At 30.7% G+C, this 51,703-nt stretch carries 92 protein-coding genes (2 of these 92 running past the window's edge); 40 read left to right on the top strand and 52 right to left on the bottom strand.

Annotated features, from left to right (window positions below):
- The 4 genes from ACIQ7L_RS11625 to ACIQ7L_RS11640 form a co-directional block, all read left to right on the top strand.
- On the top strand, positions 1-148 hold the 3' portion of the coding sequence (locus ACIQ7L_RS11625; protein ID WP_400569218.1) for a YitT family protein. It extends 695 nt beyond the left edge of the window; only the last 148 of its 843 coding nucleotides appear in the window; its start codon lies beyond the left edge, outside the window; the stop codon is at positions 146-148.
- Between the two features lie 111 nt (positions 149-259).
- Positions 260-544 carry an HrgC protein gene (locus tag ACIQ7L_RS11630; protein WP_400569219.1) on the top strand — a complete coding sequence of 95 codons (285 nt, stop codon included), beginning with the start codon at positions 260-262 and terminating at the stop codon, positions 542-544.
- A 60-nt stretch (positions 545-604) separates the two neighbouring features.
- The gene (locus ACIQ7L_RS11635; protein WP_400569221.1) at positions 605-769 is read left to right on the top strand and encodes a hypothetical protein; all 165 of its coding nucleotides are present in this window, start codon (positions 605-607) and stop codon (positions 767-769) included.
- 60 nt (positions 770-829) lie between these two features.
- Positions 830-1,117: a hypothetical protein gene (locus ACIQ7L_RS11640; protein WP_400569223.1), complete on the top strand. Its 288-nt coding sequence runs from the start codon at positions 830-832 to the stop codon at positions 1,115-1,117.
- Between the two features lie 116 nt (positions 1,118-1,233).
- Here ACIQ7L_RS11640 and ACIQ7L_RS11645 read toward each other — a convergent pair whose 3' ends face one another.
- The 10 genes from ACIQ7L_RS11645 to ACIQ7L_RS11690 form a co-directional block, all read right to left on the bottom strand.
- Entirely contained in the window at positions 1,234-1,452 is a 219-nt protein-coding gene (locus ACIQ7L_RS11645; RefSeq protein ID WP_400569224.1) for a hypothetical protein, read from the bottom strand.
- A gap of 369 nt (positions 1,453-1,821) precedes the next feature.
- Positions 1,822-1,965, bottom strand: coding sequence for a hypothetical protein (locus tag ACIQ7L_RS11650; protein WP_400569226.1), 144 nt, complete (start codon positions 1,963-1,965; stop codon positions 1,822-1,824).
- Complete coding sequence (locus tag ACIQ7L_RS11655; protein WP_400569228.1) at positions 1,962-2,201, bottom strand: putative periplasmic lipoprotein; 240 nt, start codon at positions 2,199-2,201, stop codon at positions 1,962-1,964. Before ACIQ7L_RS11655 ends, ACIQ7L_RS11650 begins: the two co-directional genes overlap by 4 nt.
- Before the next feature lie 95 nt (positions 2,202-2,296).
- On the bottom strand, positions 2,297-2,692 hold the full coding sequence (locus ACIQ7L_RS11660) for a hypothetical protein (RefSeq protein ID WP_400569229.1): 396 nt from the start codon (positions 2,690-2,692) through the stop codon (positions 2,297-2,299).
- Positions 2,693-2,729: 37 nt separating this feature from the next.
- Positions 2,730-3,092 (bottom strand): spore protein H, encoded by a 363-nt coding sequence (locus ACIQ7L_RS11665; protein ID WP_400569231.1) that lies wholly within the window; start codon positions 3,090-3,092, stop codon positions 2,730-2,732.
- A gap of 78 nt (positions 3,093-3,170) precedes the next feature.
- Positions 3,171-3,914, bottom strand: coding sequence for a hypothetical protein (locus tag ACIQ7L_RS11670; protein WP_400569233.1), 744 nt, complete (start codon positions 3,912-3,914; stop codon positions 3,171-3,173).
- Positions 3,915-4,021: 107 nt separating this feature from the next.
- Positions 4,022-4,291, bottom strand: a complete 270-nt coding sequence (locus tag ACIQ7L_RS11675) for a hypothetical protein (RefSeq protein WP_400569235.1) — start codon at positions 4,289-4,291, stop codon at positions 4,022-4,024.
- Positions 4,276-5,322 carry a hypothetical protein gene (locus ACIQ7L_RS11680; protein ID WP_400569236.1) on the bottom strand — a complete coding sequence of 349 codons (1,047 nt, stop codon included), beginning with the start codon at positions 5,320-5,322 and terminating at the stop codon, positions 4,276-4,278. Before ACIQ7L_RS11680 ends, ACIQ7L_RS11675 begins: the two co-directional genes overlap by 16 nt.
- Positions 5,316-5,831: a hypothetical protein gene (locus ACIQ7L_RS11685; RefSeq protein ID WP_400569238.1), complete on the bottom strand. Its 516-nt coding sequence runs from the start codon at positions 5,829-5,831 to the stop codon at positions 5,316-5,318. The genes ACIQ7L_RS11680 and ACIQ7L_RS11685 overlap by 7 nt, the downstream gene beginning before the upstream one ends.
- Before the next feature lie 9 nt (positions 5,832-5,840).
- Positions 5,841-6,110: a hypothetical protein gene (locus ACIQ7L_RS11690; RefSeq protein WP_400569240.1), complete on the bottom strand. Its 270-nt coding sequence runs from the start codon at positions 6,108-6,110 to the stop codon at positions 5,841-5,843.
- A gap of 202 nt (positions 6,111-6,312) precedes the next feature.
- Between ACIQ7L_RS11690 and ACIQ7L_RS11695 the strand changes: the two genes are divergently transcribed.
- Positions 6,313-6,729: a hypothetical protein gene (locus ACIQ7L_RS11695; protein ID WP_400569242.1), complete on the top strand. Its 417-nt coding sequence runs from the start codon at positions 6,313-6,315 to the stop codon at positions 6,727-6,729.
- A 31-nt stretch (positions 6,730-6,760) separates the two neighbouring features.
- Here ACIQ7L_RS11695 and ACIQ7L_RS11700 read toward each other — a convergent pair whose 3' ends face one another.
- From ACIQ7L_RS11700 to ACIQ7L_RS11730, 7 genes are all read right to left on the bottom strand, one after another.
- Positions 6,761-7,033: a hypothetical protein gene (locus tag ACIQ7L_RS11700; RefSeq protein ID WP_400569244.1), complete on the bottom strand. Its 273-nt coding sequence runs from the start codon at positions 7,031-7,033 to the stop codon at positions 6,761-6,763.
- A 106-nt stretch (positions 7,034-7,139) separates the two neighbouring features.
- Entirely contained in the window at positions 7,140-7,472 is a 333-nt protein-coding gene (locus ACIQ7L_RS11705; RefSeq protein WP_400569246.1) for a hypothetical protein, read from the bottom strand.
- 20 nt (positions 7,473-7,492) lie between these two features.
- Entirely contained in the window at positions 7,493-7,882 is a 390-nt protein-coding gene (locus ACIQ7L_RS11710) for a hypothetical protein (RefSeq protein WP_400569248.1), read from the bottom strand.
- Positions 7,869-8,315: a hypothetical protein gene (locus tag ACIQ7L_RS11715; RefSeq protein WP_400569249.1), complete on the bottom strand. Its 447-nt coding sequence runs from the start codon at positions 8,313-8,315 to the stop codon at positions 7,869-7,871. The genes ACIQ7L_RS11710 and ACIQ7L_RS11715 overlap by 14 nt, the downstream gene beginning before the upstream one ends.
- A gap of 111 nt (positions 8,316-8,426) precedes the next feature.
- A complete protein-coding gene (locus ACIQ7L_RS11720) occupies positions 8,427-8,885 on the bottom strand; it encodes a hypothetical protein (RefSeq protein ID WP_400569251.1) in 459 nt (152 codons plus the stop codon).
- Complete coding sequence (locus ACIQ7L_RS11725; protein WP_400569253.1) at positions 8,873-9,325, bottom strand: hypothetical protein; 453 nt, start codon at positions 9,323-9,325, stop codon at positions 8,873-8,875. Before ACIQ7L_RS11725 ends, ACIQ7L_RS11720 begins: the two co-directional genes overlap by 13 nt.
- Before the next feature lie 15 nt (positions 9,326-9,340).
- Positions 9,341-9,577 (bottom strand): hypothetical protein, encoded by a 237-nt coding sequence (locus tag ACIQ7L_RS11730; RefSeq protein WP_400569254.1) that lies wholly within the window; start codon positions 9,575-9,577, stop codon positions 9,341-9,343.
- 224 nt (positions 9,578-9,801) lie between these two features.
- Here ACIQ7L_RS11730 and ACIQ7L_RS11735 point away from each other — a divergent pair, with 224 nt between their 5' ends.
- The 4 genes from ACIQ7L_RS11735 (at position 9,802) to ACIQ7L_RS11750 (ending at position 11,364) form a co-directional block, all read left to right on the top strand.
- Positions 9,802-10,191 (top strand): hypothetical protein, encoded by a 390-nt coding sequence (locus tag ACIQ7L_RS11735; protein WP_400569256.1) that lies wholly within the window; start codon positions 9,802-9,804, stop codon positions 10,189-10,191.
- Between the two features lie 96 nt (positions 10,192-10,287).
- Positions 10,288-10,479, top strand: coding sequence for a hypothetical protein (locus tag ACIQ7L_RS11740; RefSeq protein WP_400569257.1), 192 nt, complete (start codon positions 10,288-10,290; stop codon positions 10,477-10,479).
- A gap of 66 nt (positions 10,480-10,545) precedes the next feature.
- Entirely contained in the window at positions 10,546-10,857 is a 312-nt protein-coding gene (locus tag ACIQ7L_RS11745; protein WP_400569259.1) for a Panacea domain-containing protein, read from the top strand.
- 300 nt (positions 10,858-11,157) lie between these two features.
- Positions 11,158-11,364: a hypothetical protein gene (locus ACIQ7L_RS11750; RefSeq protein ID WP_400569261.1), complete on the top strand. Its 207-nt coding sequence runs from the start codon at positions 11,158-11,160 to the stop codon at positions 11,362-11,364.
- 295 nt (positions 11,365-11,659) lie between these two features.
- Here the strand turns inward: ACIQ7L_RS11750 and ACIQ7L_RS11755 are convergent, their stop codons facing one another.
- From ACIQ7L_RS11755 to ACIQ7L_RS11775, 5 genes are all read right to left on the bottom strand, one after another.
- The gene (locus ACIQ7L_RS11755; RefSeq protein ID WP_400569262.1) at positions 11,660-12,937 is read right to left on the bottom strand and encodes a type IV secretory system conjugative DNA transfer family protein; all 1,278 of its coding nucleotides are present in this window, start codon (positions 12,935-12,937) and stop codon (positions 11,660-11,662) included.
- 285 nt (positions 12,938-13,222) lie between these two features.
- Positions 13,223-13,456 (bottom strand): hypothetical protein, encoded by a 234-nt coding sequence (locus ACIQ7L_RS11760; protein WP_400569264.1) that lies wholly within the window; start codon positions 13,454-13,456, stop codon positions 13,223-13,225.
- A gap of 43 nt (positions 13,457-13,499) precedes the next feature.
- Positions 13,500-13,838 (bottom strand): hypothetical protein, encoded by a 339-nt coding sequence (locus tag ACIQ7L_RS11765; protein WP_400569266.1) that lies wholly within the window; start codon positions 13,836-13,838, stop codon positions 13,500-13,502.
- A 38-nt stretch (positions 13,839-13,876) separates the two neighbouring features.
- Positions 13,877-14,479, bottom strand: coding sequence for a protein-tyrosine phosphatase family protein (locus tag ACIQ7L_RS11770; RefSeq protein WP_400569268.1), 603 nt, complete (start codon positions 14,477-14,479; stop codon positions 13,877-13,879).
- 4 nt (positions 14,480-14,483) lie between these two features.
- Positions 14,484-14,819, bottom strand: coding sequence for a hypothetical protein (locus ACIQ7L_RS11775; RefSeq protein WP_400569269.1), 336 nt, complete (start codon positions 14,817-14,819; stop codon positions 14,484-14,486).
- A 317-nt stretch (positions 14,820-15,136) separates the two neighbouring features.
- On the opposite strand from ACIQ7L_RS11775, the gene ACIQ7L_RS11780 reads away from it, so the two are divergent.
- From ACIQ7L_RS11780 to ACIQ7L_RS11825, 10 genes are all read left to right on the top strand, one after another.
- Positions 15,137-15,937: a GmrSD restriction endonuclease domain-containing protein gene (locus ACIQ7L_RS11780; protein WP_400569271.1), complete on the top strand. Its 801-nt coding sequence runs from the start codon at positions 15,137-15,139 to the stop codon at positions 15,935-15,937.
- 866 nt (positions 15,938-16,803) lie between these two features.
- Positions 16,804-16,956, top strand: coding sequence for a hypothetical protein (locus ACIQ7L_RS11785; RefSeq protein WP_400569391.1), 153 nt, complete (start codon positions 16,804-16,806; stop codon positions 16,954-16,956).
- A 288-nt stretch (positions 16,957-17,244) separates the two neighbouring features.
- Positions 17,245-17,469 carry a hypothetical protein gene (locus ACIQ7L_RS11790; protein ID WP_400569272.1) on the top strand — a complete coding sequence of 75 codons (225 nt, stop codon included), beginning with the start codon at positions 17,245-17,247 and terminating at the stop codon, positions 17,467-17,469.
- A 267-nt stretch (positions 17,470-17,736) separates the two neighbouring features.
- A complete protein-coding gene (locus ACIQ7L_RS11795; RefSeq protein ID WP_400569274.1) occupies positions 17,737-17,973 on the top strand; it encodes a hypothetical protein in 237 nt (78 codons plus the stop codon).
- 2 nt (positions 17,974-17,975) lie between these two features.
- Positions 17,976-18,275: a hypothetical protein gene (locus ACIQ7L_RS11800; protein WP_400569275.1), complete on the top strand. Its 300-nt coding sequence runs from the start codon at positions 17,976-17,978 to the stop codon at positions 18,273-18,275.
- 141 nt (positions 18,276-18,416) lie between these two features.
- Positions 18,417-18,602 carry a hypothetical protein gene (locus tag ACIQ7L_RS11805; RefSeq protein ID WP_400569277.1) on the top strand — a complete coding sequence of 62 codons (186 nt, stop codon included), beginning with the start codon at positions 18,417-18,419 and terminating at the stop codon, positions 18,600-18,602.
- Positions 18,603-18,956 carry a type II toxin-antitoxin system RelE/ParE family toxin gene (locus ACIQ7L_RS11810; protein ID WP_400569280.1) on the top strand — a complete coding sequence of 118 codons (354 nt, stop codon included), beginning with the start codon at positions 18,603-18,605 and terminating at the stop codon, positions 18,954-18,956.
- Between the two features lie 162 nt (positions 18,957-19,118).
- The gene (locus ACIQ7L_RS11815; RefSeq protein WP_400569282.1) at positions 19,119-19,304 is read left to right on the top strand and encodes a hypothetical protein; all 186 of its coding nucleotides are present in this window, start codon (positions 19,119-19,121) and stop codon (positions 19,302-19,304) included.
- Between the two features lie 321 nt (positions 19,305-19,625).
- Complete coding sequence (locus ACIQ7L_RS11820; protein WP_400569283.1) at positions 19,626-19,928, top strand: hypothetical protein; 303 nt, start codon at positions 19,626-19,628, stop codon at positions 19,926-19,928.
- Positions 19,929-19,986: 58 nt separating this feature from the next.
- Positions 19,987-21,033: a hypothetical protein gene (locus tag ACIQ7L_RS11825; RefSeq protein WP_400569285.1), complete on the top strand. Its 1,047-nt coding sequence runs from the start codon at positions 19,987-19,989 to the stop codon at positions 21,031-21,033.
- Positions 21,034-21,164: 131 nt separating this feature from the next.
- Here the strand turns inward: ACIQ7L_RS11825 and ACIQ7L_RS11830 are convergent, their stop codons facing one another.
- Positions 21,165-21,689, bottom strand: coding sequence for a hypothetical protein (locus tag ACIQ7L_RS11830; protein WP_400569287.1), 525 nt, complete (start codon positions 21,687-21,689; stop codon positions 21,165-21,167).
- A complete protein-coding gene (locus tag ACIQ7L_RS11835) occupies positions 21,686-22,201 on the bottom strand; it encodes a Panacea domain-containing protein (RefSeq protein ID WP_400569290.1) in 516 nt (171 codons plus the stop codon). The genes ACIQ7L_RS11830 and ACIQ7L_RS11835 overlap by 4 nt, the downstream gene beginning before the upstream one ends.
- Before the next feature lie 364 nt (positions 22,202-22,565).
- Between ACIQ7L_RS11835 and ACIQ7L_RS11840 the strand changes: the two genes are divergently transcribed.
- From ACIQ7L_RS11840 to ACIQ7L_RS11910, 15 genes are all read left to right on the top strand, one after another.
- Positions 22,566-22,964 (top strand): hypothetical protein, encoded by a 399-nt coding sequence (locus ACIQ7L_RS11840; RefSeq protein WP_400569292.1) that lies wholly within the window; start codon positions 22,566-22,568, stop codon positions 22,962-22,964.
- Positions 22,965-22,995: 31 nt separating this feature from the next.
- Positions 22,996-23,676, top strand: coding sequence for a 5' nucleotidase, NT5C type (locus ACIQ7L_RS11845; RefSeq protein ID WP_400569295.1), 681 nt, complete (start codon positions 22,996-22,998; stop codon positions 23,674-23,676).
- 74 nt (positions 23,677-23,750) lie between these two features.
- Positions 23,751-24,110 (top strand): hypothetical protein, encoded by a 360-nt coding sequence (locus tag ACIQ7L_RS11850; RefSeq protein ID WP_400569297.1) that lies wholly within the window; start codon positions 23,751-23,753, stop codon positions 24,108-24,110.
- 114 nt (positions 24,111-24,224) lie between these two features.
- Positions 24,225-24,521, top strand: coding sequence for a hypothetical protein (locus ACIQ7L_RS11855; RefSeq protein WP_400569299.1), 297 nt, complete (start codon positions 24,225-24,227; stop codon positions 24,519-24,521).
- 619 nt (positions 24,522-25,140) lie between these two features.
- Positions 25,141-25,770 (top strand): RNA 2'-phosphotransferase, encoded by a 630-nt coding sequence (locus ACIQ7L_RS11860; RefSeq protein ID WP_400569301.1) that lies wholly within the window; start codon positions 25,141-25,143, stop codon positions 25,768-25,770.
- Positions 25,751-25,987, top strand: a complete 237-nt coding sequence (locus ACIQ7L_RS11865; RefSeq protein WP_400569303.1) for a hypothetical protein — start codon at positions 25,751-25,753, stop codon at positions 25,985-25,987. The genes ACIQ7L_RS11860 and ACIQ7L_RS11865 overlap by 20 nt, the downstream gene beginning before the upstream one ends.
- Positions 25,984-26,247, top strand: coding sequence for a hypothetical protein (locus ACIQ7L_RS11870; protein ID WP_400569305.1), 264 nt, complete (start codon positions 25,984-25,986; stop codon positions 26,245-26,247). Before ACIQ7L_RS11865 ends, ACIQ7L_RS11870 begins: the two co-directional genes overlap by 4 nt.
- A gap of 6 nt (positions 26,248-26,253) precedes the next feature.
- Complete coding sequence (locus ACIQ7L_RS11875; protein WP_400569307.1) at positions 26,254-27,060, top strand: hypothetical protein; 807 nt, start codon at positions 26,254-26,256, stop codon at positions 27,058-27,060.
- Between the two features lie 84 nt (positions 27,061-27,144).
- Entirely contained in the window at positions 27,145-27,696 is a 552-nt protein-coding gene (locus ACIQ7L_RS11880) for a hypothetical protein (RefSeq protein WP_400569309.1), read from the top strand.
- Positions 27,697-27,715: 19 nt separating this feature from the next.
- Positions 27,716-28,483 (top strand): hypothetical protein, encoded by a 768-nt coding sequence (locus tag ACIQ7L_RS11885; protein ID WP_400569311.1) that lies wholly within the window; start codon positions 27,716-27,718, stop codon positions 28,481-28,483.
- Between the two features lie 99 nt (positions 28,484-28,582).
- Positions 28,583-29,359: an ASCH domain-containing protein gene (locus ACIQ7L_RS11890; RefSeq protein WP_400569313.1), complete on the top strand. Its 777-nt coding sequence runs from the start codon at positions 28,583-28,585 to the stop codon at positions 29,357-29,359.
- A gap of 19 nt (positions 29,360-29,378) precedes the next feature.
- Entirely contained in the window at positions 29,379-29,774 is a 396-nt protein-coding gene (locus ACIQ7L_RS11895; protein ID WP_400569315.1) for a hypothetical protein, read from the top strand.
- A 152-nt stretch (positions 29,775-29,926) separates the two neighbouring features.
- Positions 29,927-30,283, top strand: coding sequence for a hypothetical protein (locus ACIQ7L_RS11900; RefSeq protein WP_400569317.1), 357 nt, complete (start codon positions 29,927-29,929; stop codon positions 30,281-30,283).
- A complete protein-coding gene (locus ACIQ7L_RS11905; protein WP_400569318.1) occupies positions 30,270-30,758 on the top strand; it encodes a hypothetical protein in 489 nt (162 codons plus the stop codon). Before ACIQ7L_RS11900 ends, ACIQ7L_RS11905 begins: the two co-directional genes overlap by 14 nt.
- Positions 30,759-31,044: 286 nt before the next feature.
- Entirely contained in the window at positions 31,045-31,326 is a 282-nt protein-coding gene (locus ACIQ7L_RS11910; protein ID WP_400569319.1) for a YesK family protein, read from the top strand.
- A 12-nt stretch (positions 31,327-31,338) separates the two neighbouring features.
- Here ACIQ7L_RS11910 and ACIQ7L_RS11915 read toward each other — a convergent pair whose 3' ends face one another.
- The 11 genes from ACIQ7L_RS11915 to ACIQ7L_RS11965 form a co-directional block, all read right to left on the bottom strand.
- Positions 31,339-31,683 (bottom strand): hypothetical protein, encoded by a 345-nt coding sequence (locus tag ACIQ7L_RS11915; RefSeq protein ID WP_400569320.1) that lies wholly within the window; start codon positions 31,681-31,683, stop codon positions 31,339-31,341.
- 12 nt (positions 31,684-31,695) lie between these two features.
- Entirely contained in the window at positions 31,696-31,986 is a 291-nt protein-coding gene (locus ACIQ7L_RS11920; protein WP_400569322.1) for a hypothetical protein, read from the bottom strand.
- A gap of 115 nt (positions 31,987-32,101) precedes the next feature.
- Positions 32,102-32,791, bottom strand: coding sequence for a hypothetical protein (locus ACIQ7L_RS11925; RefSeq protein ID WP_400569324.1), 690 nt, complete (start codon positions 32,789-32,791; stop codon positions 32,102-32,104).
- A 179-nt stretch (positions 32,792-32,970) separates the two neighbouring features.
- On the bottom strand, positions 32,971-33,900 hold the full coding sequence (locus tag ACIQ7L_RS11930) for a hypothetical protein (protein WP_400569326.1): 930 nt from the start codon (positions 33,898-33,900) through the stop codon (positions 32,971-32,973).
- Positions 33,901-33,922: 22 nt separating this feature from the next.
- The gene (locus ACIQ7L_RS11935) at positions 33,923-34,369 is read right to left on the bottom strand and encodes a DUF488 family protein, N3 subclade (protein ID WP_400569328.1); all 447 of its coding nucleotides are present in this window, start codon (positions 34,367-34,369) and stop codon (positions 33,923-33,925) included.
- Between the two features lie 15 nt (positions 34,370-34,384).
- Positions 34,385-35,410, bottom strand: a complete 1,026-nt coding sequence (locus tag ACIQ7L_RS11940; RefSeq protein WP_400569329.1) for an NERD domain-containing protein — start codon at positions 35,408-35,410, stop codon at positions 34,385-34,387.
- A 154-nt stretch (positions 35,411-35,564) separates the two neighbouring features.
- Positions 35,565-36,278, bottom strand: a complete 714-nt coding sequence (locus ACIQ7L_RS11945; RefSeq protein ID WP_400569330.1) for an NUDIX domain-containing protein — start codon at positions 36,276-36,278, stop codon at positions 35,565-35,567.
- Positions 36,279-36,637: 359 nt separating this feature from the next.
- The gene (locus ACIQ7L_RS11950; protein ID WP_400569332.1) at positions 36,638-37,693 is read right to left on the bottom strand and encodes a hypothetical protein; all 1,056 of its coding nucleotides are present in this window, start codon (positions 37,691-37,693) and stop codon (positions 36,638-36,640) included.
- Between the two features lie 249 nt (positions 37,694-37,942).
- On the bottom strand, positions 37,943-38,167 hold the full coding sequence (locus ACIQ7L_RS11955; RefSeq protein WP_400569335.1) for a hypothetical protein: 225 nt from the start codon (positions 38,165-38,167) through the stop codon (positions 37,943-37,945).
- Between the two features lie 136 nt (positions 38,168-38,303).
- On the bottom strand, positions 38,304-38,648 hold the full coding sequence (locus ACIQ7L_RS11960; protein ID WP_400569337.1) for a hypothetical protein: 345 nt from the start codon (positions 38,646-38,648) through the stop codon (positions 38,304-38,306).
- A 4-nt stretch (positions 38,649-38,652) separates the two neighbouring features.
- The gene (locus ACIQ7L_RS11965) at positions 38,653-39,150 is read right to left on the bottom strand and encodes a hypothetical protein (protein ID WP_400569339.1); all 498 of its coding nucleotides are present in this window, start codon (positions 39,148-39,150) and stop codon (positions 38,653-38,655) included.
- Positions 39,151-39,307: 157 nt separating this feature from the next.
- Between ACIQ7L_RS11965 and ACIQ7L_RS11970 the strand changes: the two genes are divergently transcribed.
- Entirely contained in the window at positions 39,308-40,204 is an 897-nt protein-coding gene (locus ACIQ7L_RS11970; RefSeq protein ID WP_400569340.1) for a cell wall hydrolase, read from the top strand.
- 56 nt (positions 40,205-40,260) lie between these two features.
- Here ACIQ7L_RS11970 and ACIQ7L_RS11975 read toward each other — a convergent pair whose 3' ends face one another.
- Positions 40,261-40,818: a hypothetical protein gene (locus ACIQ7L_RS11975; protein WP_400569342.1), complete on the bottom strand. Its 558-nt coding sequence runs from the start codon at positions 40,816-40,818 to the stop codon at positions 40,261-40,263.
- A gap of 179 nt (positions 40,819-40,997) precedes the next feature.
- Between ACIQ7L_RS11975 and ACIQ7L_RS11980 the strand changes: the two genes are divergently transcribed.
- On the top strand, positions 40,998-42,014 hold the full coding sequence (locus ACIQ7L_RS11980) for an endonuclease (RefSeq protein ID WP_400569344.1): 1,017 nt from the start codon (positions 40,998-41,000) through the stop codon (positions 42,012-42,014).
- Between the two features lie 52 nt (positions 42,015-42,066).
- Here ACIQ7L_RS11980 and nrdI read toward each other — a convergent pair whose 3' ends face one another.
- Complete coding sequence (nrdI, locus tag ACIQ7L_RS11985) at positions 42,067-42,444, bottom strand: class Ib ribonucleoside-diphosphate reductase assembly flavoprotein NrdI (protein ID WP_400569345.1); 378 nt, start codon at positions 42,442-42,444, stop codon at positions 42,067-42,069.
- Between the two features lie 191 nt (positions 42,445-42,635).
- Between nrdI and ACIQ7L_RS11990 the strand changes: the two genes are divergently transcribed.
- Positions 42,636-42,959 (top strand): hypothetical protein, encoded by a 324-nt coding sequence (locus ACIQ7L_RS11990; protein WP_400569346.1) that lies wholly within the window; start codon positions 42,636-42,638, stop codon positions 42,957-42,959.
- A gap of 59 nt (positions 42,960-43,018) precedes the next feature.
- Here ACIQ7L_RS11990 and ACIQ7L_RS11995 read toward each other — a convergent pair whose 3' ends face one another.
- Both ACIQ7L_RS11995 and ACIQ7L_RS12000 read right to left on the bottom strand, forming a co-directional pair.
- Complete coding sequence (locus tag ACIQ7L_RS11995; RefSeq protein ID WP_400569347.1) at positions 43,019-43,324, bottom strand: hypothetical protein; 306 nt, start codon at positions 43,322-43,324, stop codon at positions 43,019-43,021.
- 115 nt (positions 43,325-43,439) lie between these two features.
- The gene (locus ACIQ7L_RS12000) at positions 43,440-44,000 is read right to left on the bottom strand and encodes a hypothetical protein (protein ID WP_400569349.1); all 561 of its coding nucleotides are present in this window, start codon (positions 43,998-44,000) and stop codon (positions 43,440-43,442) included.
- 103 nt (positions 44,001-44,103) lie between these two features.
- On the opposite strand from ACIQ7L_RS12000, the gene ACIQ7L_RS12005 reads away from it, so the two are divergent.
- From ACIQ7L_RS12005 to ACIQ7L_RS12015, 3 genes are all read left to right on the top strand, one after another.
- The gene (locus tag ACIQ7L_RS12005; RefSeq protein WP_400569351.1) at positions 44,104-44,682 is read left to right on the top strand and encodes a hypothetical protein; all 579 of its coding nucleotides are present in this window, start codon (positions 44,104-44,106) and stop codon (positions 44,680-44,682) included.
- A gap of 17 nt (positions 44,683-44,699) precedes the next feature.
- Positions 44,700-45,236, top strand: coding sequence for a hypothetical protein (locus ACIQ7L_RS12010; RefSeq protein WP_400569352.1), 537 nt, complete (start codon positions 44,700-44,702; stop codon positions 45,234-45,236).
- Positions 45,237-45,363: 127 nt separating this feature from the next.
- Complete coding sequence (locus tag ACIQ7L_RS12015) at positions 45,364-45,861, top strand: GNAT family N-acetyltransferase (RefSeq protein WP_400569354.1); 498 nt, start codon at positions 45,364-45,366, stop codon at positions 45,859-45,861.
- Here the strand turns inward: ACIQ7L_RS12015 and ACIQ7L_RS12020 are convergent.
- From ACIQ7L_RS12020 to ACIQ7L_RS12080, 13 genes are all read right to left on the bottom strand, one after another.
- Positions 45,844-46,053, bottom strand: a complete 210-nt coding sequence (locus tag ACIQ7L_RS12020) for a hypothetical protein (RefSeq protein ID WP_400569355.1) — start codon at positions 46,051-46,053, stop codon at positions 45,844-45,846. The genes ACIQ7L_RS12015 and ACIQ7L_RS12020 overlap by 18 nt on opposite strands.
- Before the next feature lie 155 nt (positions 46,054-46,208).
- Positions 46,209-46,427, bottom strand: a complete 219-nt coding sequence (locus tag ACIQ7L_RS12025) for a hypothetical protein (protein ID WP_400569357.1) — start codon at positions 46,425-46,427, stop codon at positions 46,209-46,211.
- Between the two features lie 60 nt (positions 46,428-46,487).
- Complete coding sequence (locus ACIQ7L_RS12030; protein WP_400569358.1) at positions 46,488-47,045, bottom strand: hypothetical protein; 558 nt, start codon at positions 47,043-47,045, stop codon at positions 46,488-46,490.
- Between the two features lie 69 nt (positions 47,046-47,114).
- Positions 47,115-47,489 carry a hypothetical protein gene (locus ACIQ7L_RS12035; RefSeq protein WP_400569360.1) on the bottom strand — a complete coding sequence of 125 codons (375 nt, stop codon included), beginning with the start codon at positions 47,487-47,489 and terminating at the stop codon, positions 47,115-47,117.
- A 156-nt stretch (positions 47,490-47,645) separates the two neighbouring features.
- Positions 47,646-47,792 (bottom strand): hypothetical protein, encoded by a 147-nt coding sequence (locus ACIQ7L_RS12040; RefSeq protein WP_400569362.1) that lies wholly within the window; start codon positions 47,790-47,792, stop codon positions 47,646-47,648.
- 65 nt (positions 47,793-47,857) lie between these two features.
- Positions 47,858-48,094: a hypothetical protein gene (locus ACIQ7L_RS12045; protein WP_400569364.1), complete on the bottom strand. Its 237-nt coding sequence runs from the start codon at positions 48,092-48,094 to the stop codon at positions 47,858-47,860.
- Positions 48,095-48,612: 518 nt separating this feature from the next.
- On the bottom strand, positions 48,613-49,629 hold the full coding sequence (locus tag ACIQ7L_RS12050; RefSeq protein WP_400569365.1) for a DHH family phosphoesterase: 1,017 nt from the start codon (positions 49,627-49,629) through the stop codon (positions 48,613-48,615).
- Positions 49,630-49,816: 187 nt separating this feature from the next.
- Positions 49,817-49,984 carry a hypothetical protein gene (locus tag ACIQ7L_RS12055; protein ID WP_400569367.1) on the bottom strand — a complete coding sequence of 56 codons (168 nt, stop codon included), beginning with the start codon at positions 49,982-49,984 and terminating at the stop codon, positions 49,817-49,819.
- Between the two features lie 28 nt (positions 49,985-50,012).
- On the bottom strand, positions 50,013-50,369 hold the full coding sequence (locus tag ACIQ7L_RS12060; protein ID WP_400569369.1) for a hypothetical protein: 357 nt from the start codon (positions 50,367-50,369) through the stop codon (positions 50,013-50,015).
- Positions 50,366-50,626, bottom strand: a complete 261-nt coding sequence (locus tag ACIQ7L_RS12065; RefSeq protein ID WP_400569371.1) for a hypothetical protein — start codon at positions 50,624-50,626, stop codon at positions 50,366-50,368. Before ACIQ7L_RS12065 ends, ACIQ7L_RS12060 begins: the two co-directional genes overlap by 4 nt.
- Positions 50,627-50,823: 197 nt before the next feature.
- A complete protein-coding gene (locus tag ACIQ7L_RS12070; protein WP_400569372.1) occupies positions 50,824-51,243 on the bottom strand; it encodes a hypothetical protein in 420 nt (139 codons plus the stop codon).
- A gap of 15 nt (positions 51,244-51,258) precedes the next feature.
- Positions 51,259-51,477 (bottom strand): hypothetical protein, encoded by a 219-nt coding sequence (locus tag ACIQ7L_RS12075; protein WP_400569374.1) that lies wholly within the window; start codon positions 51,475-51,477, stop codon positions 51,259-51,261.
- 15 nt (positions 51,478-51,492) lie between these two features.
- A protein-coding gene (locus ACIQ7L_RS12080) for a hypothetical protein (protein WP_400569376.1) crosses the window boundary here: on the bottom strand, positions 51,493-51,703 show its 3' portion. 41 nt of this gene lie beyond the right edge of the window; 211 of the gene's 252 nt are visible here — the last part of the coding sequence; its start codon lies off the right edge, out of view; the stop codon is at positions 51,493-51,495.

Here is a 51,703-nt window from a genome sequence, read left to right on the forward strand (position 1 = left end):
GGTAATTTACTGTATTACAAGCCGAGTTACCTATTCAAAATTAAAAGATACTGTTTTAGAAATCGACTCATCTGCCATTTTAGAAGCATCTCACACTGCTGAAACAACAGGTGTTAGAGTGAGAGAAACAAAAGTGGAACAGCTATAATTGCTGTTCTTCTTTTATTACAAATGTGTAAGCCTTTTTTTGATTATTTCGAATCTCATTTCAGTATAATGTATTAGTTTTACAAAACACTTATTGAAATGAGGGATATATATGATTATAGAAATGATGAACTATAAAAATAAATTACGTAAAGAAGTAAAAATAGGCTTTAGTTGGACAACTTTTTTCTTTGGGGCATTGGTACCATTGGTTCGTGGTGATTGGAAATGGACTCTAATTTTCATCATCGCAGGGTTATGCACATCTGGATTCTCAGGAATTGTACTTGCATTCTTTTATAATAAAATATATATTCAGGAACTAATCGAGAAAGGGTATACCCCTACTTCTGATATAGGAAAAACTGCTTTTAAAAAAAATGGAATTATTATTTGATTCACATTGACTATAGTTTATCATTGACAATATACTTAATTACAAAGAGAGGTGTTCATCTTGACTGAAACGGAAGAGAAAATGAAAGCCATTTTAACAGACGATATATTGTTCTATGTTTTGCAAAGGGCAATCAGAAAATCAGAATCTATTGGGTTAAGTCAACGTGACACTGAACGATTGATGCAAGTTTTTTCTGAGATAAAAAGAATAAGACAAAGCTAATCGGAAAAGAAATTTAATTTTATACCATAAAAAGATAATGCTGAAAGGAGTTTGATTCTTATGAGATACCTTACTTCCTCACTTTTATATTACATTTGCTATAGTCCTATTTTATTATTAATTGGAATAGACTACATATTACGATTCCTGTTCTTTATTACGATAGGTTGGTGGAAGAGCTACTTCTTCTGCTCACTTAGAGGTCATGACTGGTATTTTATCGGTGGTGGTTGGATTTCTTTCGGCTTCGGAAATAAAAATTCTTTTGAATGCAAATGTTGTAAAAAACAGGTTGAAGATATACCAGAAGATGAGAAGTATTTGGATGTTATTTTAGAAAAAGATTAATAAATAAAAAGCAGAGGAATATTTCCCTGCTTTTTTATATTAAACACTTTAAATTAATTTGCTCTCCATACATTGTTGCTGTTATATGGAATACAAAGGGAAATTCTCTTGCCGTTTTATATTCTTGTCTCAATCTTTTTATGAATATCTTCTTTGACTACTTGAAGATATTCAGTACAAAAGGCACCACTAAATCCTTCTAAAAAGACTAATTTTTGTTTATAAGGTTCTTGTCCCCTTACAAATTCATCACTTTTACAAGTCCAAATTTTCCCTTCGTACACTTTAGCCTCGTCACATGTATGCATAACTACTTTGTCACCTTTTTTAAGCATCTTTCATTCTCCTTTTAAAAATACCTATTTATGTTTATCTCTTTATAGTAGATATTTTTACATTTCTTTATTCTCATATTACTTGAAGGTTTTCCTCTTCTGATAGCTCATTGAAAGATAATGTTCTACAACCTAACTCTTTATCATTTTTCTTCATCTCCATAAATCTATTAAACATAGCATCTCTTCCAGTAAATCTTTCAAGAACTTTACCATTCCTAACGATTCTGTACTTTTTATCAAAACTGCTTCTCCCCTATTATGAATGTTATCCTCATAACTTTTGAGTTCCCTATTCGAGATTTTATCAATGAAACAGACCTTGGAAATCGCATTTTTATCCATAGTCTTTTTGTTCATTTATTTTATTTACAATACATAATATTCTTTTTTATAAAACGGTTTTAACTTCTTACCTTTAGCATCTGTTTTTTCATATAGCTTAGATTCTTCAAAAATTATTTTTTCAAAAAAGTAACGGATAAATGTATTTTCTTCTACTTCATAAATCATTTCCCATCTTCGATGATAATAATAGGCACATCCCTCAAGGTATGGCTTTTTCCCCGAATGTAATAAACGGTATTGCCATTACTGATATAATAATCATCAACTTTGATTTCTTTCACTACTTCTGCCTGATTATTTAAAAATTGTATTCTTATTTCTTCGTTTTTATCAACAGTTGCCGACTTTCCACACCCACTCAATAACAATACTGTTCCTAATGTAATTATTGCTTTTTTCATTATTATTCCCCTTTTACTTTATTCTTATAATTATCTTAATCTCTCTAAAAAACTGCACTCTCTTCATAAGTAGAAGAAAAATGCAGTTGACCAGATTACCTTATACTTTTAAAATCATCCATTACATACTTTCCAATTTTGATACTTTCATCTTTTGTAGCAAATAAATGAAAGCTTCTTTCTACAAAATCAAATTCCCCTGCAAACCCTACAGCACATCCATCTGTAACTAACTGTCCTTGTCTAATATCATTTTCCTTACGATATACATCCACTTGAATAGCAAGTAAGACAGCATCTCTCCAACCATTATTTTTCCCTTTATAAACTTCCCTTATGTGTAGATACTCTTCATCTTTCTTTAATAATTTCAAAGGTTTTTCATCTACCAAAGCTTTAATGATAGAGGATACACTCCAATGTTTTTCTTGCTTTTTTCGTGCCCATTCTACAATAACCTCTTGTTCTTCTAAAATTGTTGGTATAATCATTTTTATTCGCTCCTTTTATATAAGTAAAAATTGATATCTATCTCTTTTGGTACTTCTCTATGAGTTCATTTACCTTTTGTGTAACCCTTGAGTCTTGATAAAACTCCATTTCATCATACATACGAGGATTTTGATTATCCTTTTCATTAGACTGACAACCTTCACGATTGAATTGATGTTGCATGTTTTTCTCTGCACACCATTTTAGACCACCCCATGATACCCAGGCATTATCCGAAACAGTGACTTGTTCCACGTTAGCAAGCTCATTATGTTGACGAAATATCTGCAAATATTCCTCAAATTGCATTTCCCATGGTTTATAGGAATTACCAAACATCATTACCAAGTCTTTTGAAAATTGAATACGTATGATTTTATCGCTTTTTCTTTTTGCCATTTTCTTTTCCTCACTTTCTATTAATAAAAGAAATGAAAAGAGTATAAAACACACTCTTTTCTCTACCTGGTTATCAAGCTAACAATGATTTTTGAAATTTTTTTCAAGATTTACCCAAAATGATTTCGGGATAGCAAGTGCAATTTCAAATTTCTCTGCAATTTCTTCTGTAATACGCATTTCCGCACGTAAGATTTTTAATGAATCCGCAGTAGGAATTCCAGTTACAGTCTCCAAATCCCTTAAAGAAATCTTTCTATCACTCATTACCTCTGCTAATGTTTCCGCAGGTTGAACATGATTTGCAAATCTCTTCGCTTCTTCCAAATGCCATTGGATAACATGCTCATATTTTTTACCAACATATTCTGTTACATGTACTGTAAAAGATGAACATTCATTACTTAAAAATCCAATTTCTTTTGCTTTATTGATAATCATATCTCTAACTAATAGAGGTATTCTATCTCCCCAATTTAAAGCGTATAGACCACCATATCCATGAATTCCATTAGATGGTTTACCTGTCATAATCCATTCTTTAAAGTCACTTACAAGGTCCCACATTGTTCCACCAGAAGAAAAACCTCGATGTTTACTTGATGGATGAAAAGATACTTTCTCTTCTGTGTAATTATCCATGTAATATACCATTCTACCCGCAACTGTAAAATATGCGTAATGATTTTGTGTTCCTTTTCTTGATTCACTTGAAAAGAACATCGCACTACTTCTTTCTGTACAAACTTTATCAATATCTGCAATAAATTTAATCAATTCATTTACCTTTCCTGCTCTTTCTAATCTTTGTTCGTTTACCATAACAAACACCCTTTCAAATCAATTAGTATTAATACCTGATTTTTTATATCTATTTATTATAGATATCAGATAAGGTAAAAATTACGTAAAAGAATATAGTGAAATCACTAATTTTCATTTAAATACATATCTATAAATCTACAAATAGAATTTCGACTCTTAATCATCGACTCGTCTTCTGGTCCACAAATTACAATACCTGATTTTTCATGTATTGCTTTTAAACATGGGAATGAACTACTTACACGAACACCTTTCGTTTCCCATTTGTCATAGGTGTAGAATAGAAAACCTTTATATGTAAAACCCATTACATGTAAAGGTTTCCCTTCCGAATCCATAATCAGGACATTTTCCCCATCTACGGCATAAAACAACTCAGGTCAACCCCTAACAAAATTCGTGATATTTCTTCAACTTCTAATAAATCCACTAAGCTTGCATTACTATCATGAATCTCAATCGTTCCATCTAAATAAAGTTCGTATGCAAAACCATTCTTTTCAACAAGCAAGACTTCATCTTTTATAGAACAGTTAAATCCGTTTTCCTCGAACACTTCTTTAAAATCAATGAAGTCAAATTTATCAAATCTCTGAAGCAGAAACTCTTTTTTCGAAAAGTCTCCTTGGTACACAATGACCTTACCTTTTGTTTCTGCCAAACATTTACTTCCGTAGCAAATTTCTCTATCTTTCTTCTTGAAAATTTGATACACCTTAGAAGGCTCCCACTCTCTATAGCAAGAATCTATTCCAAGCTCCTTTAAATTTTCAATAATAGATAACAATTCTGCTCTTGCTCTACGAATTGTTTCTTCACTTTTAGCTTTTTTGTATGCATCTTGATACTTTGATAATTTCATTTTCAAAGAAGAATTTCGTTTCTTCAGTTCTTGTTTTTTCTTCACAATAGATTTTAGTTCGTTTGCAGTTGTTTTAAGTAGTCGTTTCGGAAACCCTTCTAATTTCTTCTTATGTTTATCCATTTCTTTTAGCTGATATTTAAAATAAGCTACTTCTGTTTTTGTTTGAAGCATTTTTGCGGGCAATACTGTATATTGGCTACAAAAGGAATTAAATATATGTAATTTTAAACTTCCCAAATGTAAAAAACCAACAGTCTCATCCTCTAAATACAAATAGATGACCGTTTCAAAACTACCATGCATACCAAAATGAAAAATACCATTTGAAGGAATTATATGCTTGTTTAAATAATCCTCAATATTTTTGGTAATAACCATTTGGTTCGAATGACTTAATACACTTCGCAATTTTTCATTCTTTATAAGTTCCAAACAAGTTTCTATACTTTTATCTTTTAACAGAAGAGTAGCTTCATTAATGATTGATTTTGATTCTTCCATAAGTTCATCAAGTTTATGGTCTTGTTCTTTATTCAACATGTTGTATCACCACCTTCATGATTTTTATTTTTTTGATTCCAATGAAGTAATTTATATATCCCACTTGCAAGTACAGAGAAGATATTGTAAGTGACTTGGTAAGGTGTATGTGCATCTACAAACATAGGATATTCTCCTGCTTCATCAAGAAATTCTTTTTTCGTGTAACGTATATATCCATCCATTCTTAGGTAACTTAAAACAAATGTTGTTGCTAACAATTCTTCAAAAAATCCACTCAATTCAACATATAACCCTCTATCTATTACTTGAAATCCCGCACGAATCCTATATGGTCTTTGATACATCTCACGTTTTTTTAACTTCTGTATTTTTGATTTAGGAATAAGAATGACAATATACTCAGCTTCTTGAATTACATTCCCTTCCAAATCCATTGCCCCATCATGTCGTTTTCTTACGAGCTTTGATACATAGCTCCCGTTTTTCCCCTTAATTACTACTTTGTTTTTTCCAAAGACAGAACCCATTTCTTCAGATATCATCATTCATTCACCTCATTCAAAATAATTATCACGTTCCCCACATACCTTAACCATGTCAGATAATAAAAATGATTCTTCTGTATCAATTTTTGTGTATTTGCAAAGCATAATAGGTTCATTGATTTCCTTTGTAGTACCATCTTTATTTTCCCCTATAAATTTTTCGTACCTTCCAGAGAAAACCAAGTGTGGGCATCGCTGAATATATTTTGTATTACCAATTCTGGTATAGCAATAATCCGTATCTTTGGGGATTTTCTTTTTCATTTGTCTACGATTCATTCTTATAACACCCTTTTTCTATTTACTTAAAAAATCAATATACAAATCTACTAAACGAGTTAAATGTTATTTTTATTTATATAGTCATATCTTAATAATTTTATTTACTATAGTCAATTTATTTATTTCGTGTATAATAATTATTATGATTGTTATTTTAAAGTAATTGGAAGGGCAATAAAAATTCAAGGAGGTATTAGATATGGATTTGCAAATTAATGATTCTATATTGCTTGATGTTATTTTCGATGAGCAGGAGAATAATTATCCATTCACATTAAATGTATTGTTGAAGTTTTCTCAGCCATTGATTTGGGAACTGAATTATAATAATGAAACATATTTAGTTTATCTTTTACGGGATAAATCAACTCAAACTAAAAATGGTTTGATAACAACCCAAGAATTATTATTTAGTAAAGCAACTACAACTACAGTCTCAAAGTTATTGGGCTCTGAATTATCCATATCTGATGCATTCTTAACATCGGATACAATATGGAGAGCTGGGAAGATAGGAAATAAAATATATCCCAGAAAATCATTAAAAAGCTATAAAGAAATAAAAGATAGATTCCCAAGACAAGGCATACATTTGAAAGATATACATAGCATATAAAAAAGATGGCTTTTTATAAGCCATCTTTTTGTTATATTCCTTTACGTTGTGCTTCGTAAAATCTTTCATAAAAATTATCTGGTGTTACCAGGACAAAGAATCTCTCATAATATATGGGAGATAGCATGTCCAAAGAAAATGAATCTAAATTTCCTAACTCATTTCGAACATACATATATTTTTTCGTTATTTTTTCAATTGCATATTCTTTGTCATATTCAAACAAAAGGATTTTCCCATTCTCATTCATTCTCACTGTTGTACGAACGTGCGTTATCTCAACGCCCCTGAAGTCTTTCATCATACAGACGAACCACCTCTTTCCGCAACTTATTTTTTGTTAGAGATGAGGAATGTTTAATGATTAACTTTGAGTTTTCCCACATTCTTCTTAGTTTCCCTTTTTCCATCTACGCCTCATCTCCTTTTCCTATCAACTCCATCAAATTGTGATTTCGCAAGAAGACCTGCACATAGTCAACCGTATGTAATAACTTATTAAACAACTCTACATCTTTTGGTAAATCCATAATCATCCAGTCTTCATATAAGTTGCTGTTTGCTACTCTACACTTCTCTATGCATTTCTCATAATACTGTTCAACTTCTTTCTTATTACCCAACTTATGACAAGTAAAGAAGTTTCTATCAAATAAAATAGCAGGTTCTGTCATTTCAAACAGAACAGCCCCCCTATCCTCAAACAAATAAATACTTCCATGTTTTTCAGCAAAATTATACATAAATTCAATTTCCTCCCTCTTTATTTATGTTCTTTATCAAAGATGTGTGTTACAAAATTCTCTTCAATTTTAGCTAAAATATCTTCATTCTTAATCTCTAAATATGATTTTTTTACTTCTCGCAATCTCCAATTCCTAACAATCGCATTACTTCCGTAAACGCCCATTACAAACGCAAGTGCATTCCCAATGTTTTCATGACACCAATGTTCTGCAAATAATTGATGCTGGCCATTTGCATGAACAATAAGGTAGCTTTCCTTCTGCAACATTCCAGTTTCATTCAAATCTGGCTGATGTTGAACACAAAATACTTTTATATTTGCGATGGATTCCTCATGCTCTTTCGCCTGTTCATATGTATCAAATACCTGACCATCTATTGTTTTGTAAACTTTAACTTCTTCCATGATTAAGCACCCTTTCTGCATATTGTTTTGGCACTACATACCAACCTGTCTTTATTTCTTTAAAGGAAATATTGTCTACTTCTTGCCAATTGTTTAAATGTTCCTCTTTCTCTTCATCCCAATACTCATAAACTTCTTTTTGTTTATTCATTCGGTAATACACATTCTCATCTTCGTTCGCACAACAACAAATACATCCTTCTTCTAATTTTTTCATAACTTCTGAACTATCCATATATTCAACATCATAATCTTTCTCAATCGCTATAGATATTTTCATTAAGTTTCCACTTGTCCGTAACCATTCTTTCAATTCTTTATTTTTGTTTGATACCTCATAAATACTTACTAAAACTTCAATAGAAGACTGCCCCATTTGTTTTGCTTGTTGAATTTCAATTGCTACAAAATGGGGTATTGTAATCTTTTTCATATCAATCTATCTCCTTGTATATATTACTTTTATATCTGGAGCAATCACCTAAAAAGTAGAAACTTGAATTCCATCTATACAATCTATTATTATCCAAGCATCTATGTCGTTTCAGGAATTGTTCGAATTATGAAGAAACAAATTATGCGTTTTATTTTTATTCATTTTATTGTTTGCTTCTATATCTAAAGCACAAATAAGCTCATCTGAAATGTTTATACCCGCCAACGCCATAGCACCTAAGCAAATAACAGTCATAATATCCTTGTGTGTTTGTTCATGGATGATAGATTTTTCTTTATTGTATACTTTGAAAGTATACGAATTTAGCTTCGCATTACTCTCTAATGTAAAATCCACATGTTGCTTCTTTAATTCATCTAAGATTAGAAAATTTTGTTCCTCCTTTTTCAAGGGATTAAACTTATGAACTTCTATCATTTCTTGTCCATCCTTATCTACATATATACGAATAGGATTCCAATTTTCCTCACTGAACTTCCGCTCTACTTCTTTCCACTGCATATATCTTTTTGCTATTACATCTGCTACAAAACTTAAGATACACATTGCTTTTCCCCCTCTTTTTCTTTTTCAATAAACCAATTTCCATAAACGACATCATCCAATAACAATACAAAGTCTGATTCGTGAGTGATATGATGTTCTGGTTCTTCTGTATAAAATGTTTCCATTTCAATAAAGTATATTGATTTTTTACGGAATCGAATTTTCTTAAAAATTATTTTATTATTCTTAGATTCTTTATTCGTAACTACAATCCACTCTTTCATTACATTCCTTCGTAATTTATCTACAACATCTTTGAATTGACAAAATAAAACCTGTTCCTCTTTCATTTTCTCTACACAAGTTTCGCAAAAGTAGCCAGATACCTTATCATCATTATCTTCCATGCTTACATGCAGTTCTGCTATCACATTGCAAAATCGACAATATTGAATTTCTCTTGTAAATTTCGGTGAAATAAGCATTTGTTTTTTACACATAACACATATCCCCTTTTAGTTAATTTCGTTGAATTTTTTCATTAAGAACGAATACTTTTCTTTCATATATTTCCGTTTTTCATAATCATCAATCATAGGAGAAATTACCGTGTAATAATGAAAAAATCCTATCATAAATCCAATACTTAAAGCTGATGTAATAATTGAAACTTCTATCCAATCCATTTCGTTTATATATAACTGTATTCCTAATACAGTTATAATAACTGCAAATATGATGCAAAATCCCATTCCTTTATCTTTCATATAGATATGAAAAGAAAATTTTAGTCTGTCCTTTTTACTTAGTTTGACTATTTGAAACACCCCCGCTTTTCATTGACTATAGTTTATGAATAATGATAAACTAAATCTATAAAAAATAAAAGTTTTAATTTGACTTTACCAGCCAAGATAGAGTCATAGCCTTTACTACATAGTGAATATGTGATGCGTTTATTTAGGAGTGAATAAATATGATTCAAACAAAAATTATGTTTTTTGATGGATGTGGAAATTTTCATGACGAAAAAATCACGGCACAAAACATGCGTGATTTAGAAGAGTTAATTCTTATTATTCAACAGGAATTATCGATTAAATGGGCATATCCTGATAATCAAAAAACTGTTATAAGATGGCGTAAAATGAATGACCCTTGCCAAGAAGAAATTAGTTTAAAAGTAGAGATTGATTTACTGCAAGAAAAACAATTTATTGCGTTTTTAAATGAACATGGGTGGTTCTACACGAATTCTTTATATTTATGGCGAGTAGATATAAACAATGAAGAAGACAAGGAAATCATTCACTCACTGCCTTACGTAATCCTAATATCTGATATGGCAAAGATAACATTAGATTAATGTAATAGCTTGAAACACAGCGTAAAACTATTTCGAAATGCGTATAAGATATAAAGACTTGTTTTTCACTAATAAAAAAGAAAGAGGTGATACGATATGGTCACAGAAAGAACAGTAGCAGTATACAAACAAGATGGTAACAACTATATTCGTCAATATTCATTCCCTACTGAAAATCGTCCATTTGTAATTGGAGAAGTCATTCGTGGAGCAGATGGAGGGAATTATAGAATCTTTGAACTTGATGTTGAAGTGGCCGTTGTTCCTGAAATAAAACCTTCTGATTAGAGAGCTTTCATGCTCTCTATCTTTATATTCAAAGTAAGTTCTCAGTTCAAATTAGGAGATGGTAAAATGAAATCATTAGAAGAATTACTAAGAATGAAGCCCGAAAAAGTTAAATTAACCCCTCTTCTTATTGCACAGTATTTCATTTCTAAGGGAGGGAATATAGACCATCTGAAACTGCAAAAATTAGTGTATTATGCTCAAGCATGGTTTGTAACTATTTATCCAGACAAAGAACCGCTATTTGATGAACAAATTGAAGCTTGGTCACACGGTCCAGTGGCTCGTTCTGTCCATAATCGCTTTCGTAAATACGGAATAAATAGACTTGAGAATAACAACTACTTATGGGATGAAGAAAAAACAGACCCTATGTAGATATAATTAATCGTTGTGTATACTGTCCAAAGGAAGTTTGGATTCAATTCTTAGAAGATGAATTAAGGAATTCAAAGGGAGTAAAGAAATACTTAGTTCCTGAAAAACAAAGAATGATTAAAGAGTTGGAGAAATATAAAGACTATCAATTCATAGATGTTCTGAGTCTATTCAAAGTAAAAATCAATCATTAAATCTTAATATTATTTTATATTTATATAAGTTAGTATAAAGTCTATAATAAAAAGAGTTTATATATCTGGTATTTTAAAAAAATATTATTACAAGGAGTGTTTTATTATGAAAGATTCTTACTCATTATGTTGGATTAATAGACCAAAATGGGGAGATGAAGGTACTTATAAAAAATCTATGCCATTCGGTTCTATTGATGAAATCATTAGCACGATGAAAAGTTGCTACTATAGAGGAGAATGGATTGAAGATGCAAATGGAAATAAAGTAGATGTCGATTTATCGAAGTACACTTTAAAAGAAGAGAACTAAATAACAAAATAAAATTATAAATGAATCAAAATTCATTTTAATTAGGAGGAGTAATAACATAGAAAACGAAAACTGGTGTCATGGATGCGATAAACATTTTGATGATTGTGAATGTTGGGAATGCGAAGAATGTGGTGATGTAGTAGAAGATGGTGAAACTTTATGCAAACATTGTAAAGAGGAAGATGAAGAAGATGCATAAAACCCTGGTATTTAGGAGCTCTATAAATATAAAAGTTCCTTAAATTAACATTTTAAAAAAGATTTTCATCTAAGACATATAAAAGGAATTGCTCTATGAACGAGCAATTCCTTTTTCTAATTTCTCAAATTCCTTTTCGTATCGTTTCCATCGTTTATTTAAAAACTCATTTTCTTCTTTTGATAGATAACTTCCTTTGCAATGTCTTTTTTCAATAAACCCTGGAACTTCGTCATTGAAATGATAAAAGAAGAATTCACCATGTTCTAATAAATATAGTATAGGAATCTCATCATCCATTAAGAAGTATTCTTTAAATGCCTTTATATCATGAGTATTGAGACATGGCATCAAAATAAAATTTTTAAAATTAGCAATCAAATAATGTTCATATTCAGGAATATCCATTTTTAGTAACGACAAACATTGAACATCTGCAATTACAGAAACATCCATTGCACGATTAATTGAAAAGAAATCATCAAATCCCGACATCCAAATATTCAAGTCTTTAATATAAAGATTATTATTGTTCTTACCTTTTTTTCTTTTGTTATTAATACATGCTTGTGTATATACTCCAGATATTAATTGTGGAAGCATTCTCGCAATGTTTTTATCTAAGGTATAGCCTTCTAAATTAAAAATAACAACTTCTCTACTTTTAAGGTGCTTAACAAAATCAATTTCTTCAAATTCTCCTTCTTCCTTCGTGTTAAAAATGTGAGATACTTTAGAATTTGATGTTAAACGAGATAACATGATTCTTAATCCACTATTATGGTCAAAAGTTTTACTATCCTTTTCAAAATATTTTCCCATATACATTACTGTGAATTTATCAGCATCCTCTAATGAACAATACACATCAAATAGTTCTTCGCCTTTTTTATTTGCATTATTAACAAAATCACTTAATTCTTGTAAAGTAATGTGATTATCAAAAATCTTATTTAGGATTTTTATTGAAAACTCTAAAACAAGTTCGTGTAAATCTAAGAAAAATTGAGGACTACATATCAGTACCCTTCTAACTATTTTTTTCATTAAATTTATAACAAAGTCTTCCTCTCCCTTCAATGGATTAAATTTTACGTTTTTAAAATAAGGATTAAAATAGACTACGTTCCTTCTATTACTCTTTGCGAACACATACGCAATCTTTGCAATATCCCCTTTTGTATCAAATACTGTTATGCCATGTTTCTTTTGTTCCATATCTTGTTTCAGCATTGGGATATGTAACATCGCTGGAATTCCAGTACCTACACCTCCTACAATCAGAGTATTAAACTTTCTACTTTCGTCTTTTAAAAATACTTTCTTATTGCTATCCATATCTCTTCCAACAAGTAAACTATTATTTTTCATCTTCATTCCCCCTTTTTAAATTAACTATAGTTAATAATATTGCTGTAGGGAGCTTGTTATAACTCATTTCTTGTTCTATAAATCCACATAATTGTCTTGAACCACAGAGAATGTGTTCTGAAACGAATAGTTTCTGCACTGTAATCATTGATTTATAGAAAATAAAAAAGAGACCTATTATGGTCTCTGCTAATCTCTTGTCAATCCTGACACGCATGTCTCATACGAAGATGAGCAATCTCTTCATACGCTAATATATTTGTAATCAAATCCTACATTTGTTAATTAATCTAATGCATCTACTATCCAGTTTCGCATGAGCTTCTTACCAGACAGCATTGCTAAAATTTGAGGAAAAGGAAGAAATTTCTTTACATACACACCACTTTTATCTCGTAAAAGAACTTTATTTTGAGAGTCTATAAGAATAGGTACATATAATTTACTACTAATAGGAAAGAATTCTTCTCTTGATTTCTTAAATTCGTTTGTATTTATATTTTTTATCAAATTTTCCACCTCTTCATCATTATTATTATTTATTAGAGTAATTGTGTTCTTTTTATTGAGTTTTCTTTGGATAAATACGCTCTCCTGTATCTACTTCTAACAACTTCCATCCAGATACGACAAAACGATTATCCAATTCAACTGTTATACACATTCCCCAACGACTAACATCTGTTACTATATAAATACCATTCTGTTTATCTACCCATTTCCTCAGTCTTTCATCCATTGATTCTATACTTGTTTGACCAGAATCGAATTCTTGATATTTAATTGGTGTGTCCCAATCAACTCTTACTAACTTTCCGATAGGATAACAATTTTCCATCCCCTTCTTTTTATACATTTTCTCTTTTTGAACATATTCATCTTTCATTTTTTGATTAATCATACACAAACTCCTTATCTGAAGTTACCTTCATAACATTGTTATTTCTGTAGATTGTTCAGTTCTTCATTTATAATTGTTAAAACATGCTGATTCAAAAAGTATTTATCGTCATTCATGATTCTATTTGCCAAGTCATTATCCCCCAAATGCTTAGCAACACCAATCGCAATTGCAGGGCTTCGACTTACACCTGCTCCACAATGAATGACAAAAGAATCCGCTTTTCTATGTTGTTCTACAAAAGAAAATAAATGTCGAGCTTGGCACTTAGAAAAAATATTGTATTTCACTAAGTTACTTTTCTTCCACTCATCTTCTGTCATATGTAAATCATAGAAGTACAGTTCTAAAATCCCTTTGTATTGTGAAGGATTCTCTAATGGCGGAAGTTCCCCATCTTTATCAGCAATACGAATCATTACAGGATAATCCCAATCTGAATGATATCCAATTGCTTGGTCTTGCATTAACACAATACATTTGTCTTCCTCTAATCTTTCTAATTCAGGAAAAATATCTTTATATGATGCCTCTTTACCATCTATAAAAACCCCAGGTGTTTCAGAATTTAATTTCACTTCAAGCCCTAACAATTCAGCGAGCGCAATTGCCTTGCTCTTGTCAAGTTCAGATTCCCCCATCTTTTTACATCCCCTTCTTTAAAAACTCATATGCATCAGATTTTTCACAAGCATCATCTCGTTCTTCATACTCCATTCCACAGATATTACAATTATGAGGAAACTCTACACTTGGTTGCTCTCCTTCTTTATAGGAATCCATTACTCTAAAACATTCTGTACATAAGATTTCATTTTTTTGAACAAGGATACCCGCAGATACAAGACTTTCACATACATCAATTGCTTCTTTTGTTGATAAATCAAATCGTTTCACTAACATCGTATACCGAAAAGATTTTACTAACCCTTTTGATAATTTTAAAATATACTCTTTTGCTTTCTTTTGATTTTCATTCATAAATAACATCTCTCCACTCTTTTTGTTAAATATTTCGGTAAAATAAATTTTATTTATATTATATAATTTATTGACTATAGTTTTTAATGATTATATCATAAATACAAAATGATGAACAGAACCAGACATGGTAATTACGTTAGATTTTACAGATGGATACAAGGAGATAACTTGTAGGGAAATATGTAAAGATTATGTTAAAGGACGAGGAATATAATTTTTTCATTCCCTGTAAACCAGATACATCACAAAAGGTATTATAGGTCTTCGTGCTAAGGATACTACTTAGTTAATCTACGAAAGAAAGAGTGATAAACATGCCAAGAAAAATACGAAAAAGAGAAGAAATAAAACCATTAACAATTGAAGAAAGACGAGGAAAAGAATTAGACAGACTTAGAACGGATAGAGCATTTACTCCCTCCCCTACTTATCAACATAAAATCGGAGATTCAGTAAGTGTTGGTTGTTTGGAAAATGCAAAAGTAGAAGCTATTTATGATGATGGTTGTTTTTATGAAGTCTCTTATCAAAAAATGATGAAAGTCGGAGGAGAAAAGAAATATACGGATGCAATTGGTTGGTATGAATGGATGAAGGTAAGAACTATCCCTGATGAATCTGGAACTAATTTTGTTAAAGAAGACAATGTTCGATTAGAATTTTTTCAGGTAACAGTCAATTCAATTCTTCACAAATTGTACCATTTAGGTATTGACACATCCCCTTTCTATCAAAGAGATTATGTATGGTCACAAGAAGATAAAGAAGCTTTAATTGATAGCATTTTTAATCATGTTGAGCTTGGTAAGTTCGTTCTTATCTTCAGAGGATACGAAGGTGATATATACGAAATCTTGGATGGAAAACAGAGATTGTCTGCTTTACAAGAATTCTTTGAAGATAGATTTCCTTACAAAGGAAAATATTTTAGTCAACTAACTCAGAGAGACCAAAATCATTTTGCGAATTACTCCATTTCATTAGCCGAAAGTCAAAACGAATTAACAGAGAAACAAAAATTAAAATACTTTATTCGTCTAAATACGACTGGTCGTGTAATGGATAAAAATCACCTAAAAAAAGTAAAAAAAATGTATCATGATACAAATAAGTAAAACGAAATAAGCGAACGTATTTTCTGTTTTTCATTGTCATTCCACACATAGAATGCTATAATGTATAGGAAAGTGTTCATAACAATCTATCTTTTGTACATTTACCATAAGTTTGCGATGAAGAAAGACTCTCTATTAAAAATTTTAATAAAGGGTCTTTTTTTTATTGTGCATAATTACCTAATAGGCTTGTCTATTTTAACTGCACTATTTGCTAATTTCTTCTGTTCTTTTGCAAAATGAACTTCTTTTTACCCTCCACCAACTTCATTGACAATAGTGAACAAAAAATAGTAATCTATTCATATAATATATAACCTGAATATTCATTGTATGTTTAAAAATGCCTATAACCGTTTTTATCTATATCCTTTCTTTTGTAAATAATTATTATATAATTCATTAATTCTTATAAATAAATTACTTAGTATATAGGTTTATGTTTCGGAGGGGTTTTAAATCTAAGGAAAGGTGATGTTTATATGTTTCAGTTTTTAACATCTATTTTTTGTAAAAGGAAAAACAGTTCTTCTGAAGAGCAATCAATACTTCCCTCCCCTCTGCTTCTAACACCAAAACAAGGGGCAGATAAATTAGGGGTACCATATGAGGATGATTCCTTATTGTTCAAAAAATAAATCAACGTGAAAACCCATGTATTACTAAAAGTGAATTTTTATCTATCAATTCAATTTATTATCGGTCTTCTTTAGCTGAAGAAATATCCGATTTATTACGGGAAAATGATTCCGTAATAAATGTTACGTTTGCAGGAACAAGGGTTTATATCACTTCAAAAGATAAAAATTTAGGCTCCTTTTACATGGATATCAAACGAATACCTGACAACGTTGAGGATGGTTATTTTGAATAAGGTATATGTAACAGTTGAAGAAAGAAAATTGTTGGAGCGTTATTTACATATAATGAATAACAGACAACTTCATATCGGTCAGAGAAGACTTGCGAAAATGAGATTTGACATGATTTATGAAAGAGCTAAACGAAAGTCTGAATAGAAAGTAGGTGTTATTTTGAATGATTTTATTTTAGGTTTAAAAATTTACTTATTAATTGGATTGTTTACTCCTATATTATTTGCGATATATGAAGCAGTTAAATATAAAGAGAAACCCGATTTTACACTTAATGTGGTGGATTGTACCGAAGATACAACAAAGTTAAATATGTGTCGAGACATACTATTCATGTACATTACTTTTTTATTCTTATGGCCATTGGTTTTATTTGCTATAAAAACCTCTCCTTTTCGTAATAATTAAAGAAACAGAAAGATGGTGATATATATGAATACTCTATTTCTAATTGCAAAAATTTATCTGCTAATTGGATTTTTAACTCTTATAGGAGGAATTATTCATAATTCAATTAGTCTTAAAGAAAGACCTGATTTTACATTTGGAGAGACAAAATTTGTGGAGATTGTAAAAGTCTATTGCATCTCCATCTTTGCATGGCCCGTTGCGATTGCTTGTGCAATCATAGGATACACTCGTGATGGATGGATTTAAAAATACAGAAAGTAGGTGATTGTAATGGAAATATTTATCCTGATTTGCATTATATATTTTTCATTAGGAATTCTTTTTACATTCGGCATGATATATACAAGGGCTATACGAGATAAAGAGAAGCCCGATTTTAAAATTGGAGAAGATACCTACCTAAATGCAATGAAATATTATGTAATTGCTATTTTCTTGTGGTGGTTGTGTTTATTTGTATTTATCTGCATGTCCAAACGTGGTGGATGGATTTAGTAAGAAAGGAGATGAATAATGGTGTTCTTATTTATTGTAAAGATATACTTGCTTGCAGGAATATTATTTTTACTTTCAATGATTGTTGTACGAGCTGTTAAAGAGAAATCAGGCATTAACCTTATGCTTGGAGCTTCCAATTTTAAAGATGCTGTAAAAAGCTATGCAGTTGCCATTTTCTTATGGTGGCTTTGCATAATTGCATTTTTCTTTGTATATAGAAATGAAGATTCTGATAAAAAAGGAGAAAAATAAAAATGGTTGATTTAATTTATTTATTGAGCAAATCGGAACACGCTTCAGTTTATAAAATGCATTCAGAGGTATCAAATTGGGATGGCGTATTAGTGATTGTAAGGAAAGATGATGGTTACACAACCATACATGTTGAAGGAACAAAACTACCTACCATATCAAATGTTTTAGGTGAACAAAAATACAAAGGTGGAAAAACCCTTCCCTTAATCGGTGCTGTTACAAAAGCTCGTTACGAATATCTTTACACAAAGAATAAATATGAAGTGACACGCTCCCCTTCCTGCCAAGTAAAGTCATAAACTTACAATATGTTCATTTTATAAACATTTTATTCCAACATTAGCAAAATACTATATGAATTTGTAAGAATTTCTTGTATAGTAAAGATAGATATATAGACTGCTTACCCTTAATATATATTTATATAAGGGGGTGTGTCTATGGATAGAGAAAAGGAGGAGATTAATGTGAATGATGTATTGGAAAAAAGACCATGTAGTCCTTCCGAATCTATAAAAAACTCTCTTCGTGAAATGACTTTAATGAGAAATGGTAAGAAAAAGAAACGCACATGGAGCGATATGGTTAAAAATATTAAAAAAGATACGGATGAGGGTAGATTATAGATGTATGAAGTAATCCCAACCGATGCGTTTGAGAAAGATATTAAATATTATATGCGTAAGAAAAAATATACAAAAATCTTAGACGATATACAGCCTATAATAGTTGAGTTAGAAAAAGGAAACTTTGTTGGAGATGAAATTACTGGACTGGAATTACCCAATAATGAACACACCTATAAAGTTAGAGCTGTTAATTCAACAATTAAAGTTGGAAAGTCAAATGGATTTCGAGTCATTTATTATGTTGTTAAAGATGAGAGAGAAGTATACCTATTGACTATATACTCAAAGAAAGACCAAGAAAATATTACAAATAATGAGATTAAGAGTTTGATATATGCAAATTGCATATAACCCCTCTCTATTGAGAATAGAGAAGGGGTTTTTTCTTGTCCATAAATAGATGCAGAGATTTATAAACAACACTTTAGTTGTTTATTTTTTACAAAAACATAGTTATAAATTGACTATAGTTGATGAAGGTTCTATAATTTTAATAGAATAGGAGTGAGTCGAATGGGAAAACGGATAGAAAATATTTTGTGGCATATAGAACACAATAGGAAAACATTAGGGGATACACAAGTTTTAGATGATGTCGAGAACTCTTTACGAAATTTACAAAAAGAATTGTCTCCTCTTTCTCAAATGAGTAAATCTATTAAAGCAATTTCTGCATACTCTAAACAACAGAAAGGATGAATTAACATGACCGAAAACAAAAAAGTTGAAAATCAATATTGGTTAGGAGAAATGTAAAACATGAAACCAGACAACATAAAAGTAGATTTAGGTAAAATTAAAAAATTCCCTTTTATAATAAAATCCCTTTTTTCAATTTATCTTATTTTGATTGGATTGTCTGTTTTGAAGGTCTGTCGGGATAACTTATATTTTGACATCCTCTACTTCTCTACAGCATTTATATTAATACTTTTTTTATTTATTGTCAGAATAAAAGACCATATGAAAGAACCTAAATAATCTGAGCTCTTTTTCTTTAGAAAGGAGAATTAATTATGTATGAACATAATAGCATTTTGTCCTAATAGCTCATCTACTGTCCGATGCGATGAATCTATAAATGCAATAAACATAATAAATGAATTTATTACTTATTTAGAATCCGTTGAGCTTGGAGATAGAATTCAAATTGGTAGATTTGATAAATATAGTAATCTATTCTCATTTAGAATAAATCTAATAGGAGCAAGAAAAGATTCCCTATATTTAATAAAACAGTTTTTTCATCTACACAAATTCTCGTTTGATTTATGGAATAGCGAAGTTGGAACTACAAAGGAAGAACCTTCTGAATATTTATAAAGAATATTATTTTATAGTAGTAAATACTATATACAAAACAAGTATAGAGGTGATGATTATGGAAAAAGAAATGTTAGAATTAATCGAAGGATTTACAAGAAAATATAATCAATCAGAAGATAAGTCTTTCTCATTTGTTCATGCAATAGCAAAAGAAACGATATTGAAAGGCATTGATACTTCAGTATATTCCTTTTCTGAAGACATACATAAACAAATTTTAAAAAGGTATATAAAAGCAAGTAATTATTTTCTAAATCAAAATAATGATAATGCTCGGTTCATGAGAGAAAAACTTCATGATATATATTCCTATTACAGAGGTCTAAAATCTGTAATACAAATCCTAAATGGAAAACGATTATACGGAAATAAATTTAAGATATTTACCATTCGACAAAGTGAACCAGAAGTTGAAAAAGTTTTTGTAACAAAGATGACAGGAGAAAAGTTAGAATTAGCTCTCATGTTTGTTGAGGCTCTTGTTGGAAAAGAAATAGATTTATCTAAACTTGCTTTTTACGCAGGACTATTCTTTGATGTCTATGAGATTCAGAATAATGAACTAAGTGTTTTTGGGGAAGAAGATTTGATAAACTTTGATTTTGATAATATAGGCACAGGCTACCACACACATATTGAAGCAATCCGTAGTCGTCATGGAAATCATAAAACTCTGCTATTGCAGTGCGATTTATTATGGCAAGAGATGTCTTTTGGAGATAGGCTTCCTCGACTCGTATATCATTTTTATGAGGATGATTTTGAATTAATTACAGAGGCAGAATATGACAAAGATGGTCATGAAGTTTTTGAACAGTTACATCAGAGTCCAGACATTTTTCTAAATAACAGCCAGTTACTATTTGATGTATCTGTGCTTACAAAAGTCATCACAACACAAGATGGTAGCTATATCGGCAGTGATTGTTCGATGAATGTAATGACTGCTCCATATACATTTGGATTATGCTTAGAAAGACCGACCGAAACACCATCCGAATTATTTTATAATAAAGAAAAAGATGGTGAATATACAATTGAAGAAATGTTAAGACCTCATTATGTAGAGTCATTAATTTGGAAAGAAAACAAGGGAGCCTAATTAGCCCCTTATTTTTATTTATAATATTTCTCAAATAAAAAGAGCCCCTCTTACTATCCCTGAAGAGCTCTACATTTATCTATTTAATACCTTTCCCTATATTAACTATTTTACCATAAATTCCTTGATATTTAGAGTGTTTCGATTTTATAACAAAAATACATTGCTCGAATAAATCTATCCGTTCCAAGATAGGTGAGCGCCTGTAAAGAGTCTCCCTGCTCCTCCCATTCAAAACGCATCTCAAAATATTCATCCACAGCATCTGGTATGTTATGTTTACACATTTCTAATAATTCATCTAATGCATCAGCAATTTCTTTTGTTACTTGTATTCCTTTATTTTTGCTGAATTGTTCAGATAAATCTTCCTGATTTTCATCGCAAATAAGTTCTACAGTCTGTATGTCAACTGCATACCAAGTTTCAAAACCTAATTCATTTGTTTCAAACTTTGTTTTTCCCATTTCTTTTAAGTATTCTCTATCACTTTCGGATATTGGATGTGAAGTATTTTCTTGTGTATACATTCCATTATTTTCAGTAGGAATAATAATTGCCTGATGCTCTATCTCGCAATCAGTTGTATAGACTAAATTTCCATACACCCATTTCCCTTCTTTCGTTAGACCTTTATATAATGTTGGCTTAATCATATTATCTCCTTCTCTTCTGGATAAAAATTATAATCCTGATATTTCTCTAATTCTTTTTTGATTTCTTCTTGCTTTTCTTTCTCTATTTGTTTTCGTCCAAAATGAAAGATTTTTTTCTGTGATTTACTCATAATTTCAGATTTTATAATGTGACACCATAATTCTTTAGAGCAGTAAACTCTCTTAAATTCATGGTCTACAAAGGGTTTGTTCGTTTTTTCATCCCAGAAACAATTAATCTTCCCTATTTCAAAATACTCATATCTTTTAAAACGGTTATAAATAGTCGGAACTACTGGTCCATGTACCCATGCGTGAATATCATCCGAAAACATTTGCTCGCCATGAAGCCCTAAATGCCATCCTTGTATGTAGTACAGCAACTTTTGTAATTTGAGATGAGTGAGAGATTCATCTGAATTTGGTTTACTTTTATTAATTAATTCTTGTGCAACATGCATTGCTGTTATCTCGGTCTTGTTTTCTCCTTTTAGATATATTAATTCTTTCACCGTTAACACCTCTGTAAATTATCATTTACATAAATATATCATAATGTTGACTATAGTTAAATATGTTTGCTATAATCTACACATATTTAACACGAGGAGTGATATATGATGAAATTTATATCTTTTAATTCGGACGAAAAAGCTCGTATTATTATTGATTTTAACAAAGAGAGATTTTTCAAAATCCCTTTATTTGAGAGGATTTTGCTTTATTTACTACCTGTATTTTTCTTAATTGGTTGTTCAAATTTATATTTTGATAGCACATCATTAACATATTTTGAATATTCATATTACGCATTTTTCTTTACTTACCTCCTTGCTACATGGAAGAAGTAAAGTTAAACGATAGGGAGGTTGAGTTATGACTCAAAAAATAACTATAACTTTGGAAAATAAAAGTAATCATATTTACGATTTTTATTACATAGTAGAAGTAATTTCGTATTTAGATTCTGAGGATGTCGAGTTTATTTTTAATAGCCGTAATTCTTATGAGACAGATGGTTATAAAGAACGAAAAGTTTCAATTCAATTACCTCTTTTGCAACGTATGTTACGTGTTGCAAAAGCGACATGTAACAATGTAAGTGTTTCTGTAAAATCTGATTCATTTAACAATACCAACCCTACGGAACCATTAAATATCTCTTATGATAAAGATAGGGATATGTTTTGTTTAGGTATGGATAATTGCTTAGACGAACTTGTCTTTGAAGCAGATATTTTATTAGAAGTAGTGAATTCTTTGGTTTCCCCATAGACATTGTATTGATATGAGAAAGGAAGAAAGCATGATTAAAAGAGTATTTTATAAAGGAAAAGAACGATTTTTTACAGATGAAGGAAAAGAAATCTTGTTGTTTGATATGGATGATACGATTGCTAATTTTGTAGATGGATGGTTATCTGTCTACAACAATCACTATCAAGATGATTTAAAGAAAGAGCAATTGTTAAGTTGGGATGTTCAACATTATACAAAAGATTATTGCGGGAAACAAATTTATGACTTATTAAAACATCCAGGTTTATACTTGCGCTATCCCAAACCTCTTCCTGGAGCTGTTGAAGTATTAAAAGAGTTATCTGATACATATGAAATTGTATTAGTCTCAGCAAGCCCAAGAGGACACGCAAATGGTGAATCTCAATGCCATAAATATTGTAAAGTTTCTAACCCTGCTGATGACAAAAGAAAATGGGTGGAGAAATATCTACCCTTTATTCCGCAAAAAAACATTGTTTTTACATCATCCAAATATCTGGTAACAGGTTCTTTACTATTTGATGATGCTTCTCATAATTTAGAAGAGTTTCATTCATTAGGACGTGTTACTGTGTGTATGAATCAGCCATGGAATCAAGAGGTAACTTCGGATATTACACGAGTAAGCAGTTGGCAGGAGTTTAAAGAAAAACTATCTTTATTACTCCCTCCTATCCCTGAACTTGCAAAAAGAATAACATTATAGCGAAAAATAAGGCATTCCAGTCCATCTGAATGCCTTTTTACAAGAATAATAAAACGAATAAGGAAGTGAACCGAATGGGAACGTTAGACACACCACTTATGATACTTAACAAACACTTGGAATGTATTAAAGAAGATATTGAAAATTACAAGAAACAAGTACAGTCAAATCACAAGAGTTCGGAAGTAATTCAAAATTTATTAATTCCTAAAAATGATTTAGATAGCAAGAAAATTGAATTTGCCATCCGTATTTTAGAAACCTTCGAACCTAAAGAAAATGATTCTGAGAAGTATCCGTTTTTTAAAGGGGATTCTGTAATGAATAAAAGAAGTGGTAAAACACACGTTATCGAAAGTTATGTAGGCAACGGACAATTCAAGAGCAAGAATGGTTCTACTTTACACATGAGAAATTTAGAGAAAATCTCATAAAACCACTACAACTATATAACAAATTAGTTGACGAAAAAGTTTCTTCTCGATATGCTGAAAAAAGAATGTGTATACATTGTTCAGCTTGTATACATTGAAAGGATGTTTTAGCAGATGAACAAGAGAATTAAGAAAAAACAAATAAAACAAAATGTATGCATGGTTTGTGGTTCTACATTAGTAGAAAAATCGTCCAATTATAGTAGTGTGTTAATCTCAGTTAAAGAAGAATGTCCGAGTTGTCACAACTATATTGTAGAGACAACATTGAATGGAATAAACAAAACCATTTCAGGGTCTCAGTTCAACTATAGCTTTGATATGAGTATTTCTAATAAGCAAGCTCTTGAAAGAAAAGAAAGAAAACTACTACGCTTTTTGAAAAAGAACGGAAAAATTAAAGTTAACTAATGCTTTCAATGTATAATGTTTGAATTACGCTAAAATAGCGCATAACGTTATTACTATTGGTATGGTTTCGACGTTCATCATCTGTTGGTATTGTAGTACGAACAGAAAAAAATCCTTTCGTATAGCGGGACGAAAGGATTTTTTATATTTATGAATTTAAAAAATTATAAATCTATATTCTTTCTATTTATTACTAAGCCCTCTCAATTTCCTTTAATAATTTTAATTATTGCTTCTTCATAATAATGATGCTACACTTTACTTAAGTAACGAACAGAACTCAGTAACGGTGTTTGCATCCACACCTTACAAAAAGCCCTTCGTACGCCAATACGTTGGTGCTTGCTCATTATCTGTATGTATTGGTGTATATACAGATAAAAAGAACTCATATACAATATGGGTTCTTTTTTATTTCACATCATATAACCTCAAAAAACAACATCACCCACCTTCTCTTAAGTTAATTATTTTTTACTAATTACATTTATTTTATTTACAATAGTTGTTTTCTATCTTACAATATTCATATATGGATAGTTCATTTTGTATTAAGGACGCTATTGATATTTTTTGTAAAACATAAAGAAAACTCTTAAAGAAAGGATTGTGTTCTGTTATGAATCATTTATCAAAAACAAAGGCAACTAAACTTGGTGGATTCCTTTGTAAAATCCTACGCCATTCCCCCTCTCAATTCCATGTTACTTTAGATGAATATGGTTATGCACCTATTGAGGAAATATTAAATGCCATTCGTTCGGATGAAAGATGGTCTAATCTTATATCTAAGGAGATAATTTTAAAGGTTGTTAAAACGGATGAAAAGCAACGTTATAAACTTGACTCTACAGGAACGAAAATAAAAGCTCGATACGGTCATAGCATTGAAGTTAAAAGCGATGAAGTACAAAACAGAACATTACCTGAAATTCTTTATCATGGTACTGGTATTGAGCATTTGCATTCCATTCAAAAACTTGGCTTACTTCCGATGAAACGAACGAATGTTCATTTATCTGAAACTACTCATTTTGCGAATAAATCTGCGAAAAGAAATCAGTATCCCCTTTTATTAGAAGTGGATACCATTGTGGCAAAGGATCTTGGAGTAACCTTTGAATATGCAGGTGACGAAGTGTGGTTGAGCTCCCCTATTCCATCTGATTGCTTAACAGTTGTAACCAGTTCAGAAAATCAAGAAATGCAAAGAAAGGAAGTAGTTATTAATGAGAACCATTACATGTAAATGCGGAGAGAAGAAAACTATTGACAGAGGTATTGCATCTGTTGGAGATATCTTCTTACATACAGGATTTCAAACTATATTTACTTTTGATGCAGAGTGCGTTCATTTATGCCCTACGTGTTGGACTAAAGCAAAAGAACATGCTGAAGCCATGCATCAACTTCTTAAAGAGCCTTATATATCCATAGACCAATTCTTAGAAGGTGAAATTGAATGATAAGCAAAGTAATTTGTACATGTATTAAAAATAGTATAGAGGTACATAAAAGTTCTCTAAATAAAGAACTTACGGATGCAGGATGGGGCGTAATTCCTTCTAATCGAGGGACATTCGTTCATCTCTGCCCTTCTTGCTATGAGAGGTCAAAACAATTAATCAAAGAATTTCATCAAATTACTCAAGATAAGTACATTAGTATTTCTTCTATGATTCGTCAAATAGAGAAAGAACAAAATAACAATGATTTGAAAGGATGAATACAAATGGGTTGGCGTTTTGATGTATTATTACTACCGAAAACGATTAAAAATGAAACATTGATTCATGCAACACAACAAATACTTAAAGATGTACCAGAATTAATAGATAGCCATGTTTTGATGGTAGCTCCTCCCTCCCCTGATTTTTATTTCAAAAAAATATCATTAGGTTCTATTGGGAATTATGAATCACCTGTTTTTACACCAAGAGAATTCTCACTGAAATTATCAAATGCAATTAGAGACGAAGATTTTATTGTTGCAAATTATTGTGATGGAACTGCTCAAGGATTAATCTCACATTATAAAAACGGGTCATTGGTGCAGAGAATTGAAAGTCCAGAGTGTGATGGATTAGAAGTGGGACGACAACTATTAGAAGATACTTTACACTTCCCTTCTACAGAACCAATTCTAACATCAATAGATACATACTTTTCTTTTTTACACGATAGAAACCCTTATTCACTTATTTCCTATGCTCAACTACATTTCTCTTCTTTGTCAGAAAAAAGACCGATGCGAAGAGCTTTATACGAACAAGTACAGACTTTAATTCAAAATCCTGATTTAACAGATGATGTATTAGTCACATTACAAGGGGCTCATAGTTTTCCACCTTCTATTGTTCGACCTTATTATCAGCGTTACTTAATCGAATCAAACAGCAATATAGAATTAGAAAAAATGTATCTATTCACCAATGGTTTTGAGGAAAATGTAAAATTAATGGATTTTCCCGCATATCTACCACCTGATGCGTATTTCCAATCGTTATTAGATTATAGAAATCTTACAATTAATAACTAATAGTAAAACCTCTCGATATTTCATTGACTATAGTTAATGATGTATTTATAATATAACTTATAAATACACATCGGAGGTTTTTCTGTGTTCGGATTACATATTTTAAATCAAAACTTACTGGTTACAGGCAGTATCGCATTCGGAAAGACTCTTTTTTTGAAAGAAGCACTAATGGCTTTACTAACTAAAAAAGAACATACGATGCTATTAACATCTAATATAAATGAATTTAAAACACCTATTACACAATTTAATGGAAAGATTATTCCTTCCACTAAAATAATTGATAATATAGACGATTCTTTGTTTCAAATTGTTGAAATAAATCCATTTTCAGTATCGTTAGATGAAGTAAATCATTCATTCGTGGAATTTGTAAATAGTTTCGAAACTATAATTCAAAGTGAAATAAAAACAGTAATGATTGATGAAGGAATGCGATTATTAAGCGAAATTCCTTTTCCATTGTTTATTAAATTTGTAGAGCGATTAAATGAAAAAGGTGTGAGGGTTATCTTTACATCCCTATTAGAGCTTAACCGCCTTCCTATTAATCAATTCATGGTAATGGATAAATTATTTCCTTGTGTTCTAAAACTGAATCATCAATATAAACCGTTAGCAAACGCATCATAAAATTAAGGAGGATGAATGTATGAGTAGACAATACTATGGAGTCATGGTGAATGGCTCTATTTCAAACGAATTATTAGCAGAAAAAACATTAGAAATATTAAAGGATAACGAATCAAAAGTTAACTATGGAAGTCAGTGCTTAGTCACTTTTCCTGTAGACGAAAAATATAATTTCAAAGTTATTAATTACGGAAGTATCTTAAATCATGAGATTACACCATTTGCTGATGAGACATTAGCAAAAGAATTATCAAAGAAAATTCCATTTTATGATTTTATCGTCTTCCATTTCCATAGTGTAACTGATACTGGATATTATCGACACTATATGAATGGTGTTCTGATTGAAGAAAAAGCTGATAAAACTGAAGGAGATAACTTTATCTGTGCTCAAAATCTATTCAAGAAGATTTTTGGCATTCCAAGATATAAAAATCTGATTCAAATCATTGCTAATTACTTTGATACGGCATTAAAGCGTAATCCTTATTTACAGGGAGCTTCTTATGCCCACTTATTATTTGAGCAAGATGATGAATTTTGGGGAGATAAAGGGTTATGTGATGAAGTTAAAAAGCACCTAAAGAATTCAAAGTTCAGAGAAAAAGCAAACGATACGATTCTATATTATCTTGAACGATATAAAAGTGAAAAAGAAGATAATAGAGTAAGGTACTACCTATTAAGTCATGGTTTTTATCGAAATGCTATCTTGTTACAATACCCCTATCAGTTACAGCCTGAAGAATACTTTGAGTTCCATAAGTGCTCTAAGAAAATAGCATAATAAAATTATAACGGCACTGATAAGGTGTCGTTTTTATATTGACTATAGTTAATGTAATTGTTACTATATTTGTATCAACAAAGGACGGTGAAAAGGATTATGAAAGGTATTGTGATTAAACAACATTGGATAAATCTTATATTAAGCGGACAAAAAGATTGGGAAATTCGTGGACGAAACGCAAAGATTAGAGGAACAATCGCTTTAATTCAAAGTGGTTCAGGTATGGTATTTGGTACTGTTGATTTAGTAGATAGTATCCCTTTAACAAAAGAAACTTTTAATGCAACTCAAGAGCACCACAAAATCCCTGTCAATGGTGATACAGAACTACCTTACAAGAAAACTCATGCATGGGTTTTTAAAAATCCTGTTATTTTCCCTAAACCTATTCCTTGTTCTCACCCGCTCGGTGCAGTGATATGGATAAATATTAAAGAAGATATAGAAGTAAAAGAGGATGATATTAGAGATTGGTTCAAAATCTCAACATCATCTGAATTATTAAATCCAGGCGATGTTTCATTCAATAAACTTTTGAGCTTGTATAAATCAGCACTAATGAGGTATTACAACATTCATACATCCACAAATATAATGAACTTTTTTGAACAGGTAAAAAAATCAAAAATGCCTCGTTCAGCAGAATTATGCATGGAATGGATGTTAGAAAAAGGATTTTCTCATTTAGAGAATATCAAATCAAAACTACCCATTTTAAAAGAGGATATCCCTTATATAGATTATGATTCTTGGTCTCTTAAAGAAGAATTAAAATATGCTGATTCTCCTTATGCAGATGATTTATATTCTGAATTAATAGACATCCTTATTAACCTTGCTACAGTGACATTAGATAGAGAGTCTCGAAATTAAAAGGATTGGAGTGAACACAATGACAAAAGAATATCAGCTAAAAGAAGGCATGATTATTTACGTAATTATGGATTCATACAGAGGCAAAAAGGTTGAACCATGTAAAGTAAGGAAATCACCGAATAGCTCTGTAAGATGGAGCTTAAAATGCTTATCTGAGGAAGAGAAGCCATACAGTATCGGATTTGATGAGAAATATGTTGGGACTACGTACTTCTTTGACAAAACAGAAGCAGAAACATATTTAAAAGAAACCAAAGAAAAAAATAACAAAGCTTTTGAAGATAGCCTTTCTTCAAAAAAAGCGATTTTAAAAAGGCTATTTTCAGGATGGGCATATGATATCACGGAGGATGAGAAAGTTCAGATTATGGAAAGAAGAATTGAAGAAGAGTTTGGAGTTAAAGTACGATGAATTACACACTTAATTCCAAAACCACATTAGGTTTTACATGGTCAAAGAAAGAGACTGACTGGATGATTTATTACCCCAGGTCAGCCAGTGGCTCCTACTTAAATAGTGAACTTATTTGTAGGCGATTCTTTATTTCTTTTTTGAGGGAATTAGTGGATAGAGATTACGACTTATCTACATTCTTGTTCCGTGTCCATACAAATGAATTTTCTGAAGCCCATCCAAGAAAGAGAACAAGCCATATTCGAAAAGAAAACGTTCTGGCTGTTTACTGGAATTACAAAACAAACGAGTGGATGATTCACTACCCTAACAAACCAGATGGGGCTCTGATTGCATTTGATTTGATTGGAACAGAAGAGTTCAAGTCAGTAATAAATGAGCTTACTGAGCGAAAGTACGATGTTAAAACACTGTATATATACATAGAGCGAAAAGAAATGAATCCAACGACAAAAGGTATGATACATACGTGGATTAAAAGGAGTGAGCAAAATGCATACCGATGAGACATGTCCTATTTGTAATGGCAAGGGAACACTAACAAATCAACAACTCCCCTGCTTTGTATGTCAAGAAAGTGGATATATCAAAGATAAAGATATTATGACGCAACTTATAAATGCTATGCTTGTGTCAATGAAATACAAAGTAGGATTTGCTATTTTATCTACAAAAGCAAATCTAAACAATGGAAAATACTCACTTGAACATGAATTATTCAAAAACATAACCTTAAGAAGTAGTGTTTATCCAAGAAAAATCTTATTAAAGGCTCAAGATTATTTCCAGATGGGAATTATCGAAAAAGAAACACCGAAAAGCTGTAGCGATTCTACGAAATTTAAGTATCCCTCAGATGCTCTATTAGATAAAATACTATCTTACTTAGAAACGCCTGAGGCAAAAGAAATTGTTTATAAATGGTTTAGACATGAAAGAGTGATTTTTGAGGATATTGAGGAGGGTTCAGCTAAGTGTTAATTATAGAGTTTTTTCAGTCTACGAATGAGCTAAGAAGAGAGATTCAAAAACAGTTTTAAAAGAGAGGATTTCAACTTTCTGAAAAATATTTTGTTTTACATGAAGTGTTGGGTTATGCTCCTAACATAAAAGACTTGACTAATGATGAGATAAAACAGGTTCTTCGTCATCTTGATAAAAAATATTAGAAAGCTATTCATAGATAAAGAGAAAATTGAAAAATAATAATATATCTATCATTGATTTTTATATAATAAATGAATTATTGTATAAAGGAGGTGAGTATATGGATGGATTTTTTGAATTGACTCTTTTAGGTCCTATTATCTTTTTAGCAATTATTTCTTCTTCCGCTTTTTTAGAGAAAAAATACCCTCAAAAACAGGGTATAAAATTCTTATTCCCTTCGATTCTTATCTTATTATCTTGTTTTATTTTTTTTATATCAATATTTTATGTTGGTGGTTTGTTTGGTATAGGAATAAGTGTTTTATGCACAATTGTTCTTCTAAGCTCCACTTTAGGATTTATTGCCTCTGTATTTATAAGAAATAAAAAAGAACAGTAATACACTGTTCTTTCAATCATATCTATCATTTTCTCCTAATACCCATTTCAAAGCTAATCTTTTGGAGCTATTTTGCAACAATTGCGAACGAAAATCTGGTTTATCTATTTCCCCATTTTTATAAGTTTCTCGTAAAATATCATCTTTTTCATTTAAACTCCCAATCTCATCCCTTACCTTTTGCTCCGTTTTCATATCTAAAGCTAAGTTCAATGATATCATCATAGATTCATTTTCCAGAATAGCAGATTGTAAAACTTTTTCGGGAATTCTTTTTTCATTAAAAGCATTTTGATAATTTTTAATCGTTTTTTTACAAGCCTTCATTTCGTCCTTAATTTCTTGAACTGTTTTCATAATTTAGCTCCTTTATTTCCTTTTATATCTTTTGTACCAATTTTTATAAGAATAATCATCACAATAAGACCATTTTTGCCCACCATTTGACAATGATTTCGCATCAGATTCTTTATCTTTAACATAAGCATTATAATAATAGGCGACTTTCCAATCGCATATATCATATTGGTCATATAGTTTCTTATATGAGCTTCCGTTTGCAATAGCTCCTTTAAACTTTCTAACCTTTCGATTTGCAAACTTTCTTTCTGCTTTTTGATTATCCTTCACACATGGTACTTTTTTATAACTTCTACTCATATCTATCACATCCCTTTCTTGGGACCATTACTTAGTCCACCTAATGGACTGTGTAATGAGGAATTCTCATTCTTTCTTGATACATATATGTCACCTCCTTTCATTCTCTACACACCTATTCAATCGTAACAAAGTGCTTGAATATTTTCTGTCTTTCTACATTATCCAATCCATAAGCGTACTTATCAGTAAACTCTTTCCAATTGGTCTTTTCATTTAATGTATCCATTTTGACTTTCAGAAATTTTTCTAACTCATTTTTATTAATGGAGGCCTCATATGTTTTGCCTTCGAAAGGTAGAATAACTTCTAAATTTTGTAATACTGGATTCTTTTTAAACAGTCTTGTTGTCTCAATGACAAATAATTTATCAATTCTATCCCCTGTCTTCCAGTATTCTTTATATGTTTCTTCTTTTAAATCTTTCATTTCAGGCTTGTCTGCAATAATATTTGCATAAGAATCATAGTAAGTTAGCGTAGCATGAGTGTCAGAGATATCTATTTTTTTGATATATTCTCCACCCATCATTAAATTAACATCATTTATAAACTTATCTTTATCTAATTTTGGTTTTTCTTTTTTCTGACCGTCACCCAATACATCACTATCTTCTTTTTGACTATCATTATTCTGCTTTGCTTCTTTTTTATTTTGAGCATCTACAATTTTTTTTACTTGTTCTGGACTAAGCTTTGTTGTATTCTCTTTATTTTCTTCTTCATTATTCCCACAACCAACTGCAATTGCCAATAAACTTATACTTGTAATGCTTAACAAGCATCGTCTTGTAAACTTCCTCACAAAACCAACTCCTTCATTCTAATTTTACATTTTAACATTAACTATAGTCAATTAAAATATTTCTTATAAAGTATATGTAACAACATATCTTTATATAATCCTCGGCAAAACACGTTAAATTTCATGCCTATACAAAAATCAAATAAAAAAGCAGGAAAGAATATAATATCTAACCTGCTTCATGAGTTATTTTTCTCTTGTATGTAACTTGCAATTCTATTTTTTACCATTTTATCTGTTAGTTCTTCTTCATAGGTGAAATAAAGAATCCCTAAATCATAATACTTACATAATTCTACTTTTTCTTTGTCTCTTTCTTTTCTTCTTTTTAATCCTTCTTCCCCACCCATAAATGAAATAGGTTTATAGTGTTGCTCACCTTGATATTCAATAACAAGTTTTAACTCTTCGATGTAAATATCAGCTTTCAGATGGTCTAATTCATATTGATGAATAATAGTATACTGAGGGAAAAGACTTTTTATCATTTCTAATAGTTTAATTTCAGATGTCCACTTTCTTCCTACTGCAAAATATCCCATTCGAGCCCGAATAACATTTTCGCAATATCGTTGAAAATCCTTTTCTGATTGGTCATCCAAAATCATTCCACCATCATATCTGTCTTCCGCAATAAGGATAGGTACAATATCTTTCGGAATCAGGTGAGGGTTATAAATATATCTAAAACTATCATCCAGACCGTATGAATACGATAACGCTTGTATATAATGACCATAGATGGAATAAAATTTTGTTCCATTCAGTATTTTACCGTGCCCATATTTGGGACAGACCTGATTGCATATATGACATAGATTATCAGCAAATTTAATATTCTTTATGAAAATATCCATTAGTTCTAATTGAGATGCTTTAGGAAGTCCACTAAATGATAGCCTTTCGTTTTCTTTTAAGTATGTTTCTAAGCCTTGTTTTTGACAGGAACAATAAAATAATGGTCCATCCTTATCTTTTTGAAAAGCATGGAATACTCCCCTTCTTGTTGGATAATGTACATATGGATAAGGCATTTCTTTTTCATACACTACATGTTCTCCTCTTCCAACTTCAGGAATCATTTCTTTTGGTACAATTTTAGACCGCATTATTTCACCCTCCGAATTCAAATCATTGATATATAACTTGATAACCATCTTCTTCTAAAAAGTGCCCCACAATCCCTCTATGACATTTATCTTTGTTCTCGCAGTAACATACTAATATAGCATTCTCTTCTGTGTCTAAACGCTCTCTAAGCCGTCTATATGCTTGTTGAAAATCCTTTCTTTCCTTCGCTTCTTTTATAAAAGATTCTTCATATAAATCATACCAGGTTCCTGTATTTCCTTTCGATAATTTTTCTTTCTCTTCATCTGTAAATTTAAATTTTTTCCACTTATCCTTTGTCTGAAAAAAGAGTGGCAAAGATGGAGAAAGATGCGGTACATGAACAAAACCTTTCCCCACCATAATCCCTTGTTTTATACTTCTTGTAATATGAAGACGTATAGAATATGGAGATAAGTCTAATTTATGTAAGCTTTCAAAAGAAGTAATACATACCATTCCTTTCATCTGCAACCAACTCCATTACGTATTTTTTATAATCCGAATTATCTCCTCACCATACAACTCGACTTTCTTTTCTCCAAATCCCTTTACCTTTAGCATTTCTTCTTTTGTAGTAGGTTTTGTTGAAATCAACGAATCCATCTCATTATTCGTAAATACCATATATGGCTTTAATTGATGTTTTGCAGATGCATTCATTCGGAATTTCTTCAATGCTTCTATTAATTTTGCATCATTACTTATGTTTACTTCTTCTAATGCATCTTTATCTTCTGTAACTTCAATAGATACATTGTATTTTCTTTCATAATCTATTACTAACGGTCTATCGTTTTTGATTAATAATGTAGCCAGTTCTTTCATTTCACTTTCTAATAGTTTATTAGAGGAATAAGACTGAACTTCTTTTTGCAACAAATTAACTACCTGGTCTACCTTATAAAGTTTATTTTGCACTTCTTCTGAAGCGAATTTTTTCTTTATAACCGATTTTGAATTGGTTATAATAATAGCTGATTTAATAGGAACATTTAGTTTCATGGCATTCTTTTTAAGAAACACTTGTAATAATCTAATATGTCGTTCATTTTGTTCAACAGGACTGTACATCCCTTCTTTTCGGACAAACTTTCCATCTGCATCCAGTATTACTCTAAAAAACTCGTCATTTTCATTTACCTGAATTTCTCCACTCAAATGTTTTGCCTCAAATACAAAAACACACGTTGAACAAATCACAATAAAATCAAACTGTGCAACGTTATTCGTATCCGCATCTGTTAACCTAATATCATGTAATATCAGAGAAGGAATTAGGGAGTTTCTCAATTCAAATGCAACAGTTTTTTCCCCTTTCAATCCATATTTTATAGCTCGTACCTCTTTTTCTATCGGAACAACATCAGCTTCAGCCATTAATGATTTTATCTGTAATAATTTCTTTAAATTCTCATTCTCTTCCGTAAAATCTTTCATAAAAATAGGTTCCGTAATTGTCTTTTTTCCATTCTTAATGTTATACAGTATATCTTGAAATAACCCCATCTTAGAATCTCCCTCTATCTGTTTTTATATTATCGAAGTATTATATTCATCTATTATAATAAACGGTAAAGATGAGGTGTACAACAGGTTAACAATTCTAAGGTATAGAAAAAAACCACAAAACAACTCTTGTGGCTTTTATTTATGTCCCCATTTACTTTTTCTGAAGAATTTCTGTATACACAACTTGAGACCAGTTTTCCAATTTATCTTTAATTGATGGTAAGTCTTCTTTCTCTACCCAAAGTCCTTTAATTACGCCTTCTTCTTGACTTTGAATATCATCTGTATGTAACTCCACCATATAGACAAATCCTAAATGGTCATCTTCTACACCACCAGATAGTTTGATTAAACCTTCTAAAGAAATAGATTCAATCATCTCTGAAGAAATCCCCGCTTCTTCCATCAATTCACGATACAAGCCATTCTCAATGGTTTTGAATAGTTCAATTTTATTATTTGTTAATTGAATATCTTCTTCCCCTACATGACCACCAAGCATTCCCATTTTACCAATCAATCGAATTTCACCACTATTACCTTCTCGAATAATAAAGAAATACTTATTTTTGTGTTTTACAATTACATATGGAATAGGATGACGTTGCATCATGTTATATTCAAGAATGCTTCTACGCTCAACCGATACAGGAACTGTCTTTAGAGCTTCATTGATTGCTTCGATATTTGTAAATCCAGTTGGAACAAATGTGACTTCAGACTCATCAAAGAAAATAATGCGTTCTTTTGTTGAAGGTTTTATAGCTTCTAAAAGAGTAGCTTTCTTTTCATGCAGGGTCTTCAGTTTTTTCTCATCTGTCTCCATTTGGATTTCTTCAATAATTTGATTTAGCTCTTCTTTCATTTGTTTCACTCTCCATTTTTTAATCTATTTTAAGAGTAAACGATTTATCAACTATAGTCAATTATAAATATTTTTCAATCTTTTTTAATCAAAAAATATAATGCTAATATCACATGTACTATGCTAATGGATAAAAACACAAACTGTGTATAAATAGTTGAGCAAGTCATGAGTGAATAAGTATATGCTCCATAAAATAAAGCTGAAATTGTGGAGAAGAACAAACAATAATTCATATATATCGCCTCTTTTCTATTCTGAAAATTAATTCCTTTCATTATAGAAAAGTCTTTTGAGTTTATTCCCTAAAACAGCGTAAGTAAAAAAGACTTCGACAAATGTCAAAGTCTTTTATAAATTTACATATTCATTGCTTCTTGTGTTTGTTTATTAAATGTACTACAAATGATTTCTAATTCTTCTTCAGACAACACACTGTCTTTTAAATTGATTTCATTTTGAATACCAATTTCATAAGAATACCCATAAATTTTAGCTAATATAATTTCTCCTACTTCTGCAATGTCTGATTGTGGTGTGCCAGATAATGTATACAAGTCGTCTGCTATTTCATCCACAAAAGCATTTTTAAATAAATTCTTTTTCTTAATTCGATAAGAACTATTTTTAATGCTATTTAGAGAAGTTTGAGTCAAGCGATTACGTTCTTCATAGATTGATAAAGAACGATTCACTACTTGAAATGCGTCATTTAATACATTTCCCATAATTTCATAGACACCTTTTACACTTTCTTGACGAATACTCTCTCTAACTTCTTCAGCAATTTCTTCATCAAATAAATTTACATTCGCTATAACAGGAAATGCTTTCAAACTTGTTCGTAAATAAAAGCTTTCCTCATATTTTTCCTGTGTAGGGATTCGACTCATAATACTTCTTTGAATCGCTTCTTTGTTCAAAGCTCCCATTTGTTCTAAACTATTTTGCAATGAGTCCTCAAAGATTCGAATAAGTTGAATCCAATTGGCTAAGATATTATCTCTTACTTCAAAATACTCAACTCTTGCTTCTTTTACATACTTTGAAAAATCCTTATAAATATCAATTGGCAAATATTCATTGTCATATCCAATCGCTAAAGTTGCTTTCATCTTTCTAACCTTCGCCTCAATACTTCTTAACTTTTTCTCATAATCATTTGGAATAAAATTCAATCTTCCATTTCGAATGTAATTCTTAAAGAAAGAATCCAACTCTTCAGATTGACTCACATCGACTCCAAACAATCCTGGTGTAACCTCTACATAGTTGCGTAATCTACCAACATGAACTTTTACTAAAACACCTTGTTTTTGTAAATACTCATCTACATTTTCAACGGTAACATTTACACCATCTTCTTGTAATCCTTGCAAAATCTCTTCTGTTTGTTTTGCATCAACTGTTTTCATCATGAACACTCCTTATAATTTTAAAATACCTGTTCGAAAATCAAAAGTTATGAAGACAACTTCATTCTAACTCACAATCTATTAAATGTCAAAATTTTACATTTAGTTGTTGATTGAAGTTATTAAAGTACCTGTTTTATATATTCTCTTTATATTAAGTTTTTTTAATCATATATATTCCTGATATTTTTTTGCAAATAAAAAAAGCCCGCTTCTTCTTTGCTGACTTCACTCTTTTTCTATGTATTTTTAAGTTCTGCTTGTTGAATTACTACCTGTCTTATTTTTATTGTATATATCTTTAAAAGTTATATACTCCATCTTCAAAACGATTGAAAATAATATCAACCCATAACATTCAAGCACCACATTCTCTCTCGTTGTAAACAAGTCATAGATAATGATAACAATTCCCGTTAAAGGATACAATATAGGAACCACTTCAGAAACTTTGATATTTCCTTTTCTTTTCATGAAGTCCGCCCCCTTTTGGATGGTAATAAGACATTGAGCAGGAGCTTCAGAACCATTCGGCGTTCCGTCCATTCACTCCTGGCACCTTGTCATGACCTTATATCATATACATTCTATAATATTTATATTCTGTTTTTTATTTATCAAACAGTTCTACCACCTTATCTTTTGTTTTTGTCACCATATTTTCCGTTTCTTCCGTTGCTTTATCTGCGATATGTTGTGTATCAATTACTTCATTTTCTTCTCTTTTCTTTTCTAATTCACCTGAAACAGTATCTACTTTTTGAGAAGATTCTTTACTTAACCATTCATGTAAATTTAATTTTTCGTTTAAATCCTCTGGTCCCCAAATAAATCCTGCTCCGAATAAAACGATAATTGCTAAAAGAACTAAGGCTAATTTCGTGAATTCTTTCATGAAAAAGCTAAAGACAAAAAGAACAATAAGTGCAATTATAAAGACTACAAATGAATTCATTTTTTCACCCCCTTATTTCCTCATTTTTATAAATATCACTGGATTGATATAACGATAGAAAATCTTTAATATCTTGCATAATCTCATCCTGTCTTTCAGCATATTTTTTAGGAGGCTTTAATGCACATATCCTTTCGTAACTCGCTTCTACTTTTCGTATATTTAAATGGAACTCTGTTCTTTTTTCTTTTGTAGCCAAATCATTTCTACGAACTTGACTCATTCCATTTAAGGCACAATGAGAGATGGAAACTAAGTTGTTCAAATATTCCTCATTGCTTTCTTTTTCATATTCATCTGAAAAAAATCCTACAATCGAAAAATACGTTGGCGGGTTTTTGTCAAAAAATAAATTAAATAGAACTACCAAGTAAAATACAATTCCAAATCGGAATAACTTCTCATATAAAGGTATTGTTCCCTGAAAAGCCAGAAACATAAAAAAGAATGATAGTACATAAATAGCATGTTTGAAGATTTTTAAAATATGATGTTTTTTCATGAAGTCACCCCAATCGTTAATTTTTGCTTCTTTTAATGTACTGTATTTGTATAAAAAACATTCCGCAGGATAGAACTGATTACACGTTGACTATTGTCTATGAAATGAATATCCTTAAAGTATGGATTTTTTAATTCACAGAAAGGAGATGGTGATAATGAAATTACACAAAAGATGGTTGCTATGCGGTCTTTTGTCACTATGTACACTTCCTCAAACAATTCATGCAGAGGTCAATAAACCCGTGAAGCAAGAATCTGCTAAAGAAGAACCTGTTAATAATGTAGAAAAATCATTTACACAGAAACACACTTCTATAGAAGGTTGTGAAATTAGTGACGAAGGTAAAGATATTATTGAGAATTATATGGTTAAGAAATACATGCCCATTGAGGGATGCGAAGTTGTCCAATCACTTCCTGTTGAATGCGATATAAACCATGAAAAACCAAAGCCTGAACCACCGCCAGAGCCTACTCCAGAAGAAAAGCAAGCCATTGAACCACAACCAGAAAAGCAAACTGAAGATATTACTCAAAATACATCCGTTCAAAAACAAGACCAAGACATAGAAAAGAAAGAACAGCCAAAACAAAATAAGGAAGATGTTCCAGAAGAAAAACAGGTTTCTAAGAGTAATACGATTATAAATAAGGGTGCTTCTATTGAAATGACAGAAGAAGAGCGTTATTGGTTAGAAAAGTTAGTAGAAGCAGAAGCGGCCGATGAGCCTTATGAGGGGAAAGTTGCTGTTGCAACGACAATGGCTTATCGAATAGATGACAAAACTGAATTCCCTGATACTGTCATGGAGGTAATTAAAGCTCCAAAACAGTACTCTCCTTGGATGGATGGCTCTATTTACAAAAGAACACCAAGTGAAGAAACCAAAAAAGCTGTAACAGAAGTATTTGACAATGGTGTTAGAAACTTACCAGAAGGTACAGTGTATTTCTACGACCCACGATACGCTCCTCATAACTGGATGGAAAGAACCAGGGCTTATGTGACAACTATCGGAAACCATGTATTTTGTTCTATTAATGCAAAATGAAATATTTCTAAAATAAAAAGAGCTCGTATTTTACGAACTCTTTTTTATTATGCTCATTATGCAACAAGCTTTTTTTCCTGCACATGAACAATTTCTAAAACCTCTGGATTCTTATGGCAAATATACACGTCTCCCTGTGCCTTACTATAATATTTAATTATTTTATTTAGATTCTTGGTTACAACATCTTCAATTTGTCGTTGAATACAATCAGATTCGTATGTAATTCTGTCTTCAAAATCTAAAAAGAAAGATTCATTGCTATCTAATCGCAAATTCAACTCTCTATACAACTTTCTTACAGATGCTTCACCTTCTAAAACGTCCAAAATCACATCATTTACATTCATATAATCCGCAAAGTTGATTCCAACCTCTTTTCCTACCTTATCTAATAAATTCTGTACTTCCTCTTTTGATGTACTGTCAAAAACATCTTCTTCCTTTATAGCAACTGAATAAACAATAGCACCATAATGACTTGCTACTGAAAACTTTTCGGTCATATAAATACCATAACCTTCTGTTAGCTCATCTTCTCTATATACCGCTAATTCCTTACTAATTTTAAACTCATCAAATACACGATTTGAACAATGAAATAAAGTTACCATAATATAAACATCTCCTGTTTCATCTAATTTTTAAAATACCTGCTTTGTATAATCTATGTATTCTATGTGTTTGAATTAGAAGTTATAATGCCTTATGATTAATGTCAGAGATTCTGATGATTTTTTTGTGTTTTTATGTAAATGGAGTTAGTCAGTGATATGTAGCAGGAGTTGAAAGTATGACAAAAAAGGATATAACGGAAGAATTAATCAATATATGGAAAGTGGAGTATGAGGAAGGGTTATCACTTCGAAAAATTGGCGAAAAACATGGTGTGTCAAAAGCAACTGTAGGAAAGCATTTGACTGGAGTTGTTACATTTCGAGACAAGTCTCCTCATAAGAAATACGCAGATGAATGGTATGAACTTTATTTGTCAGGATGGAGCAAATCAGCTATTGCAAAGAAATACAATGTTTCTGCTGTTTCTGTTGGTAAAATCTTGCTTACCGAGAAAGGCGTAGAGAAACAGGGGCGTAAAAAAGAATTAATGCATTTATTACCTACTTTTAAATCTTTATATGAAGAAGGATATGACTTGACTTATATTAGTGATAAGACAGGTGTATCCAGACAAGCCATATTGAATTACTTAAATGACGCAGGAGTTGAAATCCGCTCATATAGTGAAACATCTCGAAAATATGAAGTCGATGAAGAGTTTTTTGAGAAAATCGACTCAGATTATAAATCCTATATATTAGGGTTAGTATTTAGCTCTGGCCACTTACTGGAGCATTACAATTCTTGTTCTCTAAACCTTGTTGTAAAAAAGGACAAGGTATCTATATTAGAAGAAATATTCAATGCTTTGACAAACAAAAAGACTGAGGAATTCCTTTATGTCTCGGTAGATAATTGCTATAAAGACCGCATTTGTTCTTTAAAAATATATAACGCTCTCAAGCATTTGGGATTAGATTTTAGAAGCAAGATGACATTCCCTACTATTGAAGAAAAATTTTCAGAGCATTTTCTAAAAGGTTATTTGAAAGGTGCTTCGAGCTTTGCATCAAAACGAGGATATTTGACCATCAATTCTGAGCCACACTTCTATGAAGCGTTAGTGGATTCCATCTCATCTATAATAGATATAGACAAGCAGTATCTTCGAAAACATAAATACGCAACAGCCAGTATTACTGTTTATCAGAAAGAATCCGTTAAGAAAGTAAAAAATTTCATTGATAGCTAATTTTCAATATAAAAAAGACTTCTTCTCCTAAAAAAAGAATGAAGTCTTTTTATTATACCGCTTCTTGTAATAGATTATTTGCTATTTCATTTACCTTTGCCTTGAACAGCTCTACATCTTTATTCGTTCCTGACATTTCAAATTTCATCAATACAGGAATACCATATTGTTTCGAAATCTTATCTGCACTTGCTCCAAACATATCTCCCCAATTCCGATTACCACTTGCTACTACCCCTACTAAATCCTTACTGTTATTCTTCAGAAAAGCTGATACCTCTTCTGGAACTGCACCAAATCCAGTTGTATAGGTAACAAGTACATATTTCTCGTTCACGCTTAATTCACTACTTATTTGGATAGATTCTATCCCTGTCTTTCCAATAAATCTTTTTACATTTCCTGTTTTAGATGCATACACAACCAACATTTGAATCGCCCCTTTAACCATTTTATATGAGGTAAATATACCTAATTTATAAATTCTTTTTATTCTACTTTTCTTTGTACTCTTTTATAAAAATCAGAGGTTTTTATTATAAATAAATTTTATCTACATAATATATAGAGGTTATATAAAACAGGTATTTATTTAAATGATTCAAAAAGGAGCGTTTTTCAATGAACAATTTATTCGTAAAAATGGAAGCAATCGTGAAGAGGGTAATGAAGTCTCATATGGATGATTTTGAGGTTCATGATAAACAAAGATTATCAAAGGCTTTTGAAGAAGGAGAACATGAATTCTACTGGATGTGTTCAATGTGTGCAACACATATCATTGCAGATGAAGATGTTAGTTGGTTAGAGGCTGTTCTTTATCAATACCGTGACAAACTTCAATCAAGTAAAGGGTTTTTATTTAAAATCAATACAAAAGAAGGAACACTTAAAAAAGTAAATTGGCGTAAAAAACCAGAATTACTAAAAATGATGGAGATGTAATTAGTACAACTCATTAAAAAAAGCAGGTCATGATAATCATAACTTGCTTTTTTTATGCCTTATTCTGACTTTGGCATTCGAATACCTTCAATTAACAGTACGATTGCGGTAATCAGATGTAATAGCCATCCTAAGAATGGGATTGCTCCTACAACAGATGCGATAATCCCTACCACGTTTCCTCCAATTGAAACCCCTTCTTTTTTGCACATAACAATGGTTGCAATGTGTAAACAGAGTGAAACGAATAGTGGTATCCATAAGAAACTTAATATAAACGTTCCCCCTATAATAGGAATTGCGAAAAATGCCTCTACTCCAAATGTAACCCACTTCAATGTTGTTGTAACAGGTGATTTCCTCATAGTATCCCTTCCCTTCTATAATACTTTCTTTTTATTATAGAAAGAATCTAAGGGTCTATAATGAATCCTCTACCTTATATCTATGAATAAGCATCTACAAAGTAGCATTCATTATTTATACTGCATTCAATAAACTTGCTTCATACATTTTGATATTTTGCTTATAAAACTCCGCTTTATCTAAACAAGCTTGATATAACGCTTGTTCTTTCTCTAATTTCATGCGAACAACACTTTCATTGGCTTGGTTATGCAGTGCAACATTATCAATCTGCAAAATCTCATATTCTTTTATACTTCCCGTTTCTTTTTCATAAGAAAATTTTAGTGCTTTAAAGAAGCGTAGTAAATTCACAAATCTATTTGGTGTTGGTTTTTCATCTAACCTTTTTAATAGTTTCATAAATGTTTTCTTTTTATTTTTAGAAGTAATCACATACGAAAGCAATTGAATAAACGGCTGTTCAGCGACTCCTACCTCCATCCAATTACTATCTCTTGAATCCTCTGTTTCCACTAATACATACAGTGTAGAGGGAGCAATAAATGGGAATTTGTTTGGGCTTCTCTTATATTCTGAATTTGCTCTATAAGCTGTTGTCGTATATCCACGTTTACTTAGTTCAAAAATAGACTTTCTGAACACCTGGTAAAAATACCTTCCTAATTCTTTCATCGTATCGGCCTACCTTCTATATTTCAAAATTTAATTTTGTATTTTACATAAATTATATGATAATATATTAACTATAGTCAACAAAACTAAAAGGAGTGTTATGATGAATTTTAAAAAAATGATTATTTATGCCTTTTCAATCAGCACTTTACTTATCATGAACGGATGTGACTCTACCACCGTTAAAAAAGAAAATGAAAAGCCTATTGAAGAAAAAAAAGATATTACATATCAAAAGTTTGAAAATATTTCACCCACAGTTACAAAATCTATATTAGATAGTATTGCTATAGGGGAAACAAAGGAAATTCCTGATGTGAAAAATGCATCTGTAATTGTGAATGCCGACAACATCAAAACATACGCATTCTTAATACCTTACGATTTTTCAGGAGAAGCAAAGAAAACAGATTTTGCAAAAGGAAAACATTATACTGAATTAACCGTAAATGATTACAATGCATTTATTGACATTCTCGTTTCAGAGGAAGTAAATACAAGAAAACTTTTAATCAAGAGAATAGAAGAATCTCGTTATTTCATTCAATATTTAGTTCCTGAAAAAGATGAAAAACCGCTCGCATATACACAAACCACAAAATACGATAAAGAAATTCCAGGGGGATATTTGAGACACCCCAAAACCGAACACTATGCAATTAATAAATACACATTAATTTAGGAAGGAAAGAATTTATTATGAAAAAATCCTTATTTTTAGCCTTTTCAACTTTATCTCTACTACTCATTAGTGGGTGTGGAAGCGACAATAATTTGTCAAAAGATGCAGAAAAGGAAATAAATAATTACACAAAATACGATAAGATGACTCGTGCATTAACAGGAAAAGTTTTAGACACGATTCCTAAAGGAAAAGAGAGGGTTTATACAGATATTAAGCACTCTTATATTATTACGGATAATAATCATAGAAAAACTTATCAATTTTTAGTCCCTTATGAATTAACAAATGATACAAAGAATACAGATAATGACAAATACAAGCATTATGGGTATCTTACTTTTGATGAAGAGGACAATTTGATTGATATCTGTAGTTCACCTGATGTAAAAGAAAAACAACTAATCATTAAACACTTAGAAAATGATGATTACTCCATTCGTTATATTCTTCCAGAGAATAATCAACAACAGGTAGCATTTAGTGAAAGTAATACTGTTGAGTATACAAGTGGAAAAAACTCAAGAGGTACTATCACCCATACAAATCTATAATAAAAAGCTACAGGGCAGACTCTTTTTTTTGAGTCTGTCTTTTATATTTCCTTATACAAATACATAAAATTTGTAGAACTTATAAAACAGGTAATCAAAAAGATTATATAAAAAAGGGGTCTTTTCTATGAATTATGTATTTAATCATGTTTTTCAAACCTATAAAACAGGACTGTTATCATTACAACCATTAACAGAAGACAACATGCATAAAGAAGTATTTGAATTTATTAAAACAAGACTTGTAGAATCAGTTACAAAAGAAAATATTTCTATTATTTATTTAGATGGGAAATTCATTGGTTTTCTTCAGCTCAATCCATTTTCTGCGAAAAAATTCCAGAAAGATTATGGGGACAAAGACTATCCGTTTGAATTATCTCATATTAAAGAAGGAGAAGAACATACTGTAGTAATTGAGAATTTATTTATATCAAGTAAACATCAAGGAAAATATATTGGGCAATCCATAGTCCGTTTTCTACAAGATGTACTTGAAGATAAAACATTATTACTTTATTCCCTGGCTGAAGCAGAAGAGTTTTGGATGAATATGGGCTTTCAAGACAATGGGGATTATGTGTATTCATGGTTAAAAGAAAATACATTAAGGAAAACTGCATAACAACCAAAAAACAGCAGAACAATTTCTGCTGTTTTTCATTTTACGAATTCTTTCTTTTTGTTCTTCTAACTCTTCTTCTTTGTTTTCTAACTTCACACCCTCTATAGACTCATAATTCATGATAGTTTCCTTTTCTTCTTCAAAAGCCAATTCTCGAATTAATTCTTCTTGTTCTTTTGTATACTTTTTCATATGAATAAAACTCCCTTTTTATAAAATTTATTGAAATACTTGTTTTCTACACTCTCTACATTGTAGATGATAAACATAAGATTATAACTATCCATTCAAAACAAAAAGAACTTACTGGAATTAATTACAGTAAGTTCTTTTATAAATCTCTATGATTAGAATTTCATTGATTCTATTCCTTTTCTACTCTCTTGCATGACCCCCATAGCTTCATAAAAGCTATTTACTACACTTTCTGCGGAACTTCCATGATTCTCGATGAACTGTAGATAATCATCATTATCCCAACATTCAACCATCATATCTCCTCCGTTATTATAGTTATTCATTGCAATCTTCTTCAGCTTTTCAATCAATTCAACATGTTTATTCATCGTGAAATACGCTCCTCTAATCTATTTATTTCTATCAAAAAACATTTCTACTTGTTCACATTATCTAACTTCCAAAAATGGAATACTGCTAATTGCTCCTGCCTTTAAGCTCGCCCACATGTCATCAAATTCAGATTCGCTTACAAAACCATTATGACTATTTCTCAATACCACTTCTTTTAATTTTGACTCATCTAAGACACCTTCAGCATCATAAATACAATCATTACCTGGTTCCATTAAGCCAAAATGATAAGAAAATGCTTCGTTAATGGTTAGAACACCATTATTAAGTTCAAAAGAGCTTTCTTTGACATCACTATATGCCATTGATTCAGGGTCTTTATTTGACAACCATAAAATCATTAATTCATTATCTTTATGATTAACACCTAACTTAATTAGTGATTTTCTACCTTGTTTATCTTTTGTTTGAAACCATTTTCCTTCCTTGACTTCTTTTAAGAATTCTTGCTTATGTACCATTCCTAAAATCTCTTTTATTTGATTATATCCTGCTTCTACTTCTGCTCTTTGCTCATCTGTAATATCAGCCTCTATATAATGTTCAAACACATAATCCAGTATATATTGTAATTCTTTACTATCTTTTTTCATGTTATAAAAACTCCTTTTTTATCTTAATGATACCATTTTTATTATTTCTCTGTACCTTCATTATTTCCATTAAATTTCCAACTCTGAAATCCATTGCATTATTCTACTTTCAATTAACTCAAATGTTTCAAATTCTTCAATCTTATTATTTTCAATAAATGCATATACATGAACCTTTTCATTATACTTTACAAATCTAAACCAAGATTTTTTCTTTAATGTGATAGGCCCAAATAATTCTAAAGTACTTCTATCTTCTTTTAATCTTTTTAATTCAGTTAATAAATATAAACCAATTGATAATTCATCATATGTAACACTCCGAGCTGTATTGTCTTCTGAAACAAAATGAAATCCTGGGTTAGAAGAATTCACTTTTACCTCAATCCCCATTTCTTTTGCAGTAGTTATAACCTTTTCTAAATCAAACATTTTATTATCCATTGAATAAAACTCCCCTTTATCATTTTATTGATATGTTCAATACCTTTTTTATAATTAATCTATATATTTTAGATAACAAATGAATATGCTATAACTACTTAATAGCAAATTAAAAAACTTACTGAATAACAATAAGCTTTTTAAATGATACATATCCTATTTCTTCTCCCATGCAGAGTATAAATGTATATCACCATTCATATCTCGAAAAACAGGACATCCATCTGAATCTGTACCTGCAAAGCCAGAATAAACGATTCCGATAGAATCTAAGCCTTTTCGCAACTCTTGTTTTACTACCAAAATATCACCTTTTTTTATTTTCCCATGCTTTTAACATTATTATTTCCTCCATTCACCTTATATAATTACTTCCCGTATTTCTCTAATATAACACGTTCTGCATACCTTGATACATACCCTAATTCTTCATGTGACTGTATATCTACTTGATTAGCCCAATCAACAGCAATTTCTATCCAGTATCTATATCCTACATCCAAATCCTCTGTATATTTCTCAGCTAATTGACTTTCAAAAAGCCCCCAAATATATGCAACTTTTGAAACTGCTTCATTTCCAATATTCAACTCATTGTACTTCATTTTAAGCCATCTCCTATACAATAAATTTTATAAAATACCTGTTTTTTAGATTCAAATTATTATATACAAAAAAAGAACCGTATATAGCGGTTCTTCCAGTAAGAATAACATGAAGTTCTTATAGAATTTCAATCTCGTATTGCAAAATCTTAATAACATTAAGTTTTCATTCAGTTAAACAACTTCTACTTTCGAGAATGTGCATTTTAATAACAACAAGTTCTTTATAAACTGGTAGCCAACCTTATCAGTTGTGTAATCGCCAAGAGCTTTAATAACACATAGTTCTTTATAAACCGAACTGGCTACAGCTGCTTACGCTGACAGTATTGTGTTTTAATAACACTTAGTTCTTTATAAACCCTATCATAAATCCATTGATAGCAAGCTTCTTCAGTATCCATTTGCAGTGAACCCTTAGTTATGTTTTTACAAAAACACGAAAAAGACTTAAGAATCCTTATGTATCAAGGATTCTTTTACTTTTAGTCTATTTTTTTGATTCACTGCATTTTTAGTTATGCAGGGAATGGGTAATTATCTCTCTTTTGAGTTTCGCCAAATAACATATCAATAAATGTGTTTACCAGATATGTATCAATTGGAGAACCTGCTGATTGTGGATGTCCTCCCCCTCGGAATACATGAGCTACTTCATTTCCAATATGAATATCATCCTTTACTCCTCGATAACTAATTGTGCGAGATGGATTAATAATGACAATGAAGTCTAAGTGAGGATTTCTTTCAGCCAAAACATTCCCTAATTCAGAATGATATTGCTCTGCAAAAACAACTCCTGCTTTACGACCTAAAATCTCTTTTTCAATGATGTTTTTTTCTTTACCATTGATATAATTATTAATTCTCTTTTCTTCTACTTCCACGATAGATAATTCTAATTCATTAAAGGTGTAAGAAATTTTTAATTTTTGCAATACCAATTCCTCAAATTTTTTTCGACCATACAAATAAAGCAATATATTCCACTGATTTGGTTCTTTATCGCTGTATACTTTATGCCACTCCCAGGTATCATATCTCCGAACAGACTCTACAAAATCCACAATAGCATGTTCATTACCATTGAATTGGACATCTTGATCTAATAAATATTCAAACAATAAGGATGTAGCAGATGTTTTCATACTATTTCTTTCATTAAAAGCAATTATTTTTTCTGACACAATATTTACCCATTCATATTCTAAAATCCAAGGCCTTTTTTCAGTTGCATGATGGTCAATATAAATTACAACAACTTCTTTATTCTTATGTAATTCATCTAATAATTTACAATTTTCTTCGCTAATAAAAATATCTGTAATGAGAATGACATCATACTTTTTATACGAGTTTCGTTTAATAAATTCGTACACTTCCTCATCTACTCGTTTATAATCCAAATAACGAACATTCCAGTGATTAAAGGCTAATTTTGTTAAAACACCACATCCTACCCCATCATAATCGTTATGAGAAAAATGTTTTACTCGTAAAGTATTTAATGGACGACTTGGTAATTTTGGAAACATAATATGCACTTCCTATCTTATTATTTTGTATTTTTCTAAAATGAATTCCTATTATTCAAGTTTAATTTTTTAATTTATTAATAATATGTTGAAATACACTTTAATCAAAGTTTATTATCTTTATTGACTAAAGTCAATAATATATATAAATTATACAGATATCCAAATGGATATTTAACAACTTCATTTACTTTTGCCATTTTCTATTTGAATCAATCGGTGAAATCTTTTCATATCCATTCCCTAAATCATTTGTTTTAAGATTATTTCGCAAGTCAATTGAGCCTGAAGCTATTAATCTATCTTCATAGCACTTAAAACAAAAAGGATTAGCTAAATACCCTTTACCTGTCATATCCATTTTCCTATTACAACATTTACATTTATAGACCTGCTTCTTGAATGATGTTGGGTTCATAACTTTTTTCTCCTATAAATAAATTATCTATATCAATCATGCTTAATTCCTGCTCTACGAAAATAATGAATTTCTTTAAATCTTCAATACAAACTCCAGGCATTTCTCTTTCAAAATGCCCATAGTCATAAGAATCTTCTGCTTCCATATATACAATTAGTCTTTTCTTTGTAATATGAACATGTACACAATGGTTTCCTTTACTGGCTGAGTACTTTTTACTCCATTCAATCTCTTGATGAACGTTATAAGCAGGAAACCCTAAGGAATATCCTTGATTCTTTAAAAATCCATCTATTTTATCAGAGATAATTACTTTCATTTCACTACTCTCCAATTCTCTGCAAGGTACAAATAACCACGACCAATACCTGCATCAATAGGATTTGCTTCAAAATCATTTGACCCATTTTTTAATTTAGATACTCTCATTAATTTTTCAGTATCTAAATCTTCAATTAAAACACCAATCTGAATTATGTTCATCGCTTCTCTTATTTTCTCAGCATTTTTTCTTATCTCTTTCGCTCTTAACTCTAATTCTTCTGCTTCTTTTATCCATCTTTTATACATTTCCACCTTGCACACTCCTATTTATACGTATTAAATGAACCCTATAGATAAGTTCATAGGGTTCTCTTTACAATCCTTTTATCACGCTTCTTCAAAGTTAAGTGATTTATAATATTTGTGAGACTTATCAATCTTTTCCCTCTCCTTACTGTCTACTTAATATATTACTGGCAAAATTCAAAAACTCTGCATAATAAGGAAGTTCATGTCTCTGTTCGATTTCGGAAGACTAATTCACAAGTATCTTCGTCAATGACTTCTAATCTTAATTGTGGTGTACTCCATGCATTTGTATAATCAGTGAAATATTCTGTGACACAACTTAATTTTGAAAGTGTTAAACCTGAATTTAACCAAAACTTCCCGTTCTTTTTCTTTCTTACATTAGTCACATAATCACTTAATACATCATGACTATTCATGATAGATTCTAAGAAAGATAACATTTCATCAATATCATTCATAGACTCTTCTTCTGTTGCGTATTCGTCAACAGAATATAATTTCATAAATGGTCCTTCTTCTTTTACTTCTACCTTTTTAGATGTAACTTGCTCTTTCAGCTTATCAAAATCTGCAATTACTGTTAGAGGTACTTCATTCACTATTACTTTGATATCCATTTTTATAACCACCTTTTATAATTCGTATTCTGCTTTTAGTTCTCTTAATGCTTGAATCATCATGGAAAAAGTTTCTCCCATTCGAGAAGGCTTGCATAAAATCATTTTGTTAAGTTCCTGCTTAATATATTTCTTTTTTTCCTCATAATCTCTTTTGTTATTCAGAACATCTATATCAAACTGCTCTGGATGAAATTCATACTTACTGGAACCCATCATTGAAGGTTTTCTCATGTCATACACACCCTTTTATTGATTCAATCTTTTTACGGTTTCTTTTACTTTCTCCCATAATGTAGATAAATCATCAGTATCAGCTACTTCACCAACACCATACTTAACTAAAAATTCTTTTAATCTCTTTGATGTACAAGCCTTCGATACTTGTTTGTCCATAGATTCTTGGTTTCTATAACTTCTGTACCCCATAAATTTAATGGCAAACCAAGCATAATTATAA

The sequence above is a fragment of the Bacillus sp. NPDC094106 genome, from assembly GCF_044764345.1.
Lineage (GTDB): Bacteria > Bacillota > Bacilli > Bacillales > Bacillaceae_G > Bacillus_A.

Coding starts and splice junctions, on each gene's coding strand:
- ACIQ7L_RS11980 (WP_400569344.1), top strand. CDS start 40,998: ATGACAAAAAAGGATATAACGGAAGAATTAATCAATATATGGAAAGTG.
- ACIQ7L_RS11800 (WP_400569275.1), top strand. CDS start 17,976: ATGGTTGATTTAATTTATTTATTGAGCAAATCGGAACACGCTTCAGTT.
- ACIQ7L_RS11630 (WP_400569219.1), top strand. CDS start 260: ATGATTATAGAAATGATGAACTATAAAAATAAATTACGTAAAGAAGTA.
- ACIQ7L_RS11850 (WP_400569297.1), top strand. CDS start 23,751: ATGGGAACGTTAGACACACCACTTATGATACTTAACAAACACTTGGAA.
- ACIQ7L_RS11725 (WP_400569253.1), bottom strand. CDS start 9,325: ATGTGTAAAAAACAAATGCTTATTTCACCGAAATTTACAAGAGAAATT.
- ACIQ7L_RS11745 (WP_400569259.1), top strand. CDS start 10,546: ATGAAATCATTAGAAGAATTACTAAGAATGAAGCCCGAAAAAGTTAAA.
- ACIQ7L_RS11960 (WP_400569337.1), bottom strand. CDS start 38,648: ATGAATTCATTTGTAGTCTTTATAATTGCACTTATTGTTCTTTTTGTC.
- ACIQ7L_RS11730 (WP_400569254.1), bottom strand. CDS start 9,577: ATGGGATTTTGCATCATATTTGCAGTTATTATAACTGTATTAGGAATA.
- ACIQ7L_RS12060 (WP_400569369.1), bottom strand. CDS start 50,369: ATGAAAGTAATTATCTCTGATAAAATAGATGGATTTTTAAAGAATCAA.
- ACIQ7L_RS12030 (WP_400569358.1), bottom strand. CDS start 47,045: ATGAAAAAAGATAGTAAAGAATTACAATATATACTGGATTATGTGTTT.
- ACIQ7L_RS11700 (WP_400569244.1), bottom strand. CDS start 7,033: ATGATGAAAGACTTCAGGGGCGTTGAGATAACGCACGTTCGTACAACA.
- ACIQ7L_RS11905 (WP_400569318.1), top strand. CDS start 30,270: ATGCATACCGATGAGACATGTCCTATTTGTAATGGCAAGGGAACACTA.
- ACIQ7L_RS11860 (WP_400569301.1), top strand. CDS start 25,141: ATGAATCATTTATCAAAAACAAAGGCAACTAAACTTGGTGGATTCCTT.
- ACIQ7L_RS11990 (WP_400569346.1), top strand. CDS start 42,636: ATGAACAATTTATTCGTAAAAATGGAAGCAATCGTGAAGAGGGTAATG.
- ACIQ7L_RS11810 (WP_400569280.1), top strand. CDS start 18,603: ATGTATGAAGTAATCCCAACCGATGCGTTTGAGAAAGATATTAAATAT.
- ACIQ7L_RS12015 (WP_400569354.1), top strand. CDS start 45,364: ATGAATTATGTATTTAATCATGTTTTTCAAACCTATAAAACAGGACTG.
- ACIQ7L_RS12045 (WP_400569364.1), bottom strand. CDS start 48,094: ATGAAGTACAATGAGTTGAATATTGGAAATGAAGCAGTTTCAAAAGTT.
- ACIQ7L_RS11640 (WP_400569223.1), top strand. CDS start 830: ATGAGATACCTTACTTCCTCACTTTTATATTACATTTGCTATAGTCCT.
- ACIQ7L_RS11895 (WP_400569315.1), top strand. CDS start 29,379: ATGACAAAAGAATATCAGCTAAAAGAAGGCATGATTATTTACGTAATT.
- ACIQ7L_RS11690 (WP_400569240.1), bottom strand. CDS start 6,110: ATGAATCGTAGACAAATGAAAAAGAAAATCCCCAAAGATACGGATTAT.
- ACIQ7L_RS11910 (WP_400569319.1), top strand. CDS start 31,045: ATGGATGGATTTTTTGAATTGACTCTTTTAGGTCCTATTATCTTTTTA.
- ACIQ7L_RS11645 (WP_400569224.1), bottom strand. CDS start 1,452: ATGCTTAAAAAAGGTGACAAAGTAGTTATGCATACATGTGACGAGGCT.
- ACIQ7L_RS11720 (WP_400569251.1), bottom strand. CDS start 8,885: ATGTGTATCTTAAGTTTTGTAGCAGATGTAATAGCAAAAAGATATATG.
- ACIQ7L_RS11710 (WP_400569248.1), bottom strand. CDS start 7,882: ATGGAAGAAGTTAAAGTTTACAAAACAATAGATGGTCAGGTATTTGAT.
- ACIQ7L_RS11655 (WP_400569228.1), bottom strand. CDS start 2,201: ATGAAAAAAGCAATAATTACATTAGGAACAGTATTGTTATTGAGTGGG.
- ACIQ7L_RS11665 (WP_400569231.1), bottom strand. CDS start 3,092: ATGGCAAAAAGAAAAAGCGATAAAATCATACGTATTCAATTTTCAAAA.
- ACIQ7L_RS12010 (WP_400569352.1), top strand. CDS start 44,700: ATGAAAAAATCCTTATTTTTAGCCTTTTCAACTTTATCTCTACTACTC.
- ACIQ7L_RS12020 (WP_400569355.1), bottom strand. CDS start 46,053: ATGAAAAAGTATACAAAAGAACAAGAAGAATTAATTCGAGAATTGGCT.
- ACIQ7L_RS12055 (WP_400569367.1), bottom strand. CDS start 49,984: ATGACAGGTAAAGGGTATTTAGCTAATCCTTTTTGTTTTAAGTGCTAT.
- ACIQ7L_RS11795 (WP_400569274.1), top strand. CDS start 17,737: ATGGTGTTCTTATTTATTGTAAAGATATACTTGCTTGCAGGAATATTA.
- ACIQ7L_RS11945 (WP_400569330.1), bottom strand. CDS start 36,278: ATGAAAGAAGAGCTAAATCAAATTATTGAAGAAATCCAAATGGAGACA.
- ACIQ7L_RS11705 (WP_400569246.1), bottom strand. CDS start 7,472: ATGTATAATTTTGCTGAAAAACATGGAAGTATTTATTTGTTTGAGGAT.
- ACIQ7L_RS11845 (WP_400569295.1), top strand. CDS start 22,996: ATGATTAAAAGAGTATTTTATAAAGGAAAAGAACGATTTTTTACAGAT.
- ACIQ7L_RS11815 (WP_400569282.1), top strand. CDS start 19,119: ATGGGAAAACGGATAGAAAATATTTTGTGGCATATAGAACACAATAGG.
- ACIQ7L_RS11840 (WP_400569292.1), top strand. CDS start 22,566: ATGACTCAAAAAATAACTATAACTTTGGAAAATAAAAGTAATCATATT.
- ACIQ7L_RS12005 (WP_400569351.1), top strand. CDS start 44,104: ATGAATTTTAAAAAAATGATTATTTATGCCTTTTCAATCAGCACTTTA.
- ACIQ7L_RS11825 (WP_400569285.1), top strand. CDS start 19,987: ATGGAAAAAGAAATGTTAGAATTAATCGAAGGATTTACAAGAAAATAT.
- ACIQ7L_RS11855 (WP_400569299.1), top strand. CDS start 24,225: ATGAACAAGAGAATTAAGAAAAAACAAATAAAACAAAATGTATGCATG.
- nrdI (WP_400569345.1), bottom strand. CDS start 42,444: ATGTTGGTTGTGTATGCATCTAAAACAGGAAATGTAAAAAGATTTATT.
- ACIQ7L_RS11955 (WP_400569335.1), bottom strand. CDS start 38,167: ATGAAAAGAAAAGGAAATATCAAAGTTTCTGAAGTGGTTCCTATATTG.
- ACIQ7L_RS12050 (WP_400569365.1), bottom strand. CDS start 49,629: ATGTTTCCAAAATTACCAAGTCGTCCATTAAATACTTTACGAGTAAAA.
- ACIQ7L_RS12025 (WP_400569357.1), bottom strand. CDS start 46,427: ATGAATAAACATGTTGAATTGATTGAAAAGCTGAAGAAGATTGCAATG.
- ACIQ7L_RS11755 (WP_400569262.1), bottom strand. CDS start 12,937: ATGAAAAATAATAGTTTACTTGTTGGAAGAGATATGGATAGCAATAAG.
- ACIQ7L_RS11930 (WP_400569326.1), bottom strand. CDS start 33,900: ATGCGGTCTAAAATTGTACCAAAAGAAATGATTCCTGAAGTTGGAAGA.
- ACIQ7L_RS11770 (WP_400569268.1), bottom strand. CDS start 14,479: ATGGGGGAATCTGAACTTGACAAGAGCAAGGCAATTGCGCTCGCTGAA.
- ACIQ7L_RS11885 (WP_400569311.1), top strand. CDS start 27,716: ATGAGTAGACAATACTATGGAGTCATGGTGAATGGCTCTATTTCAAAC.
- ACIQ7L_RS11940 (WP_400569329.1), bottom strand. CDS start 35,410: ATGGGGTTATTTCAAGATATACTGTATAACATTAAGAATGGAAAAAAG.
- ACIQ7L_RS11670 (WP_400569233.1), bottom strand. CDS start 3,914: ATGGTAAACGAACAAAGATTAGAAAGAGCAGGAAAGGTAAATGAATTG.
- ACIQ7L_RS11995 (WP_400569347.1), bottom strand. CDS start 43,324: ATGAGGAAATCACCTGTTACAACAACATTGAAGTGGGTTACATTTGGA.
- ACIQ7L_RS11870 (WP_400569305.1), top strand. CDS start 25,984: ATGATAAGCAAAGTAATTTGTACATGTATTAAAAATAGTATAGAGGTA.
- ACIQ7L_RS11790 (WP_400569272.1), top strand. CDS start 17,245: ATGAATACTCTATTTCTAATTGCAAAAATTTATCTGCTAATTGGATTT.
- ACIQ7L_RS11915 (WP_400569320.1), bottom strand. CDS start 31,683: ATGAAAACAGTTCAAGAAATTAAGGACGAAATGAAGGCTTGTAAAAAA.
- ACIQ7L_RS11805 (WP_400569277.1), top strand. CDS start 18,417: ATGGATAGAGAAAAGGAGGAGATTAATGTGAATGATGTATTGGAAAAA.
- ACIQ7L_RS11685 (WP_400569238.1), bottom strand. CDS start 5,831: ATGATGATATCTGAAGAAATGGGTTCTGTCTTTGGAAAAAACAAAGTA.
- ACIQ7L_RS11660 (WP_400569229.1), bottom strand. CDS start 2,692: ATGATTATACCAACAATTTTAGAAGAACAAGAGGTTATTGTAGAATGG.
- ACIQ7L_RS11950 (WP_400569332.1), bottom strand. CDS start 37,693: ATGAAAACAGTTGATGCAAAACAAACAGAAGAGATTTTGCAAGGATTA.
- ACIQ7L_RS11830 (WP_400569287.1), bottom strand. CDS start 21,689: ATGATTAAGCCAACATTATATAAAGGTCTAACGAAAGAAGGGAAATGG.
- ACIQ7L_RS11750 (WP_400569261.1), top strand. CDS start 11,158: ATGAAAGATTCTTACTCATTATGTTGGATTAATAGACCAAAATGGGGA.
- ACIQ7L_RS11680 (WP_400569236.1), bottom strand. CDS start 5,322: ATGTTGAATAAAGAACAAGACCATAAACTTGATGAACTTATGGAAGAA.
- ACIQ7L_RS11740 (WP_400569257.1), top strand. CDS start 10,288: ATGGTCACAGAAAGAACAGTAGCAGTATACAAACAAGATGGTAACAAC.
- ACIQ7L_RS11780 (WP_400569271.1), top strand. CDS start 15,137: ATGCCAAGAAAAATACGAAAAAGAGAAGAAATAAAACCATTAACAATT.
- ACIQ7L_RS12035 (WP_400569360.1), bottom strand. CDS start 47,489: ATGGATAATAAAATGTTTGATTTAGAAAAGGTTATAACTACTGCAAAA.
- ACIQ7L_RS11890 (WP_400569313.1), top strand. CDS start 28,583: ATGAAAGGTATTGTGATTAAACAACATTGGATAAATCTTATATTAAGC.
- ACIQ7L_RS11765 (WP_400569266.1), bottom strand. CDS start 13,838: ATGATTAATCAAAAAATGAAAGATGAATATGTTCAAAAAGAGAAAATG.
- ACIQ7L_RS11965 (WP_400569339.1), bottom strand. CDS start 39,150: ATGAAAAAACATCATATTTTAAAAATCTTCAAACATGCTATTTATGTA.
- ACIQ7L_RS11695 (WP_400569242.1), top strand. CDS start 6,313: ATGGATTTGCAAATTAATGATTCTATATTGCTTGATGTTATTTTCGAT.
- ACIQ7L_RS11650 (WP_400569226.1), bottom strand. CDS start 1,965: ATGATTTATGAAGTAGAAGAAAATACATTTATCCGTTACTTTTTTGAA.
- ACIQ7L_RS11775 (WP_400569269.1), bottom strand. CDS start 14,819: ATGAATGAAAATCAAAAGAAAGCAAAAGAGTATATTTTAAAATTATCA.
- ACIQ7L_RS12070 (WP_400569372.1), bottom strand. CDS start 51,243: ATGGATATCAAAGTAATAGTGAATGAAGTACCTCTAACAGTAATTGCA.
- ACIQ7L_RS11875 (WP_400569307.1), top strand. CDS start 26,254: ATGGGTTGGCGTTTTGATGTATTATTACTACCGAAAACGATTAAAAAT.
- ACIQ7L_RS11820 (WP_400569283.1), top strand. CDS start 19,626: ATGAACATAATAGCATTTTGTCCTAATAGCTCATCTACTGTCCGATGC.
- ACIQ7L_RS11715 (WP_400569249.1), bottom strand. CDS start 8,315: ATGAAAAAGATTACAATACCCCATTTTGTAGCAATTGAAATTCAACAA.
- ACIQ7L_RS11865 (WP_400569303.1), top strand. CDS start 25,751: ATGAGAACCATTACATGTAAATGCGGAGAGAAGAAAACTATTGACAGA.
- ACIQ7L_RS11920 (WP_400569322.1), bottom strand. CDS start 31,986: ATGAGTAGAAGTTATAAAAAAGTACCATGTGTGAAGGATAATCAAAAA.
- ACIQ7L_RS12000 (WP_400569349.1), bottom strand. CDS start 44,000: ATGAAAGAATTAGGAAGGTATTTTTACCAGGTGTTCAGAAAGTCTATT.
- ACIQ7L_RS11975 (WP_400569342.1), bottom strand. CDS start 40,818: ATGGTAACTTTATTTCATTGTTCAAATCGTGTATTTGATGAGTTTAAA.
- ACIQ7L_RS11735 (WP_400569256.1), top strand. CDS start 9,802: ATGATTCAAACAAAAATTATGTTTTTTGATGGATGTGGAAATTTTCAT.
- ACIQ7L_RS11970 (WP_400569340.1), top strand. CDS start 39,308: ATGAAATTACACAAAAGATGGTTGCTATGCGGTCTTTTGTCACTATGT.
- ACIQ7L_RS12075 (WP_400569374.1), bottom strand. CDS start 51,477: ATGAGAAAACCTTCAATGATGGGTTCCAGTAAGTATGAATTTCATCCA.
- ACIQ7L_RS11935 (WP_400569328.1), bottom strand. CDS start 34,369: ATGAAAGGAATGGTATGTATTACTTCTTTTGAAAGCTTACATAAATTA.